Source organism: Streptomyces sp. NPDC048636 (assembly GCF_040650655.1).
Lineage (GTDB): Bacteria > Actinomycetota > Actinomycetes > Streptomycetales > Streptomycetaceae > Streptomyces.
The window spans coordinates 159,586-217,256 of sequence record NZ_JBEZHR010000012.1 but is presented as its reverse complement, the minus strand read 5'-3'; the positions used below and the strand labels follow the sequence as shown (position 1 = coordinate 217,256).

The 57,671-nt window shown below is 71.8% G+C and carries 41 protein-coding genes and 1 pseudogene (2 of these 42 only partly in view); 19 read left to right on the top strand and 23 right to left on the bottom strand.

What is annotated here, in order from left to right; translation table 11 throughout:
• Positions 1-658, bottom strand: the 5' portion of a protein-coding gene (locus AB0C66_RS28125) for a hypothetical protein (RefSeq protein ID WP_362444385.1). Its footprint begins 653 nt before the window's first position; the window shows 658 of its 1,311 coding nt (coding positions 1-658); the start codon lies at positions 656-658; the stop codon falls past the left edge of the window.
• 149 nt (positions 659-807) lie between these two features.
• Between AB0C66_RS28125 and mtnA the strand changes: the two genes are divergently transcribed.
• The 7 genes from mtnA (at position 808) to AB0C66_RS28090 (ending at position 9,634) form a co-directional block, all read left to right on the top strand.
• On the top strand, positions 808-1,965 hold the full coding sequence (gene mtnA, locus AB0C66_RS28120) for an S-methyl-5-thioribose-1-phosphate isomerase (RefSeq protein ID WP_362444382.1): 1,158 nt from the start codon (positions 808-810) through the stop codon (positions 1,963-1,965).
• Positions 1,962-2,639 (top strand): two-component system response regulator MtrA, encoded by a 678-nt coding sequence (mtrA, locus tag AB0C66_RS28115; protein WP_030250475.1) that lies wholly within the window; start codon positions 1,962-1,964, stop codon positions 2,637-2,639. Before mtnA ends, mtrA begins: the two co-directional genes overlap by 4 nt.
• Before the next feature lies 1 nt (position 2,640).
• On the top strand, positions 2,641-4,692 hold the full coding sequence (gene mtrB / locus AB0C66_RS28110) for an MtrAB system histidine kinase MtrB (protein ID WP_362444378.1): 2,052 nt from the start codon (positions 2,641-2,643) through the stop codon (positions 4,690-4,692).
• Entirely contained in the window at positions 4,682-6,541 is a 1,860-nt protein-coding gene (locus AB0C66_RS28105; RefSeq protein WP_362444375.1) for an LpqB family beta-propeller domain-containing protein, read from the top strand. The genes mtrB and AB0C66_RS28105 overlap by 11 nt, the downstream gene beginning before the upstream one ends.
• A 98-nt stretch (positions 6,542-6,639) precedes the next feature.
• On the top strand, positions 6,640-7,452 hold the full coding sequence (locus AB0C66_RS28100; protein ID WP_362444372.1) for a ComF family protein: 813 nt from the start codon (positions 6,640-6,642) through the stop codon (positions 7,450-7,452).
• A 315-nt stretch (positions 7,453-7,767) separates the two neighbouring features.
• Positions 7,768-8,460, top strand: a complete 693-nt coding sequence (gene raiA, locus AB0C66_RS28095; RefSeq protein ID WP_362444369.1) for a ribosome-associated translation inhibitor RaiA — start codon at positions 7,768-7,770, stop codon at positions 8,458-8,460.
• Between the two features lie 424 nt (positions 8,461-8,884).
• Positions 8,885-9,634 carry a response regulator transcription factor gene (locus AB0C66_RS28090; RefSeq protein WP_362444366.1) on the top strand — a complete coding sequence of 250 codons (750 nt, stop codon included), beginning with the start codon at positions 8,885-8,887 and terminating at the stop codon, positions 9,632-9,634.
• Positions 9,635-9,658: 24 nt separating this feature from the next.
• On the opposite strand, the gene AB0C66_RS28085 is transcribed toward AB0C66_RS28090, so the two are convergent.
• Together AB0C66_RS28085 and AB0C66_RS28080 are read right to left on the bottom strand one after the other, a co-directional pair.
• Positions 9,659-10,843 (bottom strand): crosslink repair DNA glycosylase YcaQ family protein, encoded by a 1,185-nt coding sequence (locus AB0C66_RS28085; protein ID WP_362444363.1) that lies wholly within the window; start codon positions 10,841-10,843, stop codon positions 9,659-9,661.
• Positions 10,844-10,893: 50 nt separating this feature from the next.
• Positions 10,894-11,550 (bottom strand): GNAT family N-acetyltransferase, encoded by a 657-nt coding sequence (locus AB0C66_RS28080; protein ID WP_362444360.1) that lies wholly within the window; start codon positions 11,548-11,550, stop codon positions 10,894-10,896.
• A gap of 237 nt (positions 11,551-11,787) precedes the next feature.
• On the opposite strand from AB0C66_RS28080, the gene secA reads away from it, so the two are divergent.
• Positions 11,788-14,631, top strand: coding sequence for a preprotein translocase subunit SecA (gene secA, locus AB0C66_RS28075; protein ID WP_362444358.1), 2,844 nt, complete (start codon positions 11,788-11,790; stop codon positions 14,629-14,631).
• Between the two features lie 251 nt (positions 14,632-14,882).
• On the opposite strand, the gene AB0C66_RS28070 is transcribed toward secA, so the two are convergent.
• On the bottom strand, positions 14,883-15,392 hold the full coding sequence (locus tag AB0C66_RS28070) for an Rv3235 family protein (RefSeq protein ID WP_362444355.1): 510 nt from the start codon (positions 15,390-15,392) through the stop codon (positions 14,883-14,885).
• A gap of 733 nt (positions 15,393-16,125) precedes the next feature.
• Between AB0C66_RS28070 and AB0C66_RS28065 the strand changes: the two genes are divergently transcribed.
• Together AB0C66_RS28065 and AB0C66_RS28060 are read left to right on the top strand one after the other, a co-directional pair.
• Positions 16,126-16,632, top strand: a complete 507-nt coding sequence (locus AB0C66_RS28065; RefSeq protein WP_362444353.1) for a hypothetical protein — start codon at positions 16,126-16,128, stop codon at positions 16,630-16,632.
• Between the two features lie 22 nt (positions 16,633-16,654).
• On the top strand, positions 16,655-17,323 hold the full coding sequence (locus tag AB0C66_RS28060) for an HAD family hydrolase (RefSeq protein ID WP_362444350.1): 669 nt from the start codon (positions 16,655-16,657) through the stop codon (positions 17,321-17,323).
• A 126-nt stretch (positions 17,324-17,449) separates the two neighbouring features.
• Here the strand turns inward: AB0C66_RS28060 and AB0C66_RS28055 are convergent, their stop codons facing one another.
• Positions 17,450-18,016 (bottom strand): DJ-1/PfpI family protein, encoded by a 567-nt coding sequence (locus AB0C66_RS28055; protein WP_362444428.1) that lies wholly within the window; start codon positions 18,014-18,016, stop codon positions 17,450-17,452.
• A 428-nt stretch (positions 18,017-18,444) separates the two neighbouring features.
• Here AB0C66_RS28055 and AB0C66_RS28050 point away from each other — a divergent pair, with 428 nt between their 5' ends.
• Positions 18,445-23,427, top strand: a complete 4,983-nt coding sequence (locus AB0C66_RS28050) for an NAD-glutamate dehydrogenase (protein WP_362444347.1) — start codon at positions 18,445-18,447, stop codon at positions 23,425-23,427.
• A 37-nt stretch (positions 23,428-23,464) separates the two neighbouring features.
• Here the strand turns inward: AB0C66_RS28050 and AB0C66_RS28045 are convergent, their stop codons facing one another.
• From AB0C66_RS28045 to AB0C66_RS28005, 9 genes are all read right to left on the bottom strand, one after another.
• Entirely contained in the window at positions 23,465-25,462 is a 1,998-nt protein-coding gene (locus AB0C66_RS28045; protein WP_362444344.1) for a glycosyltransferase family 2 protein, read from the bottom strand.
• A gap of 28 nt (positions 25,463-25,490) precedes the next feature.
• Positions 25,491-26,930, bottom strand: a complete 1,440-nt coding sequence (locus AB0C66_RS28040; RefSeq protein ID WP_362444342.1) for a bifunctional cytidylyltransferase/SDR family oxidoreductase — start codon at positions 26,928-26,930, stop codon at positions 25,491-25,493.
• A gap of 160 nt (positions 26,931-27,090) precedes the next feature.
• On the bottom strand, positions 27,091-29,064 hold the full coding sequence (locus AB0C66_RS28035) for a glycosyltransferase family 2 protein (RefSeq protein WP_362444339.1): 1,974 nt from the start codon (positions 29,062-29,064) through the stop codon (positions 27,091-27,093).
• Positions 28,985-31,099, bottom strand: a complete 2,115-nt coding sequence (locus tag AB0C66_RS28030) for a hypothetical protein (protein ID WP_362444336.1) — start codon at positions 31,097-31,099, stop codon at positions 28,985-28,987. The genes AB0C66_RS28035 and AB0C66_RS28030 overlap by 80 nt, the downstream gene beginning before the upstream one ends.
• 231 nt (positions 31,100-31,330) lie before the next feature.
• Positions 31,331-32,416 carry an FkbM family methyltransferase gene (locus AB0C66_RS28025; protein WP_362444333.1) on the bottom strand — a complete coding sequence of 362 codons (1,086 nt, stop codon included), beginning with the start codon at positions 32,414-32,416 and terminating at the stop codon, positions 31,331-31,333.
• Positions 32,389-34,251, bottom strand: coding sequence for a stealth family protein (locus AB0C66_RS28020; protein WP_362444330.1), 1,863 nt, complete (start codon positions 34,249-34,251; stop codon positions 32,389-32,391). The genes AB0C66_RS28025 and AB0C66_RS28020 overlap by 28 nt, the downstream gene beginning before the upstream one ends.
• A 57-nt stretch (positions 34,252-34,308) precedes the next feature.
• Positions 34,309-36,609, bottom strand: a complete 2,301-nt coding sequence (locus AB0C66_RS28015) for a bifunctional glycosyltransferase family 2 protein/CDP-glycerol:glycerophosphate glycerophosphotransferase (protein ID WP_362444327.1) — start codon at positions 36,607-36,609, stop codon at positions 34,309-34,311.
• A gap of 198 nt (positions 36,610-36,807) precedes the next feature.
• Entirely contained in the window at positions 36,808-37,653 is an 846-nt protein-coding gene (locus AB0C66_RS28010) for a MerR family transcriptional regulator (RefSeq protein ID WP_362444324.1), read from the bottom strand.
• A complete protein-coding gene (locus tag AB0C66_RS28005) occupies positions 37,646-38,188 on the bottom strand; it encodes a VOC family protein (protein WP_362444321.1) in 543 nt (180 codons plus the stop codon). The genes AB0C66_RS28010 and AB0C66_RS28005 overlap by 8 nt, the downstream gene beginning before the upstream one ends.
• A 67-nt stretch (positions 38,189-38,255) precedes the next feature.
• On the opposite strand from AB0C66_RS28005, the pseudogene AB0C66_RS28000 reads away from it, so the two are divergent.
• Positions 38,256-39,063, top strand: a pseudogene (locus tag AB0C66_RS28000) (inositol monophosphatase family protein).
• Positions 39,064-39,174: 111 nt separating this feature from the next.
• Here the strand turns inward: AB0C66_RS28000 and AB0C66_RS27995 are convergent.
• The 5 genes from AB0C66_RS27995 to AB0C66_RS27975 form a co-directional block, all read right to left on the bottom strand.
• The gene (locus AB0C66_RS27995) at positions 39,175-39,687 is read right to left on the bottom strand and encodes a DUF6879 family protein (RefSeq protein ID WP_362444318.1); all 513 of its coding nucleotides are present in this window, start codon (positions 39,685-39,687) and stop codon (positions 39,175-39,177) included.
• Positions 39,665-39,895 carry a hypothetical protein gene (locus AB0C66_RS27990; RefSeq protein ID WP_362444315.1) on the bottom strand — a complete coding sequence of 77 codons (231 nt, stop codon included), beginning with the start codon at positions 39,893-39,895 and terminating at the stop codon, positions 39,665-39,667. The genes AB0C66_RS27995 and AB0C66_RS27990 overlap by 23 nt, the downstream gene beginning before the upstream one ends.
• Before the next feature lie 104 nt (positions 39,896-39,999).
• Entirely contained in the window at positions 40,000-40,884 is an 885-nt protein-coding gene (locus AB0C66_RS27985; RefSeq protein ID WP_362444312.1) for a hypothetical protein, read from the bottom strand.
• A gap of 306 nt (positions 40,885-41,190) precedes the next feature.
• A complete protein-coding gene (locus tag AB0C66_RS27980; protein ID WP_362444309.1) occupies positions 41,191-41,631 on the bottom strand; it encodes an NUDIX domain-containing protein in 441 nt (146 codons plus the stop codon).
• A gap of 81 nt (positions 41,632-41,712) precedes the next feature.
• The gene (locus tag AB0C66_RS27975; RefSeq protein ID WP_362444306.1) at positions 41,713-43,068 is read right to left on the bottom strand and encodes a tetratricopeptide repeat protein; all 1,356 of its coding nucleotides are present in this window, start codon (positions 43,066-43,068) and stop codon (positions 41,713-41,715) included.
• A 188-nt stretch (positions 43,069-43,256) separates the two neighbouring features.
• On the opposite strand from AB0C66_RS27975, the gene AB0C66_RS27970 reads away from it, so the two are divergent.
• From AB0C66_RS27970 to AB0C66_RS27950, 5 genes are all read left to right on the top strand, one after another.
• Positions 43,257-44,006, top strand: coding sequence for a hypothetical protein (locus tag AB0C66_RS27970; RefSeq protein ID WP_362444303.1), 750 nt, complete (start codon positions 43,257-43,259; stop codon positions 44,004-44,006).
• A gap of 78 nt (positions 44,007-44,084) precedes the next feature.
• Entirely contained in the window at positions 44,085-44,996 is a 912-nt protein-coding gene (locus AB0C66_RS27965; RefSeq protein ID WP_362444300.1) for an aminoglycoside phosphotransferase family protein, read from the top strand.
• 1 nt (position 44,997) lies between these two features.
• Positions 44,998-45,690 carry a class I SAM-dependent methyltransferase gene (locus tag AB0C66_RS27960; protein WP_362444297.1) on the top strand — a complete coding sequence of 231 codons (693 nt, stop codon included), beginning with the start codon at positions 44,998-45,000 and terminating at the stop codon, positions 45,688-45,690.
• 31 nt (positions 45,691-45,721) lie between these two features.
• The gene (locus AB0C66_RS27955; RefSeq protein ID WP_362444294.1) at positions 45,722-46,267 is read left to right on the top strand and encodes an HAD domain-containing protein; all 546 of its coding nucleotides are present in this window, start codon (positions 45,722-45,724) and stop codon (positions 46,265-46,267) included.
• 36 nt (positions 46,268-46,303) lie between these two features.
• Positions 46,304-46,765 carry an ATP-binding protein gene (locus AB0C66_RS27950; protein ID WP_362444291.1) on the top strand — a complete coding sequence of 154 codons (462 nt, stop codon included), beginning with the start codon at positions 46,304-46,306 and terminating at the stop codon, positions 46,763-46,765.
• A 70-nt stretch (positions 46,766-46,835) separates the two neighbouring features.
• Here the strand turns inward: AB0C66_RS27950 and AB0C66_RS27945 are convergent, their stop codons facing one another.
• The 4 genes from AB0C66_RS27945 to AB0C66_RS27930 all read right to left on the bottom strand — a co-directional run bounded on the left by AB0C66_RS27945 (position 46,836) and on the right by AB0C66_RS27930 (position 54,666).
• Positions 46,836-47,717, bottom strand: coding sequence for a carbohydrate ABC transporter permease (locus AB0C66_RS27945; protein ID WP_362444288.1), 882 nt, complete (start codon positions 47,715-47,717; stop codon positions 46,836-46,838).
• On the bottom strand, positions 47,714-48,991 hold the full coding sequence (locus tag AB0C66_RS27940; RefSeq protein ID WP_362444285.1) for a sugar ABC transporter permease: 1,278 nt from the start codon (positions 48,989-48,991) through the stop codon (positions 47,714-47,716). Before AB0C66_RS27940 ends, AB0C66_RS27945 begins: the two co-directional genes overlap by 4 nt.
• Before the next feature lie 120 nt (positions 48,992-49,111).
• Positions 49,112-50,470 (bottom strand): ABC transporter substrate-binding protein, encoded by a 1,359-nt coding sequence (locus AB0C66_RS27935; RefSeq protein WP_362444282.1) that lies wholly within the window; start codon positions 50,468-50,470, stop codon positions 49,112-49,114.
• A gap of 242 nt (positions 50,471-50,712) precedes the next feature.
• Positions 50,713-54,666: an FHA domain-containing protein gene (locus AB0C66_RS27930; protein WP_362444279.1), complete on the bottom strand. Its 3,954-nt coding sequence runs from the start codon at positions 54,664-54,666 to the stop codon at positions 50,713-50,715.
• Between the two features lie 541 nt (positions 54,667-55,207).
• Between AB0C66_RS27930 and AB0C66_RS27925 the strand changes: the two genes are divergently transcribed.
• Together AB0C66_RS27925 and AB0C66_RS27920 are read left to right on the top strand one after the other, a co-directional pair.
• Positions 55,208-56,884, top strand: a complete 1,677-nt coding sequence (locus AB0C66_RS27925) for a serine/threonine-protein kinase (RefSeq protein WP_362444276.1) — start codon at positions 55,208-55,210, stop codon at positions 56,882-56,884.
• A 304-nt stretch (positions 56,885-57,188) separates the two neighbouring features.
• Positions 57,189-57,671: the beginning of a serine/threonine-protein kinase gene (locus AB0C66_RS27920; RefSeq protein WP_362444273.1), read on the top strand. The gene runs 840 nt beyond the window's last position; the window shows 483 of its 1,323 coding nt (coding positions 1-483); it begins with the start codon at positions 57,189-57,191; its stop codon lies beyond the right edge, outside the window.

Below are 57,671 nucleotides of genomic sequence, written 5' to 3'. Positions count from 1 at the left end.
TGGACACCGAGCGGCCCATCACGGCCCGTGCGGTGACCACGGTCAGCAGGGCCGTGGTCAGGATCGTGCCGAGCACGCCGATCAGCAGGGTGACCGCGCTGTCCCCCATGGCGCTGCCGACCGCGCGCATGGCCTCACTCAGCGTCGCGTCCGGGTCCTTGAGCACATCGGTGCTGGTGGAGGCGTTGCGGAACCAGAGTCCGGTGGCGGCGGTGACCAGCCCTTGAGTGAGGATCGCGACCGCGAGCGAGATGCCGAGCACTGTGCGCCAGTGGGCGCGCATGGTGGCGATGGCACCGTCGAGGATCTCGGCGACTCCCAGCGGGCGCAGGGGGATCACCCCGGGGCGTGGGGTCGGTGGCGGCGTCCGCCATCCGTTGTTGGGCCATCCTCCGCCCTGGGGCGGGGGGCCCCAGCCTCCGCCCTGGGGCCGTCCTGGCGGGGTCGGTGGCGGCGGTGTGGGGGTGCCGCCGCTGGAGGCGGGCCAGCGTCCGGCGGGCGGCTGTCGCCGGGACCATCCGGCGCCCCAGACGGGCTGCTCGGGTCCCGGCTGCTCCGGCACCGGCCGGTCGGACGGTTCGCCCTGCTGCCGAGTGCCGTCGTCCGGCTCGTCGGAAGGGGACGATCCGGGCGGGATCCGGCCCGGAGAGTCGTTCATCGTCGCTCCGTAAGTTGTTCGTCGGCCGTTCGCGGGTGCGGCGGCGGGCGGTTGCCAGCCATCGTGCCACGGTGTGTCACGGCGCGGACCGGCCGCTGTGGGTGGCTCAGCACTTCATTAGTCGGTGCCGCACAGGGCAGACTGGGCGGATGGCTGATCAGCATCCGGTATCCCCGGAAGGCTCTGCTTCTCCCGTCGCTTTCGCACTGCGCTGGGATGAACCCCCGGAGGGGCCCGTTCTGGTGCTCCTGGACCAGACGAGGCTTCCCGCCGAGGAGGTGGATCTGGTCTGTGCCGATGTTCCGGCCCTGGTGGAGGCGATCCGGTCACTCGCCGTACGCGGCGCTCCACTGCTGGGGATCGCGGGTGCCTATGGGATCGCGCTGGCGGCCGCGCGCGGTTTCGATGTGGACGAGGCCGCCGTATCCCTGGCTCATGCCCGGCCCACCGCGGTCAACCTCGGATACGGCGTCCGCCGGGCCGCGGCCGCTTATGACGCGGCGGTCCGGAGCGGCGCGGATGGCGAGCGGGCGGCCGCGGCCGCCCTGGCGGAGGCCCGTGCGCTGCACCGGGAGGACGCCGAGGCCAGTCAGCGGATGGCGCAGCACGGCCAGGCGCTGCTGCATGAGCTGCTGCCCGCCGGTGGCTTCCGGATCCTCACCCACTGCAACTCCGGTTCATTGGTCTCCGGGGGCGAGGGGACCGCCCTGGGCGTGGTCAAGGCGGTGCATCGGTCCGGTCAGCTGCGGCGGCTGTGGGTGGACGAGACCCGGCCGCTGTTGCAGGGGGCCCGGTTGACGGCGTACGAGGCGGCCCGGGCGGGCATGGCGTACACGCTGCTCAGCGATAGCGCGGCGGGTTCGCTGTTCTCGGCGGGCGAGGTGGACGCGGTGGTGATCGGCGCGGACCGGATCGCGGCGGACGGCTCGGTGGCCAACAAGGTGGGCAGCTATCCGCTGGCGGTCCTGGCCCGCTACCACCATGTGCCTTTTGTGGTGGTGGCCCCGACCACCACCGTTGACCTGGACACTCCTGACGGCGCCGCGATCGAGGTCGAGCAGCGCCCTGGCTACGAGGTGACAGACATCACAATTCCACATGTTCCGGGCGCCGGGTCCGAGGCGGGCACCGGAGTGCCGGTCGCACCCCTCGGTACACAGGCCCACAATCCGGCTTTTGACGTCACACCACCCGAGTTGGTGACCGCGATCGTCACCGAGGGTGGCGTCGTCTCACCGGTCACCGGGGGCGGAATCGCAGAGCTGTGCGCCAGGTCACGATCGGGTAATGGGATGATGTCGATATGAAGGGACGCGTCCTTGTCGTCGACGACGACACCGCACTGGCAGAGATGCTTGGCATCGTGCTGCGCGGCGAAGGCTTTGAACCGTCGTTTGTGTCGGACGGCGACAAGGCTCTAGCCGCCTTCCGCGAGGCCAAGCCTGACCTGGTGCTGCTTGATCTCATGCTGCCCGGTCGGGACGGCATCGAGGTGTGTCGGCTGATCCGGGCTGAGTCCGGGGTGCCGATCGTCATGCTCACGGCCAAGAGCGACACCGTCGATGTGGTGGTCGGGCTGGAGTCCGGCGCCGATGACTACATCGTCAAGCCGTTCAAGCCGAAGGAGCTGGTGGCCCGGATCCGGGCGCGGCTGCGGCGCTCCGAGGAGCCGGCGCCCGAGCAGCTGGCCATCGGCGATCTGGTGATCGATGTGGCCGGGCACTCGGTGAAGCGCGACGGCCAGTCGATAGCGCTGACACCGCTGGAATTCGATCTGCTGGTGGCCCTGGCCCGTAAGCCGTGGCAGGTGTTCACCCGTGAGGTGCTGTTGGAGCAGGTGTGGGGCTATCGGCATGCCGCCGATACCCGGCTGGTGAATGTGCATGTGCAGCGGCTGCGGTCGAAGGTCGAGAAGGATCCGGAGCGGCCCGAGATCGTTGTGACCGTGCGCGGTGTCGGATACAAGGCCGGGCCCAGCTGAGATGTCGCGTGGTGGTACGGCTCCGCAGTCCGGTGGACCGGGGGGCGGGGTTCCGGAGGGCGCCCGTGAGGGGCGTCCTGACCCGGCGGGTGAGATACCGCTGCTCCGAAGGTTGTGGAGCGGCGGGCATCTGCTGCCCGATGGGGCGTCCGGTGGGCCGGCCCACCCGTTGATCCGGCTGTTCGGACGGTGGGTGCACCGTCCGCTGCTCCCCGCCGCCCGGCTGTGGCGGCGGAACATCCAGCTGCGTGTGGTCGCCACCACGCTGCTGATGTCCCTGGGCGTGGTGATCCTGCTGGGCCTGGTGGTCATCGGCCAGGTGCGCAACGGTCTGCTGGACGCCAAGCGCCATGCCGCGCAGGGCCAGGCCGCCGGTGGGTTCGAAGTGGCCGAGCAGATGGCCGACCGCACCAGTGACACCCGGGGCCAGGACAGCGCCGGGGCGTCCGGCAGGGGTTCCCAGGACTCCGGTGCCTGGCTGAACGCACTGGTGGAGCAGCTGGCCAGTGGTGGCAAGGGCGCGTACTCGGTGGTGGCGCTCAGTTCGGACTCGGGTGAGACGCCGTATGTGGCCAGCCGCGGTCCGCGTGCCTCCGGCGATGTCAGGCCGGACAGCGTCCCCGCCGATCTGCGCGGCGAAGTGGACGAGGGGACGACGCCGTACGAGCAGTACGGGAAGATCGTGCACGCCGCGTCGGGCGAGGCCGAGCCCGCGCTGATCATCGGCAAGCGGCTGGACGACAACCACGGTGACGCGTACCAGCTGTACTACCTCTTCCCGTTCACCCAGGAGGAGAAGTCGCTCAGCCTGGTGAAGGGCACGCTGGCCACGGCCGGGGTGTTCGTGGTCGTGCTGCTCGGCGCGATCGCCTGGGTGGTGGTCCGGCAGGTGGTCACACCGGTGCGGATGGCCGCCGGGATCTCCGAGCGGCTGGCGGCCGGGCTGCTCCAGGAGCGGATGAAGGTCACCGGCGAGGACGACATCGCCCGCCTCGGTGAGTCCTTCAACAAGATGGCGCAGAACCTCCAGCTCAAGATCCAGCAGCTGGAGGAGCTGTCCCGGATGCAGCGCCGCTTTGTCTCGGATGTCTCCCATGAGCTGCGCACCCCGCTGACCACGGTGCGGATGGCCGCTGATGTGATCCATGAGGCGCGTGAGGACTTCGATCCGGCGACCGCGCGCTCGGCGGAGCTGCTGCGCGGCCAGCTGGACCGCTTTGAGTCGCTGCTCGCCGATCTGCTGGAGATCAGCCGGTTCGACGCGGGCGCGGCGGCCCTGGAGGCCGAGCCGATCGATCTGCGCGATGTGGTGCACCGGGTGGTCGACGGGGCCGAGCCGCTCGCCGAGGCCAAGGGCACCCGGATCGTGGTGCGCGGTGCCGAGGCGCCGGTGGTCGCCGAGGCGGACGCCCGCCGGGTCGAGCGGGTGCTGCGGAACCTGGTGGTCAACGCCGTGGAGCACGGCGAGGGCCGGGATGTGGTGGTGCGGCTCGCGACGGCGGGCGGCGCGGTGGCCGTCGCGGTGCGTGACTACGGCGTCGGGCTCAAGCCCGGCGAGGCGACGCGGGTGTTCAACCGCTTCTGGCGGGCCGACCCGGCCCGGGCCCGTACCACTGGCGGCACCGGTCTGGGGCTGTCGATCGCGGTGGAGGACGCCCGACTGCACGCCGGCTGGCTCCAGGCGTGGGGCGAGCCGGGCGGAGGCTCACAGTTCCGGCTGACGCTGCCGCGTACCACCAGCGATACGCTGCGTGGCTCCCCGATCCCGCTGGAGCCCGAGGACTCCCGGCGCAACCGTCGTCCGGACGATGCGGCTCCGGCGAGGCCGGCGGCGGAGCGGCTGGCGTCGGTGCCCGCCCAGCCGCGCACCGGGCTGCCCTCCGGTGAGCTGCCGCTGCCGCCGGCGGAGGCCCCGGCGCCGTCCGCCGACCCGACGGCGCTGCCGGGGAGCGGCGCACGGGTGGTGCGTGGTGCGCAGGAGGCGTCGCAGGGCTCGTCGGCCGGCCGGCCGACGACACAGAACGAAGGGGAGGGCCGCCCTCGTGGGCGCTGACCGTGCCGACCGCCATCTCTTCCGTCGCCGCTGGAACCTGAGCACGGCCACCCTGCTCTCCTGCGGGGCGCTGTTGCTGACCGGCTGTGCCTCCATGCCGGACAGCGGGGATGTGCGGCGGGTCGACTCCTCCCCGCGCTCCGACGTCGATTCGCAGGTCCGGGTCTACGGGGTGAGCCCGGGCAAGGGCGAGCAGCCCGCCGAGCTGGTCTCCGGCTTCCTGGAGGCCACCACGAGCGACGAGGAGAACTTCGCCACGGCGAAGGAGTACCTCACCAAGGGCGCGGCCAAGAGGTGGGACCCGTTCGCGCGCACCACGGTGCTGGAGGAGGCGCCGGACGTACGGGTGGAGACCGACCCGGGTGACCGGGACGGCAGCGGAAAGACAGTGGTGCTGTCGGGCAAGCGGATCGCCAGTGTGGACGCCGCGCACGCCTATAAGCCGGACGAGGCGCGTTACGAGGAGCGCATCCATCTGAGGCTGCGCGGTTCGGAGTGGCGGATCGACGGGGCGCCGCCGGGGCTGGTGCTCGGCGAGTCCGACTTCGAGCGCATCTACCGTTCGGTCAACAAGTACTACTTCGCCGATCTGGGGCCGGACGCCGAGGGCTCGCGGGTGGGGGACCATGTGCTGGTGGCCGATCCGGTCTATCTGCGGCGGCGTATCGATCCGGTGACCTCGACGGTGAAGGCGCTGCTGGACGGTCCGACCGGCTGGCTGGATCCGGTGGTCAGCACCTCCTTCCCGACCGGTACGGCTCTTGGGCGGCGGGGCGAGAAGCTGTCGCTGGACGACTCGAACACGCTGAAGGTCCGGTTGAACGACCGGGCGGCGAATATCAGCCGGAGCCGCTGTGTGCGGATGGCGGCCCAGACGCTGTTCACGGTCCAGAATCTGAGCGAGGGATCGTCCGAGGTCAGCACGGTGAAGCTGGAGCGGATGAACGGTTCGGAGCTCTGCTCGCTGTCGAGCGACGCGGCGCGCGCCTATGCGCCGGACCGGGTCAACGGCCAGCCCCACCATCAGTACTTCGTGGACTCCGAGCACCGGATGGTGCGGCTGTCCGATGAGGAGGACCGGTCACGGCCGGTGCAGGGCCCGTTCGGCGCCGATGGCGCGGGGCTCGGCGCGGTGGCGGTCTCGCGCGACGAGCGGGACGCCGCGGGGGTCACATCGGACGGCCGGTCGCTGTATGTCACGGAGCTGGCGTCCGGTGCCGAGCGCGGCCGGGCCCGGCTGCACAGCCAGGGCGGCAGCTCCGAGCATGGGCTGACGGCGCCGAGCTGGGACGGTCTGGGCGGGCTGTGGGTGGCCGACCGGGATCCGGAGCGGCCGAGGCTGCTGCGGCTGCGCGGGGGCACCGGTCCGGCGGACGAGGTGCGGCTGCCGAAGCTGGGCGGTGGCCGGATCACGGCGCTACGGGTCTCCGCGGACGGCACCCGGATCGCCATGCTGGTCAAGCACTCCGGTCACACCACGCTGCGGCTGGGCCGGATCGAGCGGAAGGGCACCGCGGACGAGCCGAAGCTGTCGGTGGTGGGCGTGCACACGGTGGCGCCCAAGCTGGAGAACGTCGACACGGTCTCCTGGGCGGGTGACAGCCGTCTTGTGGTCGCGGGCCGGGAGCCGGGCGGTGTGCAGCAGCTCAAGTACGTGGAGACGGACGGCTCCCCGGCGGACGTTCCGGAGGTGCCGGGTCCGAACGGGGTGGAGGCGATCACCGCCTCCGAGGACCAGACGCGTCCGCTCATCGCCCAGACCAGGGAGAACGGCATCGTACGGCTGCTGCCGAACACCGACTGGACGACGGTCGACGAGGACGGTACGGCTCCGGTCTACCCGGGGTAGGACTTCCCGGGCCCGGGGCGGGGCCTGCCGGTTGTCCACATGTGCGCCGATATCCACAGGGGGTGGCGCACCGGCCCGGCCGCCGGGACAGTGGACTCATGCGGGGCTGGTGGCAGGAGATGACCGACCTGGTGCTGCCGGCGGACTGCGCGGGATGCGGTCGGCCGGGCGGCACTCTGTGTGACCGATGTGGGGGGCTGCTGTGGGGATCCGGGCCGTGGCGGGTGGAGCCGAGCCCGGTGCCGCCGGGGCTGCCGGTGGTCCATGCGGCCGCCGCATACGTGGACGAGGTGCGCGCGGTGCTGCTGGCGCACAAGGAGCGTGGCGCGCTGCGGCTGGCGGGGCCGCTGGGAGAGGCGCTGGCGGGCACTGTGCGGGCGGTGTGCTCCCGGGCCGGAAGACCCCTTCCGGGCGGCCGGGCGCGGACCGGACCGGTGTCGACCGGACCGGCGCGGGCCAGACCGGTGCGGGCGAGACCGGTGTCGAGCAGACCGGCGCGGACCGGACCGGGGTCCGAGGGGCCGCTGCTGCTGGTGCCGGTGCCGTCGGCGCGGCGTGCGGTGGGAGCCCGGGGCCATGACCCGGCGCGAAGGATCGCGCTCGCCGCGGCGGGTGTGCTGCGCGCTGCGGGGTATTCGGTGCGGGTCCCCTCGGTGCTGCGGCAGCGGCGCAGGGTACGCGATCAGTCGGGGCTTGGCGCGCGGCAGCGGCTGGTGAATGTGTCGGGTGCGCTGGGGGTGGTCCCCGGCGGTGGGCGGCTGCTGTCCACGGGCCCGGCCGTGCTGGTGGACGACCTGATGACCACCGGTGCCTCGCTCGCCGAGGCGGCGCGGGCGGTGTCAGCGGCAGATGGCCTGGTCGTCGGTGCGGCGGTAGTCGCCGCACCCCCCGATTGCAGCAACCGGAACTGAATACGAAGCCGCATCGTTGCAGGTGGTGAGGACAGCAAAGCACCTGTTCGGAGGTACGTGCCGGTAGGGGGTGCCGACATCCGTCCGGGCGAGCTATGTTCGGTTGTGAGGAATGGCTAGTGCTATGACTCACAAATCCGCTTGGCGTGTTTTGCCTGCATTCACGTGAGCCGTGCATCAAGTGGGGTGGAGTTCTTCCCCGTGGGAAGGAGGAGTCGAAACCGCCAAGTCGGTGGCTCCGGAAGACGCCGGAGCCTAGTGCACAAGGGATGAAGCTCCGGCTGCGTCCGGAGTCACCCGGGAACGGAGTTCTGCGTGGACATCGTCGTCAAGGGCCGGAAAACAGAGGTGCCCGAGCGGTTCCGGAAGCACGTGGCCGAGAAGCTGAAGCTGGACAAGATCCAGAAGCTCGACGGCAAGGTGATCAGCCTCGACGTCGAGGTGTCCAAAGAGCACAACCCGCGGCAGGCCGACCGCTCGGACCGAGTGGAGATCACCCTGCGCTCCCGTGGTCCGGTGATCCGGGCAGAGGCCGCGGCAGCCGATCCGTACGCGGCGCTGGACCTGGCGGCCGGCAAGCTGGAAGCACGGATGCGCAAGCAGCACGACAAGCGCCACACCCGCCGTGGCAACGGTCGCATCCCGGCCAGCGATGTGGCTGTGACCGTCCCCAACGCGGCGCGTATCAATGGGCATGGCGAGATCGCCGCCCAGCGCACGGCCGTGGACACCGTCCCCACCACCCGGATGGGCCCCCTCGAAGTGCAGGGCGAAGGCCCGCTGGTGGTCCGGGAGAAGACCCACGCCGCCGCCCCGATGACGCTTGACCAGGCTCTCTATGAGATGGAGCTGGTCGGGCACGATTTCTATCTGTTCGTCGACTCCGACACCAACCGGCCCAGCGTCGTCTATCGGCGGCACGGCTATGACTACGGGGTGATTCATCTTCAGCCGGAGGCGTTCGTCGGCGAGGAGCCCGGCGGGGCCGGTGGAGCCCTCGGCGGCTGACCGGCCCGGCGTGAGCTGACCCGGCCTGATCTGAGCTGACCGGCCGGGAGTGAAGGGATAAGCGAGTGGGATCGCGCGGCGGGCGCCGCGCGATCCTGCACGACCGATGGCCGCGCGCATGTCGACCACGCGGGACCGGCGGAATTGAGTGCAACGGCCCAGTTCTCACGTACTGATGGCTGTGCACACGCCACGGATTCAGCCACAGACGCATACGGGGGTGGACGATGTGATGCCCCGGAGCGCCAATGCGCCCCCCGGGGCTTCTCCGTGCGACCACGGCGGGACCATTCCGCCGCCCGGGCATGAAATCATGGCCCCTCAAACGGCCAACCGGCGTGACGAGAGGACTGGTTGGTGCCGTATCGCACCGAGCACCGCAGAGTGCAGACCGCAAGGGCCATGGCCTTCAGGGGGAGGAACGATGGCGGACAGCTTCGGGCCCGTCTCCGGCGACGGCGATGATCATGGCATCGCGTCGGACAGGGACGAGTCGCGCGGCGAGCCGCGCAAGGAGCCGATTCGGGTCCTCGTAGTGGACGACCACGCCCTGTTCCGGCGTGGGTTGGAGATTGTCCTCGCCCAGGAGGAGGACATCCAGGTCGTCGGAGAGGCCGGGGACGGCGCCGAGGCCGTGGACAAGGCGGCCGATCTGCTGCCCGATATCGTCCTGATGGACGTGCGGATGCCCAAGCGGGGCGGGATCGAGGCATGCACCTCGATCAAGGAGGTGGCGCCCAGCGCCAAAATCATCATGCTGACGATCAGCGATGAGGAAGCCGACCTCTACGACGCGATCAAGGCGGGTGCCACCGGCTATCTGCTCAAGGAGATCTCCACCGACGAGGTCTCCACCGCGATCCGGGCGGTCGCCGACGGCCAGTCGCAGATCAGCCCGTCCATGGCGGCCAAGCTGCTGACCGAGTTCAAGTCGATGATCCAGCGCACCGATGAGCGGCGGCTGGTGCCCGCGCCCCGGCTCACCGACCGTGAGCTGGAGGTGCTCAAGCTGGTGGCCACCGGGATGAACAACCGGGATATCGCCAAGGAGCTGTTCATCAGCGAGAACACCGTGAAGAACCACGTCCGCAACATTCTGGAGAAGTTGCAGCTGCACTCCAGGATGGAGGCCGTGGTCTACGCGATGCGGGAGAAGATCCTCGAGATCCGGTGAGCCGGACCGCCCCGGGCGGGGCGGTCAGCCGACCGCCGCCGTGAGGGGCGCGGCCAGCTCCGGGCGGTCGACGCGCTCGATCCGCACCGTGTCGCAGCCCACCCATCCGGCCGCCTCCCGCAGCGCCTCCGCCATCGGGGCCACCGCCTTGGCCGACTCCAGCGACACCTGCCGGGCCACCAGCGTCCGGCCCTCGCGCGCCGGGTCCACCCGGCCCAGCAGCCGCCCGCCCGACAGCAGCGGCATGGCGAAATAGCCGTGGATCCGCCGGGGCTTGGGCACATACGCCTCCAGCCGATGGGTGAAGCCGAAGATCCGCTCGGTCCGCGCCCGGTCCCATATGAGCGAGTCGAAGGGCGACAGCAAGGTGGTGCGGTGCCGTCCGCGCGGTGTGGTCGCCAGCGCCTCGGGATCGGCCCAGGCCGCCTTCTCCCAGCCCGCCACCTCCACCGGCACCAGTCCGGAGTCCGCGATCACCGCGTCCACCTGCTCGCCCTTGAGCCGGTGGTAGTCGGCGATATCCGCGCGCGTGCCCACGCCCAGGGACCGCCCGGCCAGCCGGACCAGCCGCCGCAGACACTCCATATCGTCCAGCTCGTCATGGAGCAGGGCGTCCGGCACCGCCCGCTCGGCCAGGTCGTACACCCGCTTCCAGCCGCGCCGCTCGACGCACACCACCTCGCCGAACATCAGCGCCCGCTCCACGGCGACCTTGGCGGCCGACCAGTCCCACCACGGGCCGCCGTTCTTGGCGCCGCCCAGCTCGGTCGCGGTCAGCGGGCCCTCCGCGCGCAGCCGCTCGACCACCGTCCCGTATGCCCCGTCCGGCAGTTCATGGCCCCAGTGCGGGCGGGTGCGGTAGGCGCGGCGGCGGAACGCGAAATGCGGCCACTCCTCGATTGGCAGCACACAGGCGGCATGCGACCAGTATTCGAAGGCATGGGCGCCGGACCAGTAGGCCGAGTCGACCGCCGGGCGGCCGACCGGGCCCAGCCGCGCGTAGGGGATCAGCTCATGCGAGCGGGCCAGCACCGAGATCGTGTCCAGCTGTACGGCGCCCAGGTGGCGCAGCACGCCCCGCACTGCGCCGCGCCGGTCCGGGGCGCCCAGCAGCCCTTGGGCGCGCAGCGCGATACGGCGTGCCTCGTCGGCGGACAGGGCGGTCTCGGGCTTGCGGTCCGCTCCGGACCCGGGCGCGGAAGTCGTCATGCGCGTCACGGTAGCGGCCCCCACTGACAACGCCCCCGACAAGGCCCGTCTCAGACGGGCGACGGCTCGTCCGAGGACTCTCCCGCCCCGCCTCCCGACGTCCGCGCAGGGAGACCGGGCGCCGGGAGGCGGGGCAGATAGGGCGTGGCCGACGGCAGCCGCCAGTCCGAGGGCAGCAGCGCGCCCCGCCAGGCGTCCCGCCGCGTCCCCCGGTGCACGATCCGCGCCCGGTCCGTCCCCTCCATCCGGAACCCCACCGCGAGCGCGACCGCGCGCGAGCCCTCGTTCCCCGCCTCGGCGCACCACTCCAGTCGCTCGACCCCCAGCGCGGTGAACGCCCACGCGATCACCGCCCGCGCGGCCTCGCCGGTGTAGCCGCGCCGCCGGTGCTCGCGGACCGTCCAGTAGCCCAGCTCGGCCTGGTGGTCCGGGCCGTACAGCCGTTCCAGCCGGACCAGCCCCATCGCCCCCACCAGAGCACCGTCACTCTTGGTGAGCACCGCGAAGTCGTACGCGGTATCGCCCCGCCAGTTCTCGGGGGAGGTCCGCCCGGTGAAGTCCTCCGCGTCCCCGCGCTCGTAAGGGGAGGGCACCAGGGTCCAGCGCTGGATGTCAGGGTCCTGACATGCGGCGTGGACCGCGTCCGCGTCGGAAGCGCGGAACGGGCGCAGCAGGAGGCGTTCGGTGGTGAGGGTGACAGGCTCCATCCGGCCGAGTCTGCGTTCCTCCCGTCACTCACCGCGAGCGGTTTTGGCGAATCGGGGCACCTCGAGCGCGTCTCGAGCGTTGAACCGGTGAGGTGACACCTGGTCCTCGTGGTGACGGACCTCCCGGCGTGGCGGGGTCTGTCTTACGATGGCCGTTGCGGCGGGGCCTGCGCCCCTCGACACATGCCGCGCCAGCGCACCCGACCGCCAGGCCCGACCGGCAAGGAGCCAGCCTACGTGTCCGTTCTCAACAAGCTCATGCGTGCAGGCGAAGGAAAGATCCTGCGCAAGCTGCACCGCATCGCGGACCAGGTCAATTCCATCGAAGAGGACTTCCTGTCCCTCTCCGACGCCGAGCTGCGGGCCCTCACCGACGAGTACAAGCAGCGGTACGCGGACGGGGAAAGCCTCGACGACCTGATGCCGGAGGCCTTCGCCACGGTGCGCGAGGCCGCGAAGCGGGTGCTCGGCCAGCGCCACTACGACGTCCAGCTGATGGGCGGTGCCGCGCTCCACCTCGGCTATGTCGCCGAGATGCGCACCGGTGAGGGCAAGACCCTGGTCGGCACCCTCCCCGCGTATCTGAACGCGCTGTCCGACAAGGGCGTCCACCTGATCACGGTCAATGACTACCTGGCCGAGCGCGACTCGGAGTGGATGGGCCGGGTGCACAAGTTCCTCGGCCTCGAGGTCGGCTGCATCCTCGCCAACATGACCCCGGCGCAGCGCCGCGAGCAGTACGCCTGCGACATCACCTACGGCACCAACAACGAGTTCGGCTTCGACTACCTGCGCGACAACATGGCGTGGTCGCAGGACGAGCTGGTGCAGCGCGGGCACAACTACGCGATCGTCGACGAGGTCGACTCCATCCTGGTGGACGAGGCCCGTACGCCGCTGATCATCTCCGGTCCGGCCGACCAGGCCACCAAGTGGTACGGCGACTTCGCCAAGCTGGTCACCCGGCTGACCAAGGGTGAGGCGGCCAACCCGCAGAAGGGCCAGGAGGAGACCGGCGACTACGAGGTCGACGAGAAGAAGCGCACCGTCGGCATCCATGAGTCGGGCGTCACCAAGGTCGAGGACTGGCTGGGCATCGACAACCTCTACGAGTCCGTCAACACCCCGCTGGTCGGCTATCTGAACAACGCCATCAAGGCCAAGGAGCTCTTCAAGAAGGACAAGGACTACGTCGTCATGGACGGCGAAGTCATGATCGTTGACGAGCACACCGGCCGTATCCTCGCGGGCCGCCGCTACAACGAGGGCATGCACCAGGCGATCGAGGCGAAGGAAGGGGTGGACATCAAGGACGAGAACCAGACCCTTGCCACGATCACCCTCCAGAACTTCTTCCGCCTCTACGGCAAGCTCTCCGGAATGACCGGTACGGCCATGACCGAGGCCGCCGAGTTCCACCAGATCTACAAGCTCGGCGTGGTGCCGATCCCGACCCACCGCGATGTGGCCCGGCTCGACCAGTCCGACCTCATCTACCGCACCGAGGTGGCCAAGTTCGACGCGGTCGTCGAGGACATCGCCGAGAAGCACGAGAAGGGCCAGCCGGTCCTGGTCGGCACCACCTCCGTGGAGAAGTCCGAGTACCTCTCGCAGCAGCTCGCCAAGCGCGGGGTGCCGCACGAGGTGCTCAACGCCAAGCAGCACGACCGGGAGGCGACCATCGTCGCCCAGGCGGGCCGTAAGGGCGCCGTCACCGTCGCGACCAACATGGCGGGCCGCGGTACCGACATCAAGCTCGGCGGTAACCCGGACGACCTGGCCGAGGCCGAGCTGCGCCAGCAGGGTCTGGACCCGGTGGAGCACTCCGAGGAGTGGGCCGCCGCGCTGCCCGCCGCCCTGGAGAAGGCGGAGGCCGCGGTCAAGGCCGAGTTCGAGGAGGTCAAGGAGCTCGGCGGGCTGTATGTGCTGGGCACCGAGCGCCATGAGTCGCGCCGGATCGACAACCAGCTGCGCGGCCGTTCCGGCCGCCAGGGTGACCCCGGCGAGTCCCGCTTCTACCTCTCGCTCGGCGATGACCTGATGCGGCTGTTCAAGGCGCAGATGGTCGAGCGTGTGATGGCGATGGCGAATGTGCCGGACGACGTCCCGATCGAGAACAAGATGGTCACCCGCGCCATCGCGTCCGCCCAGTCCCAGGTCGAGCAGCAGAACTTCGAGACCCGTAAGAACGTTCTGAAGTACGACGAGGTGCTGAACCGGCAGCGCGAGGTCATCTACGGCGAGCGCCGCCGGGTGCTGGAGGGCGAGGATCTCCAGGAGCAGGTCGGCCACTTCATGGACGACACGATCGACGCCTACATCCAGGCGGAGACGGTCGAGGGCTTCGCGGAGGAGTGGGACCTCGACCGGCTGTGGAGCGCGTTCAAGCAGCTCTACCCGGTCAAGGTGACGGTCGAGGAGCTGGAGGACGAGGCGGGCGACCGCGCCGGGATCACCGCCGAGTTCATCGGCGACTCCATCAAGGACGACATCCACGAGCAGTACGCGGCCCGTGAGGAGCAGCTCGGCTCCGAGATCATGCGTGAGCTGGAGCGGCGGGTCGTGCTGTCGGTCCTGGACCGCAAGTGGCGCGAGCACCTCTACGAGATGGACTACCTCCAGGAGGGCATCGGGCTGCGCGCGATGGCCCAGAAGGACCCGCTGGTCGAGTACCAGCGCGAGGGCTTCGACATGTTCCAGGCCATGATGGACGGGATCAAGGAGGAGTCGGTCGGCTATCTGTTCAACCTGGAGGTCCAGGTCGAGCAGCAGGTCGAGGAGGTTCCGGTCGAGGACGAGGCCGCGCGGGCCGAGGCGGCCGAGTCCGTGCAGGACGCGGTCCCGGCGGGCGCCCCCGCAGGCCCCCCGGCGCGGCCCGAGATCCGTGCGAAGGGCCTGGAGGCTCCGCAGCGGCCGGACCGGCTGCACTTCTCCGCCCCCACGGTGGACGGCGAGGGCGGCGTCGTGGAGGGCGACTTCACCAACGGTGACACGCCTCCTCCGCCGCGCTCCGAGGCCGACGGTCTGACCCGCGCCGAGCGCCGCAAGGCCAACAAGGGCGGCCGCCGCCGCAAGAAGTGACGCGCGGGCGGATGTTCTGACGAACGGCCGGCGGGCCGGGGCCAAGTGGCCCCGGCCCGCCGTCGTATGCCCGCCCTGACCGGCGGGGCCACCGGAGGGGGGCGGGCCGCCGGGCCGACTGGGCCACCGCGTGGCCGCCGGAGCGACGGGGGCTCCGGGCGCGGCCGGGGGACCGGGTATACGTGGTCGGCCGGGCCAGGCGGCGGCCCTGGGTGTGGGCGGTCGGCCCAGGGCGCGGGCCGGGCCGGGGCTCAGACGGGTGTGGCCAGGCTGGGGAGGGCCGGACCGAGGTCGACCGCGGCGCAGCGCCAGCGGGCGTCGGCGCCGAGTTCCAGCCGGAACGCGAGTGCGCTGAGCCGTTCGCCGGAGGCGATCCGGGCGAACGCCTCGATCACCCCGTGCCGGGGCCGGTACTCCCCGCAGCGCTGTACGACGGGCGCCGTGGCCCGGCTGTCCGCCGGGCGCAGCGGCGCCCGTGGCGCGAGTTCGACCAGCAGGTCGTAGGCGGCGGGGAGGGTGTGGCCGAGGAGGGTGTGGACGGGGCGCTGGCCGCTGAGGGTGAGCAGCAGCTGGTTGGCGAACCAGTAGCGGGGGAGCCGTTCGCGTTCGCGGCGCTGCGCGGCGGCGGCCGCGGTGCGGGATACGGCGGGCGCGGTGGGGCGGGGGCGGCGTGTGTCCCGCCGCCCCGGCGGTCCGCTCCGTCCCGCCCCGCCGCCACCCCGCCGTCGCAGGCTCTCGTCGCTGACTCCGGTCTCGCGCATATGCCTCACCGCCGCTGTGCCGGGCCCGGTTGATACCGGGCAGTAGCTTCATCGTCGGGAGTCTTCTACCGATACGTTTCCCCGCCCCGCAAAGCGGTGCGGGGGCCTCCGCGGGGCCCCGGCGGTTCACCTATCCGGGCGACGGCCCCCGCCGCGCCCGCCCCGGCAGCGGCGCCCGGCGCCCCACCAGCCCGCCCCCGGCCCCTGCCCGGTACCCCCGAAGGGGTACGGCCGGGTCGTCGGCCAGAAGCCCCCCAGAGGCCCTTGCGGACCGCCCTTGCGGTCCCTACGGCCCCCGACGGCGCCCTACGGAGGGGTGGCCCCGGGACCGGCGAAGGGGGCCCGGTGACGGGTGCCGAGGCCGTGCCGTCCCCGGCCCGCTGGCCAGTCCCGTGCCCGTCGTGGGCCCGCCTCCGGCGCGACGGTTGGGGGACGCCCCGGAGCCGACGTGCGGGACGCGGCCCGGGCGGCCAGGCCCGTGGCCGTCCTCGGCCCTGGTGGGGGCCTGGGTCGGGGGCCGGGGGGGCGCCGGAGTGCGCGTGCGGGTGGGGGTGCTGTACGGGCCCCATACCGAGGCCGTGACGTCCTCCGGCCTCCGTGGTGGGCCCCTCCGGGGTGGCACCGGGGACACGTGCCCGTGGCGGCCCCCGGACGGGGCGGGGATCGGGGCGGGCGGGGGTGGGGCGAACGTATGCTGGCTGGGCCCGAACGGTCACTCACGAAAGCGGCAGCCATGCGCGTCTACGTCCCCCTGACCCTCTCCGGTCTCGCCGAGGCGTACAAGGCGGGCGAACTGGGGCCGGGGCCGGTCACCGCCTATGCCGTCACACCGGCCCTCCGCGAGTGGTACGTCTCCGACGACATCGAGGAGCTGGAGTACGCCGCCCTCAGCCGGGCCGCGCAGGCGTCGCTGCGCTCGCTCGCCGTGGACCGGCAGGCGCCCCGGCGGCGGGTCGTGGTGGCCGTGGACGTGCCCGACGGGCAGGCCGTCGCGGACCCCGACCGCGGGCTCGACCAGTCCTCGCTGGGCGAGGTGCGGATCGCCGACGCCGTGCCGCTCGCCAAGGTGGCCGCCGTGCACATGGACGCCGACGACGCGCGGGCGGACATCACCGCCGCCGCCGAGGCGCTCGGCGCGGCGGACCTCGGCGACGACGACGCACAGTTCACCGTGGACGGCGCGGAGGACCACGAGCTGCTCTGGTACGCCGCGCAGGAAATTCCGCATCTCATCGACTGACCTCGCCAGGTACGGTCGTGGGATGGGGAAGACGCAGGTAACCCACATCGTGTGGGACTGGAACGGCACGCTGTTCCACGACATCGACGCCGTGATCCTGGCGACGAACGCCTCGTTCGAGGAGGTCGGCCTCGAGCCGATCACCCTCGAGCGCTACCGCGACCTGTACTGCGTGCCCGTTCCCCGTTTCTACGAGCGACTGATGGGACGCCTGCCCACCGACGAGGAGTGGGAGGTCATGGACGAGGCGTTCCACCGGCACTACTGGGCCTTCGCGGAGACCGCCGGGCTCGCGCTCGGCGCCCGGCAGCTGCTCACCGAGTGGCAGGAGGCCGGGCTCACCCAGTCACTGTGCTCCCTGGCACCGCATGATCATCTGCTGCCCATGGTGCGCACCCACGGCATCGAGCGCCATTTCATCCGCGTCGACGGCCGGATCGGGCAGAGCACCACCGGCAAGGCCGAGCAGATGGTGCGCCACCTCGCCGCGCTCGAGGGTGTGCCCCCGCAGCGCGTCGTGGTGATCGGGGACGCCCTGGACGACGCCGTGGCGGCCCGGCACGCGGGCGCTCACGCCGTGCTGTACACCGGTGGCTCCCACAGCCGGGCCAGCCTCCAGACGGCCGGTGTGCCGGTCGTGGACACCCTCACCGAGGCCGTACGGGAGGCCGAGCTCCTCGCCGACGCGTGAGGAGCGTCGGCCCCTCCCCGAGGCCCCCGGTCGGCTCCTCGGGGCGAGTCCTGGCCCCGGCCCCGCGCGGGGCCGGGCGCCCCTTCCGCCTCGGTGCGCCCGTCGTGCGCCCCCGACCACCCCGTCTCAGATCACCGGTGACTTCACCCGCAGCACCGACAGAAACTCCCGCATCCACGCCGGATGGTCCGGCCAGGCCCGCGCCGAGACCAGCGTGCCGTCCACCACCACCTCCGTGTCCTGGTACTCCGCGCCCGCCGCCTGGATATCCAGCTCCAGGGCCGGATAGGCGGTGACCCGGCGGCCGTTCAGGGCGCCGACGGCCGCCGTCAGCAGGGGGCCGTGGCAGATCTGGGCCACCGGCTTGTCCGCGTCGAAGAACGACTTGCAGATCTTGCGCAGCTCGGCGTCGTTGCGCAGGTACTCCGGGGCCCGGCCGCCCGGGATCACCAGGCCGAGGTAGTCGCCCGGGTCCACCTCGGCGAAGGCCAGGTCGGCGGGGAGGCTGTAGCCCGGCTTCTCGGTGTAGGTGTCGAAGCCCTCCTCGAAGTCATGGACCACGAGGCGCAGCGTCTTGCGGGCCGGGGCCGCGATATGGACCTCGTACCCCTCCTCGCGCAGCCGCTGGTACGGGTAGAGCACCTCCAGCGACTCGGCCGCGTCACCGGTCACCAAAAGGATCTTCGCGGCCATGCCGCCCACCTCCACGTTTGCAGGCATATCTCCGTGCACGTCACGGTGCCCGGCGGGGACCCCTTTGCCAAGTGGGCACGCCATGGGGGTGTGCGCCCCCTGCGTCGCTGTCCAATCCGTCAAACTTCCAGGCCGGGTTTTGTACACGAACGGCTCATGACGAGTCCCTGGGGAGGAGCGATAGCCTTACTGCGTGATCAGCGCGATAGTCCGTGAGGGCAATGGAGCCCTCGCTCCGAGCCCGGGGTGCCACCGGGCGCGAGCCGACGCTGATCCGAGCCGCGTGGGGTCTTGGTCACTTACGGCCGAGTACGCCGCGGCCATCCCCCGATCCGGCATACCGTCGTCTGAGACCGGATTCACCGCGTCGCGGCGTCATGCCACCGCCATCGATGTCACGCAAAGGCGCGCGACAGGAGCCAGAGGACATGCAGACCAAGCTGGACGAAGCCAAGGCCGAGCTGCTCACGCGGGCCGCCCGGGTAGCTGAGAACAGCCCTGCCGGGGGGCAAACACCGGTTCAGGGCCCGGGCCCGGAGACCCTGAACGACTACCTCCAGCACTACTACCTGCACACGCCCCCGGAGGATCTCGCCGACCGTGACCCGGTCGACGTCTTCGGCGCGGCGCTCTCCCACTACCGGCTCGCGGAGTCGCGGCCGCAGGGCACGGCCAACGTCAGGGTGCACACCCCGACCGTCGAGGAGCACGGCTGGACATGCAGCCACTCCGTCGTCGAGGTGGTCACCGACGATATGCCGTTCCTGGTCGACTCGGTCACCAACGAGCTCACCCGGCAGGGCCGCGGCATCCATGTCGTGATCCACCCGCAGGTGATCGTGCGCCGTGACATCACCGGCAAGCTGATCGAGCTGCTGGACGTCTCGTTCGACCGCAAGCCGGGGCGGAAGCTGCCGCATGACGCGGTGGTGGAGTCCTGGATCCACGTCGAGATCGACCGCGAGACCGACCGGGGGGATCTGAAGCAGATCACCTCCGATCTGCTGCGCGTCCTGTCCGACGTCCGCGAGGCGGTCGAGGACTGGGAGAAGATGCGCGACTCCGCGCTCCGGCTCGCCGACGCGCTCCCCTCGGAGCCCAAGGCCGACGAGGTGCGCGAGCAGGAGATCGAGGAGGCCCGTGAGCTGCTGCGCTGGCTCGCGGACGACCACTTCACCTTCATCGGCTACCGCGAGTACGAGCTGACGCAGGCGCCCGCCGAGAGCGGGGGCGAGGAGGATGTGCTGAGCGCGGTGCCCGGCACCGGCCTCGGCATCCTGCGCTCCGACCCCAGCCACAAGGACACCGGCGACAGCGCCCATGACACACCCGCCCCGGTGTCCCCCTCGTTCAACCGGCTGCCCGCCGACGCCCGCGCCAAGGCGCGGGAGCACAAGCTGCTGGTGCTGACCAAGGCCAACAGCCGCGCCACCGTCCACCGCCCGTCCTACCTCGACTACATCGGCGTGAAGAAGTTCGACGCCGAGGGCAATGTGATCGGTGAGCGCCGCTATCTGGGCCTGTTCTCGTCCGCCGCGTACACCGAGTCGGTGCGCCGGGTCCCGGTGATCCGCCGCAAGGTCGACGAGGTGCTGGCGGGCGCGGGCTTCGCGCCCAACAGCCACGACGGCCGGGACCTGCTCCAGATCCTGGAGACCTACCCGCGCGACGAGCTGTTCCAGACCCCGGTCGACCAGCTCCGCTCCATCGTGACCAGCGTGCTGTACCTCCAGGAGCGCCGCCGGCTGCGGCTGTTCCTGCGTCAGGACGAGTACGGGCGCTACTACTCCGCGCTGGTCTATCTGCCGCGTGACCGCTTCACCACCGATGTCCGGCTGCGGCTGACCGACATCCTGCTGGAGGAGCTGACCGGCCGTCCGCCGGTCGACTTCACCGCCCTGCACACCGAATCGGTCCTGTCCCGGCTGCACTTCGTGGTCCGGGTGCAGCCCGGCAGCGAGCTGGCCGACCTCACCGACGCCGATGTCGAGCGGATCGAGAACCGGCTGATCGAGGCCGCCCGCTCCTGGGCCGACGGCTTCACCGAGGCCCTGATCTCCGAGGTCGGCGAGGAGCGCGGGGCCGAGCTGCTCCGCCGCTATCAGCACGCCTTCCCCGAGGGCTACAAGGCCGACCACTCCCCGCGCGGCGCGGTGGCCGACCTCCAGCACCTGGAGCGGCTGACCGCCGCCGCCGAGGGCAGCGGCCAGGACTTCGCGCTCAGCCTGTACGAGCCGGTGGGCGCCGCCCACGCGGAGCGCCGCTTCAAGATCTACAGCATCGGCGGCCAGGTCTCGCTCTCCGCGGTGCTGCCGGTGCTCAACACCCTCGGTGTCGAGGTGGTCGACGAGCGCCCCTACGAGCTGCGCTGCGCGGACAAGACCACCGCCTGGATCTACGACTTCGGGCTGCGCCTGCCCCAGCTGCGGGACAACGGCGATCTGGCCGACGACGCCCGTGAGCGCTTCCAGAACGCGTTCGACGCGGTGTGGACCGGCCAGGCCGAGAGCGACGACTTCAACCAGCTGGTGCTGGGTGCCGGTCTGGACTGGCGGCAGGCGATGGTGCTGCGCGCCTACGCCAAGTACCTGCGGCAGGCCGGGTCCACCTTCAGCCAGTCGTACATGGAGGACACCCTCCGTAACAACGTCCACACCACCCGGCTGCTGGTGTCGCTGTTCGAGGCGCGGATGTCGCCCGAGCGGCAGCGGGCCGGGACCGAGCTGACCGACGCCCTGCTGGAGGAGCTGGACGCGGCGCTGGACCAGGTGGCCTCGCTCGACGAGGACCGCATCCTGCGCTCGTTCCTCACCCTCATCAAGGCCACTCTGCGCACCAACCACTTCCAGAAGAACGGGCAGGGCAAGCCGCACGACTACCTGTCCATCAAGCTGGACCCGCAGGCGGTGCCGGATCTGCCCGCGCCCCGCCCGGCGTACGAGATCTGGGTCTACTCGCCGCGGGTGGAGGGTGTGCACCTGCGCTTCGGCAAGGTCGCCCGCGGTGGCCTGCGCTGGTCCGACCGGCGTGAGGACTTCCGCACCGAGATCCTGGGCCTGGTCAAGGCGCAGATGGTGAAGAACACCGTCATCGTGCCGGTGGGCGCCAAGGGCGGGTTCGTCGGCAAGCGGCTGCCGGACCCCTCGGTGGACCGGGACGCCTGGCTGGCCGAGGGCATCGAGTGCTACAAGACCTTCATCTCCGGTCTGCTGGACATCACCGACAACCTGGTCGCCGGTGAGGTCGAGCCGCCGAAGGACGTCGTCCGCCACGACGGCGAGGACACCTATCTGGTGGTCGCCGCCGACAAGGGCACCGCGACCTTCTCCGATATCGCCAACGAGGTGGCCCAGGCGTACGGCTTCTGGCTGGGTGACGCCTTCGCCTCCGGCGGTTCGGCCGGTTACGACCACAAGGGCATGGGCATCACCGCCCGCGGCGCCTGGGAGTCGGTCAAGCGCCACTTCCGGGAGCTGGGTCACGACAGCCAGACCGAGGACTTCACGGTGGTCGGCGTCGGCGACATGTCCGGTGACGTCTTCGGCAACGGCATGCTGCTCAGCGAGCACATCCGGCTGATCGCCGCCTTCGACCACCGGCATATCTTCCTGGACCCGAACCCGGAGGCGGCCGCCTCCTACGCCGAGCGCCGTCGGCTGTTCGAGCTGCCGCGGTCGTCCTGGGAGGACTACAACGCCGAACTGCTCTCCGCGGGCGGCGGGATCCACCCCCGGTCGGCGAAGGCCATCCCGATCACCCCGCAGGTGCGGGCCGCCCTGGGCATCGAGACCCGGGTCGCCAAGATGACCCCGGCCGATCTGATGAAGGCCATCCTCAAGGCCCCGGTCGATCTGCTCTGGAACGGCGGTATCGGCACCTACGTCAAGGCGTCCACCGAGAGCAACGCCGAGGTGGGCGACAAGGGCAATGACGCGATCCGGGTGGACGGCCAGGATCTTCGGGTCAAGGTCGTCGGCGAGGGCGGCAACCTGGGGCTGACCCAGCTCGGCCGGATCGAGTTCGCCTCGAACGGCGGCAAGATCAACACCGACGCCATCGACAACAGCGCCGGTGTGGACACCTCCGACCACGAGGTGAACATCAAGATCCTGCTCAATGCCCTGGTCACCGAGGGCGATCTGACGGTCAAGCAGCGCAACAAGATCCTCGCCGAGATGACCGACGAGGTCGGCGCGCTGGTGTTGCGCAACAACTACGCGCAGAACGTGGCCCTGGCCAACTCGGTCGCCCAGGCGCCCAGCCTGCTCCACGCCCATCAGCGGCTGATGCGCCGACTGACCCGCGAGGGCCGGCTGGACCGGGCACTGGAGTTCCTGCCCACCGACCGCCAGATCCGGGAGCGGCTGTCCGCCGGACGCGGGCTGACCCAGCCCGAACTGGCCGTACTGCTCGCCTACATCAAGATCACGGTGGCCGAGGAGCTGATCACCACCGGGCTCCCCGACGACCCGTACCTCCAGCGGCTGCTGCACGCCTACTTCCCGCAGGCGCTGCGGCGGCAGTTCCCCGAGCACATCGACGGACATGCGCTGCGCCGGGAGATCATCACCACGGTGCTGGTCAACGACACGGTCAACACCGCCGGTTCCACCTTCCTGCACCGGATGCGGGAGGAGACCGGGGCCTCCACCGAAGAGGTGGTGCGCGCCCAGACCGCGGCCCGCGCCATCTTCGAACTGGGCGCGATCTGGGACGAGGTCGAGTCGCTGGACACGGTGGTCGCCGCCGAGATCCAGACCCAGATGCGGCTGCATTCGCGGCGGCTGGTCGAGCGCGGCACCCGCTGGCTGCTCAACAACCGTCCGCAGCCGCTGGAGCTGGCCCAGACCATCGAGTTCTTCGGTGACCGGGTCGCCGAGGTCCGCGCCCAGCTGCCCAAGCTGCTGCGCGGGGCCGATATCGAGTGGCACCAGCGGATCCTGGACGAGCTGACCGCCGCCGGGGTGCCGGAGGACCTGGCCACCCGGGTGGCCGGATTCTCCTCCGCCTTCCCGACGCTGGACATCGTGGCCATCGCGGACCGCACCGGCAAGGAGCCGCTGGCGGTCGCCGAGGTCTACTACGACCTGGCCGACCGGCTGCGGATCAGCCAGCTGATGGACCGGATCATCGAACTGCCGCGCGCGGACCGGTGGCAGTCCATGGCCCGCGTCTCCATCCGCGAGGACCTGTACGCGGCCCAGGCCGCCCTGACCTCCGATGTGCTGTCGGTGGGCAACGGCGGTTCCACGCCCGAGCAGCGGTTCAAGGCGTGGGAGCAGAAGAACGCGGCGATCCTCCAGCGGGCGCGTACCACCCTCGATGAGATCCAGTCGTCGGAGACCTTCGACCTGGCCAATCTCTCGGTGGCGATGCGCACCATGCGGACGCTGCTGCGTACCCACATGTAACCGGTAGGGAAGTTCCCGGCCCGCGGCGGCGCTGTGTTCAGCGCCGCCGCAGCCTGTTGCGCAGCGCCGCCACCAACCGCACCGGGGCGACCCGCAGTTCCAGGGTCGTCTGTCCGCGGCCGGTCAGCGGTTTGGCGTAGTACGGGCGGCCCCGGCGCAGCCAGCGGGCGCCGGGCAGCCGTGGGGGCGGCGGTACGGGGGCGGCGCGCGGCGGGCCGTCGCCGCGGGCTCCGTCGGGGCCGACCAGGGCCAGTGTCACCGTCCACCGGCCGCGGCCGAGGTCGCGTACCGACAGCCGGGCGGTGAACGCGCCCGCGGGGTGGCCCGCGGCGAACCGCACCGGATGGTCGTGGATCCGGCCGTCGGTGTGCTCGGCGCGCAGCCGCAGCACCCGGCCCCGGGCCGGGCTGCCGGGCGGCAGCAGCCGTCCGGCGACCACGAGCGTGCCCTTCTCCGACGGATGCCATACGGCCTCGGTCACCTCGCAGGGCGCCCCCTGCGGGGCCGGTCCGACGTCGAGCGAGAGATTGCCGTACGGGGTGGTGAAGTAGGGGGTGACCCGGGCGCGCAGCCCGCGGCCCGCGGTCACCACCCGGCGGGCGGTGGTGATGTCGAGACCGTCGTCGTGGCGGCCGCCGAACCGTACGGTGCGGCTGATGCCCTGGGCGCGGACGTCGAGGTAGAGGTCCCAGACGCCGGGGCGCAGCGGGGCGCCCGCCTCGGCGGTGGCGATGTCGATATCGGCCGTGAACTCCCCGTCCTCGCCCGCGGTGACCGGGGCGCGCAGCTCGTCGGTGGCCTCGCGGCGGCGCAGTACCAGTGCGGTGCGGTCCTCGGGGCCGGGGGTGAGCCCTTCGATGGCGGCGCTGCCGCGCACCCGCAGGGTGCTGCGGCCGTGCCAGCCCGCCCCGGCCAGATGGTGGCCGACCGGCAGCCGGTCGGTGACGTCGAAACAGGCGTCGGGGACGTCGGCCGCGGGGTCGCGGAAGTAGGGGTGCAGCCAGTAGACGCGGCCCTTGTCGACGAGATGGCCGCGGCCGGCGTCCCGTTTGGCGTCGCGGAGGACGGACAGCAGATCCTCGAAGCGGTCGGTGCGCAGCAGGTGGACCATCAGACGCTCGGGGGCGGTGAGGGTGCGGAACAGCGCGTCCGAGCAGTGTTCCTGGGCCCAGCCGCGCAGTTCGGGGAAGAAGCGGGTACGGGCCTCGGTGGGGTCCTCGCGCGGCAGGGCGCGCAGCGCGCCGCAGAGCTCCCACTGGATGTGGCGCCGCATGACCGTGTCGCGGCGGGGTCCCGGCCGGGTGTGGCGGGCGGCGGTCTCGAACAGCGCCCGCATGGCGTCGATGCGGTCGGTGAGCCCGGCGGCGGTGCGGGTGAGGTTCTGGCCGTTCGCGCGGTAGTCGATGTAGTAGCAGTCGTAGTCGGCGACCACGGAGATACCGGAGGCGTTGAGGTAGGCGGCGGCGGTGAAGGGTTTGTCCTCGCCGTTGCGGCAGAGCGGGAAGCGCAGCTGGTGCCGTTCGATCAGGGAGCGGCGGAACAGCTTCCAGGGGCCGAGGGTGGAGTAGGCGTGGGAGCTGTAGACGTCGGTGCGCAGCTGGTTGTGGCGGAAGACGGCGCGGGGGACGCCGCGTCCGCTGGAGGAGACCATCTTGCCGAGCACCACATCGGTGCCGTTCTGGTCGGCCATCGCGACCATGCGGCGCAGCGCGTCGGGGCCGAGGTGGTCGTCGGCGTCGAGGAAGAAGACGAAGTCGCCGCGGGCGAGGTCGAGTCCGGTGTTGCGGGGGCCGCCCGCACCGCCGCTGTTGGGCTGGTGGACCACGCGCAGGGCGGGGCAGTCGGCGGCGATCCGGTCCAGCTCCTCGGCGGTGCCGTCGGTGGAGCCGTCGTCGACCGCGATGATCTCGATACGGCCGATCCCGAGGGTCTGGTTGCGCGCGGAGTCGATGGCGCGGACGAGTTCGGGCAGGGCGTTGTAGGCGGGAATGATCACGCTCACACGGGGCGGGCCGGGGCGGGGGGTGCGCGACATGCGGGGCTCCGGGGGTGAGGTGGGGGGCTCAGGCGGCGTCGCCGGTGGCCGCGGGCGGGGGGTCCTGCCGGCGTACGTCGATGACATGGCCGGTGAGGGGGGACAGCAGGACGTCGAGCGAGGTGCGGGCGACCGCCTCGGAGGAGAGCAGCGATTCGGCGGGCTCGTCGCCGAAGGCCCGGCGGCGCATGGGGGTCCGGGTGCGTTCGGGATTGACGCAGTTGACCCGGATGCGGTCGGCGGCCCATTCGTCGGCCAGGGCCTGGGTGAGGTTGACGGTGGCCGCCTTGGCGGAGGAGTAGAGGCTGTAGCGGGCGCGGCCGCGGGTGTAGCTGCTGGAGGTGTAGAGCAGCAACTGCCCCTGGGTCTCGGCCAGGTAGGGGTAGGCGCAGCGCGCGATATGCACCGGGGCGAGGTAGTTCACCAGGGTGGACAGCTCGATGGTGCGGGCGTCGGCGTGGGCGAGTTCGCCGACGCGCAGGATGCCGGCGGTGTTGACGACGTAGTCGATCCGCCCGGCGGTGGAGTGGGCCTGTCGCAGCGCCTCCTCGACCTCGGCGGCCACCTCGACATGGGTGCCGCTGCCGGAGCGGCTGAACGGGAAGACGGTGGCGCCGTAGCCGCGGGCGAGGGCGGCCACATCGGCGCCTATGCCGTAGCTCGCGCCGAAGACGACCAGCACCTTGCCGGTGAGCAGCCGCCGGTAGGCCGCCTCGTCGGACTGGGCGGGGGCGGTCTGGGAGGCGAGCTGGAAGAGCTTGTCGGCGATGAAGATGTCGACCGGCTCGGTCACCTTCATGTTGTGCTCGTCGCCGGTGACGACGTGGATGGGGACGTCGGGCAGATAGCGCAGCACGACCGAGCAGTCGTCGGTGGCGTGGAACAGCGGATCCTCGGCGGCCAGTTGGTAGGCGCGCCGCAGCACCGAGAGACGGAAGCCCTGTGGGGTCTGGCCGCGGCGCAGCCGGGAGCGGTCGGGGACGTCGGTGATGAACTCGCCGTCGTCGCCGTGGGTGCGGGTGACCACGATGGTGTCGGCGGACGGGATGGCCACGTCCACCGCGTCGTAGCGGGTGAGGGCCCGGACGCAGTCCTCGATGATGCGGGTGGACAGCAGGGGGCGTACGGCGTCGTGGAAGAGCACGCCCGGGTCCTCGCCGTCGGTGAGCCGCGCGTCGAGGGCGGCGATGGCCGCGCGGGTGGTCTCGTTGCGGGTGGCGCCGCCCGGGAGCACCGCGCGGACCTTGGTGAACCGGGCCTCGGAGACGATCTTCTCGACCTCGGGGACGAAGTCCGGCGTCATCATCACCAGGATGTCGTCGACCGCCGCGGCGTCCTCGAAGATCTGGAGCGTGTGCTCGATGATCGGCCGTCCGGCGATCTTGAGCAGCTGTTTGGGCAGGGTGAGTCCGACCCGCTGGCCGGTGCCGCCCGCGAGGACGACGGCGGTGGTGCGCTGGCTGCCCATGGTCGCTCCTGACTCCTGGGGACTCCCGGTGGGATTCCTGGTGGGGTGTCGGCTGCTCCGGTGGGTGGTGGTGCGACGGCTGCTCGGGGGCGGGGGTCGGGTTCCGCGGGCCGGGGTCATGCTGCGGGCCGCGGGTGAGGTGCGGATGTGGGGCGGGCCGCTAACGGGTGACGGACCAGCGTCCGGTGGCCGGCAGCCGGGCCAGCCGCAGACCCAGCCGCCCGGACCGGTCGCCGCGCTCCAGGTGCAGTTCGCGGTCGCCGTCCAGCTGGTGCGCGGGGACGCGGAAGGTGAGCGCGGGGAGTCCGGGCCCGTCGGGCGGGGCGATCTCACCGTCCAGCCACAGCGGATCGGCGCCGTCCCGCTCCAGCCGTACGGTGACCGGTACATGGACGTCCAGCGGGGCGATGGTCAGCGGGATCCCGACGGCCAGCTCCTCGCCCTCGGGGTTGACGGTGATCCGGGAGAGGTCCCGCACCGCGCGGTTGAGGGGATCGAAGGAACCGTCCACGGACAGGCTCAGATTGCCGTGGTCCTTGGTCCAGTAGGGGTTGGCGAAGGAGGGGCCGCGGCCGGTGAAGGCGGGCATCCGCTCCTGGTCCACCCCGCTGGCGCGCAGCGCGCCCAGCCGTCGGGCGGTGGTCCAGCCGCAGCAGTCCAGCCGGACGTAGGCGTCCCAGACGCCGCCGAGCGGACGGCCCGGGTCGGCGGTGGCCGGGTCGATGGTGAACTCGGCCTCGAAGCACACCCCGTAGAGCTGTTCACCGGACCGGGCGGAGTCCGCCGTGGCGTCCTCCCGGGGGCCCCGCCGCAGCAGCCGGGCCAGCAGCGAAGGGCGGGTCCCGGCGTCGTCCGCGGCCGGGAAGTCGGTGGCCCGCTGGGTGGTCGGCAGCAGCAGCTCGGTGGCCTCGTCACGGTGTTTCAGCTGGCCCGTGACGGTGGCCCGGCGCATCTCGGCGGTGAAGTCGGCGGCCTCGGCGACGCCCGGGAGCCCGGCGACGGCCGGTGGCAGCTGCCACCGGTAGCGGTCGTCCGCCCGGGAGAAGAGCACCGGGGTGGTGCGCCCGCGGGAGCCGGTGTGCACCAGCCGGGTGCTGATCCGCGCCACCAGCGTGCCGCCGCGCCACTGGAGTCCTTCCAGCCGGGGTTCGTGGGTGGTGCCCGCCTCCAGGGCCGCGTACGTCTCCAGCGGACCGCGCTCACCGTGGCGGACCAGGGCGGAGACCACCCGTTGTTTGGCCGGGAGCTTGGTGTCGACCTCGGGCGGGACGCAGTCGGTGACGAGCGAGCGTACGGCGGCGAACAGCTCCTCCCGGTAACCGGCGGGCTCGGAGAGGTACTTCTTGCCCTGCACCTGGGCCAGCACCTTGCCCGCGTACCAGTGGGCGATCAGCTTGTCGCGCAGCGGACCGGGTTCGACGTGGTCGCGCACCATCCGGATGATCTTCCGGACGCTGCCGAGGTACTCCTCGGGTTCGATCCGGCCGAAGCTGATGTGGTGGGCGTCCTCGCGCCGCATCCAGTGGTAGCAGGTGTAGTCGTGGACGGTGGCGACCTTCTCCGCCAGCAGGTAGGCGCGGAGCATGAACAGGTGGTCCTCCAGCCGCACCCGGCCCTCGGGGAAGCGGATGCCGTGCGCGGTGAGGAAGTCCCGGCGGAACAGCTTGTGCACGGTCATGCTGGACAGCAGCACGGTGTCCCGGCGCAGATTCCCCGCCGTCATCGGCTTGGTGTAGAGCACCCGGGCGACGGTGCGGCCATGTCCGGCCGTCCGTCCGCAGACGATATCGGCGCCGGTCTCCTCGGCCCGTGCGTACAGCCGTTCCAGGGCCTCGGGGGCGAGCCGGTCGTCGTCGTCCACGAAGTGCACATAGCTGCCCCGGGCGGTGTCCATGCCGATGTTGCGGGGGCGGCCGGGCCAGCCGGAGTTCTCGCTGCGCACCAGATGGAAGTTCTCCTCGGCCGCGATCTCGGAGGCGATCAGGTCGGGGGTGTCGTCGGTGGAGCCGTCGTCGACCCAGATGACCTCGAACTCCCGGCGGGGCAGGGTCTGTTCACGGAAGGAGGTCAACCCGTCCATGACCGTCTTCCCCGTGTTGTGCACCGGGACGACCACGCTGACCTTGATGCTCATCGAGTTCTCCCTCGCGGATGGTCTGGAGTTCCCGCAGCCGGATGACCTCCTCGCCCCGGGCGGCGGCGTGGGCCACCGCCTCGCCGAAGCGCTGGACGGAGGGTGGGGAGGCGGGGCCGAGCAGGAACTCCCGCAGCTCATGGCGGGCGGTGCGCAGCTCATCGAGGGCGGGGTCGAAGAGCAGCCGCAGCAGACGGTCGGTGCCGGAGCCGTCCGGGTCGAGCAGATAGGCGGCGCGGGCGGCGGTGAACTGCCGCCGGAACTCCGCCTCGCCGAGCCGCGCGGTGTCGGTCAGGGCGTACGGCTTGAGGCTGGCGATGAAGTCGGACACCACGCTGGAGATATCGCTGATCAGCAGATCGGCCTGGTCGAAGCAGTGGTAGAGGGTGGGCACGGGGCCCTCGACCACCTGGTGGAGCCAGGGCGGCGCGGCGGCCCGGTGGGCGCGCTGCCACTGCCGCCGCAGCTCCTCGGCCTCGGCCCGGACGGCCGGGTCGGGCTCGGCGCTGTCGCGGGTGAGCATCGCCTCGTCGGCGTCGGCCCGTCGCAGCCGGGCCTCGAGTTCGGCGATGCGGTGGGTCAACTCGTCGCGTTCGCGGGCGGCTTCGGCACGGGCGGCGGTGATGTCGGCCGGTTCCTGGGCGAGCGGTCCCGCGGCGCGCCGTTCGTTGGCGGCGCCGATCAGGGCGACCACGCGTTCGTGGGCGGCGCGGGCCCGGGGACAGCGGCTGCCGGTGAACGGATGCGGTTTGTACACCACCCGGACCGGGCGTTCGCTCTCCAGGAGGTTTCTGACCAGGTGTTCGCCCGCCGCGATGAGCGAGGTGTTCCCCGGCTCGTCGGTCCAGCCCTCCCAGGTGGGGGCGTACAGCACGGTGGGGACGGGTGCCGGGGCGCGCTCGCCGTCGGCCACCAGCACACCGTCCAGCTGGGGGCGGCCGACCTCGACGATATCGGCGTCCCGGACGCCGACGGCGGCCTCGGCGTACCGCAGCCGTCCCGCCTCGCCCGCCACCCACACCTGGTCGTAGACCTTGCTGTAGGGGTTGACGCTGGCGATCTTGTCGCTGTCGCCATGGCCGAGGAAGACATGCTGCATGGTGGGGACGCGCAGCAGATGGATGTTCTTGCCGACATTGGCCGGGTAGAGCGCCACCCGCACACTGCCGAGGTCCAGGTTCATCAGATGCACCGCGCTGGGGACGCAGAGCACCGGCAGCGGGGTCGGCGCCAGCTCCTCCACCAGATGGCGTTCGCGCAGGACGACCAGGGAGGGGGTGGGCAGCGCGGCCAGGGTCCCCAGCCACATATTGACCTGGTACGCGGAGTCGCGGGAGCCGGAGAAGTACAGCACCGTCTCCGGCCGGTGGCGGATCAGCCAGGCGTCGACCTCGGCCAGCATCTGTGCGGCGCCGGGCATCCGGAAGGCCCGGACGAGGTACGGAACGAGTGCGAGCACCGTCACCAGACAGCCTCCGGCGGCCAGTGCGAGACCGGCCACCACCCAGCGGGCGTCCTCGGTGACCAGCGTGGCCGTCAGTCCCAGCAGGGTGACCAGCTCATAGGTGAGCATCCGCTGGCCGGGCCATTCGGTGAGCCGCCGGGGCGGCCGGTCGCCGATGGCCAGTCGGCGCAGGTCGATATTGCGGGTGACGACCGCGAGCCTGCGGCGGCGCCGGATGAGAGTGCGCATGGCGGAGTGCAGGGCCTGGCCGCCCAGCAGGCACAGCACCAGCGTCATGGCCGCGGTCAGCCCGATCGGACCGGTCAGCCGCAGTCGGCCGAGCAGCAGGAGCAGCAGCACACAGCGCAGTTCGAAGCGCAGGGTCGCACCGATGTGCAGCCGCCCCAGACGGGCCATCAGCTCGGGTTCGGTGCGGTGCAGCAGCAGATCGCTGAGGCAGCCGAGCAGCCCGGCCGCCGCGAAGAGCCCGCCGGAGCCGGTGACGGCGGCCACCGCCGCGATCACCAGACACCCGGCCAGCGTGGCGAAAGCCACGAGGCCGCGGGGACTCTTGATACCGAGGCGGTTCATGACGCGGGCCCTTCACGGCGGATAAGTCGTACTGGTTGGAAACTGTAGGTGAAGGTACCTATTCGCGCCTTTTGTCATTACTCGAGGGAGCGCTGCCCGGTCAGCGCACAGCGGGCCCCCGGGGCCCGCCCCCGCCTTTGATGTCACCCGGACGGTCCAACGCCGCCGCTGCCGGGCGGCGGTGGACCGACGGAGGGAGACGGCTCACTCAGGTCACCGGGTGGCGTTCGGTCACCGGGAGGAGGTCGGCACCTCCCCGCTGCGGCGGCGGCCCGGCACCAGCGACCCGGGCCGTCCGGCCGTGGCACCCGGGCCGAGCGCCCGCCGGGCGAAGGCGGCCGCTCCCGCCAGCCACCACCGGCCGGGGTAACCGCCGGGCAGCCCCGGGCGCGGGTCCCTCGGCCGGTAGGGCGCGTTCCAGCCGTAGGGGAAGGACGCCTTGTCGGGGGTGAGCAGATTGGTGGTCTCGTCGCAGGCCAGGATGGCGATCAGCCACTGCCGTACGGCCCGGTGGAAGGCGGGGGTCGGCGGCCGCGGGGCCAGCAGCCAGTCACGGCACTGGGCGCTCACCGCGGGCCGGTAGGTGGTCTCGTCATAGCGGTGCCAGGGCGCGTCCGGGGCGATCGGGTAGAGCCCGTAGTCCATGGCGGTCAGCGGCGCCAGCGCCGTACGCAGCGCGTCATGGTCCGCGCTCGGCAGCAACTCACAGACGATCCACGGCCGGTGGCGGCGGACCGTGGACAGCGCCCCCTCGAGCACCGCCGCCTCGAAGGTCTCCACATCGATCTTGATCAGATGCGGGGTGAGCCCGCGCTCCTCGGTGACCGCGTCGACCGTGGTGACCGGCACCGACACCGAGGCGCTGTGCTTGCGGTGGGCCGGGTTGAGCGAGTTGGACGACTCCGACTTGTGCGAGAAGTACAGCTCGGCGGTGCCCGGCTCCCGGGAGAGCGCGGCCTGGTGCACCTCGAACCCCAGCCGGTTGCACTCCCGGATCCGGCGGCACAGCGCCGCGGTCTCCGGCGTCGGCTCGAACGCGATGGTCCGCGGTCCGCCCTTTCCGTACACCGCGGAGATCAGGGCCGAGTAGAGCCCGATATGGGCGCCGATGTCGTACACCGCGCCGCCCGGCGGCGCCTGCTGGGCCAGCGCCAGCAAGGTGGCCTGGGTGGTCGGCTCGTACCCCGCCAGTCCGGCGCGCCGCAACTGCCGCTGTACCGCGGTCTGTTTGCGGCTGAGCACATTGAGCGCCCGCGGATACGGGCCGCTGGTCCGGAGGACCTCGGGGTTCAGCGGGAGAGTGATGGCGAGGGGCATGGCCGGCGCGTCTCCTGTCGGGACGGAGCCCGCTCCAGCGGGCTGGGAAGGGGGAAGTAGGCGTCGAGGAACGGGTGGAGGACGGCCAGCTGGTCCGCGAGGTCGTGCACCGAGGAGACCGTGTCGTTGAGGCAGAACGCCTGGCAGTGGCGGGACCGCAGCAGCCTGGCCAGCCGGGAGCGGATGGCGGGCTGCGCGAGGTCGAAGTAGTCGTAGCGCAGTGAGGAGGGGACCGCGCGGCCGGTCAGGAACGCGTAGTAGTGGTGGAGCGAGGACGGTACGGAGACGTCCGAGGACGAGCGCACCCGGTTGGCCATGGTGGCCCGGACCTCCTCGGGGAACTCCCGCTCGATCTCGGCGAGCACGCTGCGCCGCACCGCGTGCGGGGTGTGCTTCATCTTCTGGGTGACGGTCGCGCCGAACCGGCTCTCCAGCAGCGCCCGGTTGTTCTTCCCCGCCGCCGACACCGGTACGTCATCGGCGTCCAGGGGTGCCAGCGGGATCAGCGCGCGGGAGGGGAAGAACTTGGACACCCCGTTGGCCAGGAAGAAGTCCTGGGGGGTGACCGGGGAGCCGAGGAAGACATCGTCGTTGAAGTAGAGGAAGTGCTCGGCCAGTCCGTCGATATGGTGCAGCCGGGTCTCGATGGCATGGGAGTTGAACGTCGGCAGCGCGCCCGGATCGTCGAAGACGTCCTGGTGGTCGACGACGGTGATACCCGGGTGGGAGACCGCGAGCCAGTCCGGTACCTGACGGTCCGTCACGATGTAGATATGGCGGACCCAGGGGGCGTAGAGGTGGAGCGAGCGCAGTGAGTAGCGCAGCTCGTCGCGGTTGGCGTAGCGGGCGGCGTTGGCGGCCTGGGCGTGGTAGCCCTCGCCCGCGGCGGCCGCGCGGCGCCGCTGCCACAGCGGGTCCGAGCCGTCGACCCAGGTGTAGACGACGTCGATGGGGAACCGCACCTCGTCCGGCAGCCGGGTGAGGAACTCCGGCCGGGTGCGCACCAGCGGCCCCGGCCGCCAGCCGTCGGCCGGGGCGAGCCGGGTGAACAGATGGCCCGAGGCCCGGACCGGTTCGCCGACCAGGGGCACCGAGGCGGTGGTGCGGTTGAACCGCGGCGCCAGCAGCAGTCGCCCGCCGCCCTGCTCACTCTGGTCCGACGGCTCCCAGAACTCGACGTCACAGCCGTGCGCGGGGCCCAGCACCAGCCGCTCCCCGGACCGTCCGGCCCCGGCGTGGTAGCGGGTGAAGCGGAGGACGGGGGCGTCCTTCAGCCGTCGCCACGCGGTGGCGGTGGTGCCAAGACGCGGCGGTGTCGCCGGATGCCCGGGGCGCGCGGGCCGGGAGACATAGCCCGCTTCCCGGGCGCACAGCGCGGCGAGCGCCGCGATCACCCGCCCCCGCTGATCGGCCCGTACGCCCACCGCCGAGGCGAGGTTGCTGTGGCAGCGGACCACGAAGTGGTCCAGTTCGGCGCGGTCCAGGGCCTCGCACACCAGCCGCAGATTCTCGGCGCGGGCGGACAGCGGGGTGGGCACGGGCGCCATGGTCGCCACCCGGACGCCGCCCCGCCGGTCGGCGATCAGGATCCGCTCGGCGGAGCCCAGCAGCCCCGCGCGGCGCAGCCGCTGGCGCGCCCGGCGCAGCCGCAGCGCACCGGAGACCGCCGACACACCGCCGAGACCCCGCATGGCCGCGCGGCGCAGACCGACGCCGGTCACGGCGACGACCGCGCGGCGGACCGGCATCGGGACCGCGCGCCGGTAGCCGCGCACCAGGGGCGGCGGCTCGGCGAGCCAGGGGCGGGGACGGGCGGGCGGTGCGGTGAGGGGCATCGTGCGTCCTGGGTCGGGCGGCCGGGGGCGGGTCTTGAGCGGGCGGCCTGGGCGGGTCTAGTGGCGGCGGCTCCGGTGGGGGAGCGCGGCGGCCGTGGCGGACGCTCCCGCGGGCGAGGCGTCCGCCGGGGACGGACCGGCCACCACGGCGGTGGGGAGGTGGGCGGCCGGGGCGGGGCGGCGCTTGGCCAGCGGCACCACGGACGGCAGGAGTTCGGCGGGCTGGCCCAGGAACACCCGGCGCACCACGCGTTCGGCCGCCCGGCCGTCGTCGTACGGGCAGAAGTGGGCCCGGAAGGCGGCGCGTTGCGCACCGGCCCGCGCGCCGTACCAGGCGTCCGTGGCGAACAGGGAGATCAGCTCGGTCTCGGAGCGGGAGACCGGGCCGGGCGGATGGGCGGTGATGTCGAAGTAGGTGCCGCGGGTGGCGCGGTAGGCGTCCCAGTCGTCGGCGTGGATGACGATCGGGCGGTCGAGGTTGGCGTAGTCGAACATGATCGACGAGTAGTCCGTGATCAGCGCGTCGGCGGCCAGGCACAGCTCCTCGACGCTGATGTGCGCCGAGACGTCGATGACCCGGCCGGTGCCGCGCGGACGGGGCCCGGCTCCGTAGAAGTAGTGCGGCCGGACCAGGAAGGTGAAGCCGGGGCCCAGCGCGGAGGCCACCCGTTCCAGGTCCAGACGGGGTACGAAGCCGCGCTGGTAGTCGCGGTGGGTGGGCGCGTAGAGCACGGCGGTGCTGTCCGCCGGGATGCCCAGCCGCTCCCGCAGCCGGGCCACATCCGTGGCGGTGGCGCGCTGGAAGACATCATTGCGCGGGGAGCCGTAGGCGAGCGTGGTGTAGCCGGAGGGATAGACCCGCTCCCAGGTCAGAGTGGTGTGACGGTTGGCGGAGAGGCTGAAGTCCCAGCGGTCCACCCGCTCCAGCAGCTTGCCGAAGTCCATACCGCGCGCGGCGGCCGGACGGTCCAGCAGATCGAGACCCATGTGCTTGAGCGGGGTGCCGTGGTGGGTCTGGAGATGGATCTGCCCGGGCCGCTTCCGCATCCGGGGCGTGAAGTTGACGTTGTTGACCAGGAACCGGGCCCGGGCCAGCGCCGTCCAGTACGCGGGCGAGCCGGGCTGGATCCGGCGCACCCCGGGCGGCAGGCTGTCCGCGTACTCGGCGGTGGTGATCCAGGCGGTGCGCACCCCCGGGACCAGCTCCCGCACCTTCGCCTCGATCGCCGCCGGGTTGCAGGTGTAGCCCCGGTGCCAGTACGCGGCGAACACCGCGAGCCGGGGATCGACGGGACGGCACAGCTGCGCCCGGTAGTGCAGCCACAGCACGGCGTTCCGCAGCCGCGCGTACACCACGGGGGTCAGCGCCACGGCCCGCCGCCGCACCCGGTCGGCGCCGCGCAGGAACTGGAACACCCGCCGGGCGCCCAGCCGCAGCAGCAGACAGCGCCACCAGGCGCGGCCGGGCGGGGTGGTGGCGTCACCGGGGCGGTAGCGGCGGTGATGGGCGCCCGCCCGCCGGAAGAACTCGGCGCGGGACCCGGCCGGAAGCCGTCCCGGCGCGCTGAAGACCGCCGCGAAGTGGTCCACCATCCGCTGGAACAGCGCCGGACGCCAGTGCGCCAGCTCGGGCCGACCGTCCAGGAACCGGAAGACCCGTTCGTACTGGTCGAACACATCGAGGTGACGGCGGCTGGTGGTGCGCAGGATCCCGCCGCGCCGCCGCTGCCGGTAGCGCACACACACCCGGTCCAGTACGGCGATGGACCCGGCGGACAGCAGGACCGGAAAGGTCCAGGGAGTGTCCTCGTAGAAGCCGGACGGGAAGGCGAAGCCCTCGGCGCGGATGAAATCGCGGCGGTACGCCTTGTTCCACGCCACCATCAGCAGCCGCAGCAGCTCCGGCCGCTGGTCCAGGGTGAAGACCTGCGGGCCGTCCTGGCGCAGCAGCTCGGCGCGGACGTTCCGGGTGGCCAGACCGGTCCAGTCCACCCGGGCGTAGTCATAGACCAGCACCTGGGGATCGCCGGTGCGGACCAGCCGGTCGGCGATGGCGCGCAGGGCGCCGGGGGCGAGGCTGTCATCCCCGTCGAGGAAGATCAGGTAGTCGCCGGTGGCCCGGCGGATCCCGGCGTTGCGGGCGCGGCCGAGCCCGGCGTTCTCGCCGAGGTGCACCGGCCGGACCCGGGGGTCGCGGGCCGCGACCTCGTCGATGATGGCCCCGCACGCGTCGGGGGAGTGGTCGTCGACCGCGATCAGCTCGAAGTCCGCGAAGTCCTGGTCCAGGACGGAGCGCAGACAGTCGTGGAGGTATGCCTGCACCTCGTATGCGGGCACGATGACGCTGAACCGGGGCACGGGGGATCCCATCGGTCGACGCGGTGCGAATGGTTTCTCACACCATCATCTGAACGTCGGGTGCGGGGCGGGGCGGCGTGGCGGTGGAGGCCGCAAAGTGCCCTCGATCGGCCCAACGCCCGGCGCGTCCGCCCCGGGGCGGCCCGTCCGCCGCGGGGGCCGGGCCGCCCGCTCCCCGGGGGGGGGGGGAGGGGGGGGCTACTGCCGGGTCGCGGTGTCCGGGCCGTCCGCTCCGGGGGTCTCCTGCCAGGTCGCGGTGTCCGGGTCGATGCCGTGGGCGCGTGCGCTGGCGTCGACGATCCGACGGAACCAGCTGGCGAGGCCGGGGCGGATGCCGTCGTAGTGGGCGGCGAATTCCGGATCGGCCTCGTACTTGCGCCCGAGACAGACCTGCATCTGCCTGGTGAGGGGAAAGTACGCGGCGAAGACCTCGCGGTGCCGCTCGACGAGCTGATGCGCCTCCGGACTACCGGGTGTGACACCGGCGTCCATCGCCTCCCCGAGGGCGCGGTCGAGCCCGGCCACCGCGTCGGTGATGGCCTGCCACTCCTCCGGACCGCGCGCGGCCGCGCGTTCGGCGTACTGCGTCCACTGCGTGGTGTGTCCGTAGTGCCGACGGGCCTGGGCGAGCCAGTCCGGGTTCCACTCGGGGCCGAAGATCGCGGCCTGTTGCTCGACGGTCAGCAGCAGACCGCGCTCATGGGCCTCGATCATCCGGTCCAGTCCGGCGCCGAGCCGCTGGAGGTGGTCGATCCGTTCCACGACCTGGGCGCGCTGCGCGCGCAACGCGCCGGACACATCCGTGGTCGAGTCGTCCAGGAGGGCCCCGATCCTGTCCAGGCCGAGACCGAGCTCACGGTAGACGCCGATGCGGTGCAGACGTTCCAGATCACCGGCGGTGTAGAGCCGGTATCCGGCGGCCGTGCGCAGCGACGGCCGCGCCAGACCGATCTCGTCCCAGTGGTGCAGCGCGCGGACCGTCACGCCCAGACGCGTCGAGACCTGCCCGACGGTCAGGCCCTCGGCGTCACTGGCATCAGCCATGCTCCTCATTATTGTCGTCGCCGCGACCGGTGCCCGGTGGGGTGATTCCGATGGCTTCAAGGTTCCGTGCCTCCTGACTGGCCGGATCGAGCGGCTTCGCCGCGGTGAAGACGATCCGTGCGTTCTCGGGGGTGATCACTTCCACATCGCGGGTGTTCCAGGGGGTGTCCCGTGGCCCCTCGACCGAGTCCGGGCGCACCGCACGGCATGCCTCGACGATCGAATCGACCTGGCTGAGCACACACGCGAAACTGAGGCGCATCGCCGGTGCCCGCTCCGGAACGCTCGCCGCCGGGACGAGGAGTACGTCCTGGAACGCCCACCGGCGCAGATGCACCAGCCTGCCGGGGATGCCGAACAGCTCGAAGAACCCGAGCCCACGCACCCAGAAGTCCACCGACGCCGCCAGATCGCTCGTGGGGATCGTCACGAACGCGGGCATTCCGTAGATGCCACGGAACGGCTCCGGCGGAACCGCGTCCGGGCCGGGGGCGGGCACGGGGCTCATCTCGAACGCCTCGTAGTAGTCACTCATGCGCTCCACGCTCCAGCCTCACGCGACGTGAGGGTCAACCCGCGTTCGCCTCGGTACGCTGCACAGCATGATCAACTCATCCGCGTCATCCGCGAGTTCCGGCGATGCCGAGGTGGCGATAGCCGGGGCAGTCGCCGGTGCGGACGTGGTCCGCACCCTGTACGGCCGGCGGCTCACCCGCATCGACAAGGGCGCCGGGGACTTCGCGACCGCCGCCGATGTGCAGGCCGAGGAGGCGATCCTCGGCGTCCTCCGCGCCGCTCGGCCCGATGACGCGATCCTCGGCGAGGAGGGCGGACAGCGGGGTGCGGCCGACGCCGTGCGCCAGTGGCTGGTGGATCCCTTGTGCGGCACGCTGAACTACGCCGTCGGCAACATGCTGGTGGCCGTCAACGTGGCGCTGCGCGACGGGGCGGCGGCGGTGGCCGACCCGTTCAGCGGCGAGGTCTTCTTCACCGACGGCACAACCGCCTGGGTGCGGCACGACGGGGCCGACGAGCGGCTGGCGCCCACCCCGGCCACCCGGCTGGTGGACGTCAACCTGGATCCGCCGTTCCCGGGCGGCGCCCGGATTCCGCGCCGTGGAGCTGCTGGCCCACCCCGAGTTCCTCGAGCGGTTCCGGCCGCGGGTCGTGTCCACGACCCTGGCGTTGGCCTGGGTCGCGGCCGGCAAGCGCGCCGCGTACGTCACCGACGGCGGTGACCTCTCCGGGAGCGTGCACTTCGCCGCCGGTATCGCCCTGTGCCGGGCCGCCGGCTGCGTCGTCACCGGAATCGACGGCGCCCCGATCGGGCGGACGGGCCGAGGGCTTGTGGCGGCCGCGGACGCCGAGACCCACGGGCTGCTGATGTCGATGATCCGCGGCCGAGACTAGGCTCTGTCGCTCCGCTCTTGGATACCGAGGGCAGGTAAGCGGGCGGCCGCCTCTAACGTCTGCACCGTGAAAGTCCACCGATCATGTCGGAGTGCAGGTGCTGGAGGTCTGTCAGGCCAACTCGAACTGCGCGTGTGGCGTCGCCCGTTTCCACACGGCCTCGAAGGCCGACTCGCACAGCTTCACCACCTCCGCGTCCTCCGTGAGTTCCATCTCCATGTTCTCGCCTTCGCCGTCGAAATGGTTGACGAGGACGAGCCCCGAGTCGAACAGCCAGAAGTCGTTCCCCGGAAGTGCGAGGTCGGTTGCGTTGCGCCGGGTGAGCCAGCGCACCTCTTCACCAGCAGCGATGTTCAGCCCGTCCGTCACGTCGTACTCGAAGCGGATGTACTCGCTGACGGGGGTCGAGACGATGCGGGCTCGACGGACCTCGACGTCTCGCGAAGCCGCTTCCGTGACGATGGTGTGCCAGTCGGCCCAGCGCTCGGCGGGGTCGAGGACCTCACCGGCCTTCCAGTCGACGAAGGCAGGGTCCAACTTCATGTAGGAGTCGCGCATCTCCAAGTGGACCGCGGTTCGTCGGCACTCGCGGAACAGCTCCTCAAACGTCGGGGTTCTGGTCACCCTTCTTCACCTCCAAGAAGTACTGCACCATGCGCCGGGGGATTTCCACCACTGTCTCGTGACCGGGGATGTCCATCTGCCCCAGCCGCTCAGCGTCTTCCACCTTCCACCCCTGCACGAGGTAGTTGTCCTTCTCCTCGTCCAGGTCGACCGTGGGGGAACCACCGCTGGGACTCTCCGGATCTTTACCGAGCCTACGTAGGGCCATGATGTCCTCCTCGGATGCCCGTAACGCTCTCCATGCCCGAGCTTGCCCGTCGTTGCGAACCGGAGCGAGGAACTTGCCGAAACTTGCCGGGGAGCGTCATCTGCTCAGCAGGCCGTGCGCAGGCCCTCGCCGGAGGCGGTGGTCGTGGGCGCGTTGGATGCGGCTCGGCAGTCGCGGCAACGGCCGCCGTTCGCGGAGCGGAAGGCACGGTCGCAGCCGTCGCAGGTCCGCAGGGGGAGGGTGGGTGGCGCACTGGCTGGGGCGGTGGGCACGGGGAGCGGGGGCTCGCTGAGGCGGTAGGCGAGGATGCGGGCCGGGCGGGTCAGCAGGCGGTCGGGGAGTCCCGCGGTGAGCGCACGGGTGATCTGCGCGGGTCCCACCCCGGCGGAGAGCCATTGGGCTACGGCGGGAGCTAGTTCGACGACGTCCCGGCGGGACAGGACGAGCCGGGGGTCGGCGACGCGCAGTGAGGCCAGGACGGTGATGGCCCGCTCGTCGACCTCGGTGCGTGAGGGAACGGGGCCGGACTCGGCAGTGGCTTCCGGTTCGGGCGTGCGCCGTGCCGTACGCGCGGCGGGTGCCTCCCGCACCGGACGTGGTGGGGCGGGTGTGCGGGGACGCGGTGGAGCGGGTGCGCCACCGCCCGGTACGTCGTGGAAGTAGGTCCGGGTGCGGATGAGGCCCCCGGGGCCGCGTTCCCGCCGTCGTTCCAGGTAGCCGGCGGACTCCAACTCCCGTAAAGCGCGGGAGATCAGGATCTCGCCCTCGGTGAAGTGCTCGCACAGTGCGGCGATGCTCACGGGCGCACCGTCGGGCAGGGAGGCGATGTACGCCGCGACACCGATCGTGACCGCGCTTCCGCGCCGCTGTGCGAGGGCGTTGGCGATGACGGTGAAGTCGGCGGTGAGGCGGGTGCGGATGTGGATCACGCCGGAGGTCGGAGCTCCGGCGTCGGCGCGCGCGGGCGCGTTAGACTGCGGGTCAGCCATCGGGAAGGTCCTGCTTCCTGATCGGTCAGGCCCTCGATCGGGATGCCAGTCCCGGCCGGGGGCCGTTGTCTGTTTGCGGTTGTTGCGGTGAACGTAACGACCGGTGTGCGCGGCCCGCAAGCCGGTCACTCGTACGGGTGACCGGAAGGAAGGGTGGGTGGGCGGGTAGTTCTCTATCCCGGTTCTTTGGGGGAGTTCGTGGCCCACCGGGCCCCAGTAGGCGGGGGTCCGGCGGGGCGGGAGGACCGATGGCGACCGGCTCCCGGCCGACTCAGGGGCGGTGGCCGGCCGCAGGCGGCATCCTTATCACCAGCCATCAAAGGAGACCTGCGGGCCTCCCGTGAGATGCCGGTGGAGTGCGCTGAAGGTGGTGTCCACGAAGTCCTCAGGGATGGCGTCGGCATCGACCCAGCGGACCTGGGAGTGCTTGCGGGGTTCGCGGTTCTCGGGTTCACCGGTCCATTCGTGGGCGGCGAAGACGACGGTGAGGAAGCCGTTGGGGGCTTCGACGCCCCAGGCGCCGTGGATGATGTGGGCGACCTTGAGGGACTCGGGCTTCACAGTGAGGCCGGTCTCCTCGTAGAGCTCCCGAACCGCTGTCTCTGTGATGGGCTCACCGGGCTCGCTCTTGCCGACCGGGAGGTCCCACATGCGCTGGGCGAACTTGGCCTTTTCGCTGCGCTGGAGGAGGACGACGCGGTTGGTGGCCTTGTCGTGGACGATGACGGCGGCAACCAGCGGGGTCATCGATTCGAGCGCCGGTGAGAACGCAGGGGCTCAGTCTGCTGGGCCTCGGCGGCCACCTCTTCCCCAGCAGGTCCGGATACGTCAGGCGAGGGCCTCACGGGCGTGGCGGGCGAGGTCCGCAGCCCCGGGAACTCTGCGACGCTGGTAGACCGCCAGGGTGGGGCGGATCGAGGTCATTGCCTTACGGGCGCGGTCGGACGTCATCCCGTCCATGAGGCTGAGCGCTTGGGCCCATGAGGCCACCGCCTCGTCGGCACGGGCCTGGTCGGCAAGGCTGTCGCCCAAGTCGGCGTAGGTGAGAACGTGCACGCGCTTGAACTTGATCGGGTCCCAGCGGGTGAGAGCATCGCGATGCTGCTGTTCCGTACCGACGAAGTCTTTCATCTCGGTCAGTGCCTTGGCCGTGTGGCTGGCCACGGTGCCCGCGGCTGGACCGCTCAAAAGGGAAAAACTGGGCTGTGGCCCGTCCTCTCGGAGGAGCGCATCCTCCGCAGCGAGAAGAGCACGGCTGGCCGAAGCGTTCTCGCCGACAGCAGCGCAGGCGCGGGCATGTGTGATGTGGAGCAGTGCCTCGGTCTGTCCGTCGACATGGCCGACTCCGCGGGCAAGAGCCCCCTCGACAAGGTCGACGCAGTGGTGAGGCTGCTTGAGCTTCAGGGCTTGGTGAGCCAGAGAGCGCATCATCCAGGCGGCATGACCGTGCGGATCAGCCTCGCAGGCGAGCTGGTAGCCCACGTGGTAGTAGCTCTGGGCAGCACCCTCCTGGCCCAGGTCGTGGTGTTTCCATCCGGCCAGGTAAGCGAGTTCGGCCACGGCACCGAAGGCTGCTCGGCGTAAGGGTTCCGAAGAGAAGCGTCCACGGAGCATCGGAGCCGCCGTGTCGGCGAGGTACGCGGTGACGGTGGTCAGGCCGTGGCCGCCACCGAGGCGTTCGTCCGCGGAGCTGAAGGCCGCAGTGATCTGGCGTACAACATCGATGTCCTCCGCTCCGACAAGAGAACGGCCGGTGCGGGCACGGAGGACCCGGGCAGTGGCCTCGTGGTCGTGCAGGAGCGGCATGGCGACGCCAGCTGTGGTGAATGCCGCAACGGCGAGGAAGCGGCGGCGTTCGACGTCGGCGCGGCCCAGGTCGGTGACGGCGAGGACGGGGTCGGATTCCGCCGGCGCCTCGGCATCACCGACGTGGAGGCCGATCTCGGTCTGAGTGACGACGCGGCCCAATCGACGGGAGAGGGCTTCTGCGAGGTACTGGCCTGCCCGACCGGAGGGCGTGCGCGTGCCGTTCGCCCAGTGAGAGACGGCCGACTTGTTGGTCTGGAGGAGTTCGCCGTTCTCTGCCGCGATCCGGCGTACGTCCTTGGCCAGTGCCTCGTAGGTGCATCCAGCAGCATGGATGGTTTCGGACAGGCGTGAGTTGGGCTTCTTCGACGCTGGCACGTTCCTCCGTCCGGAGCTGTAAACCGCGTATACCGCTTCGACTCCGTCACACCGTACCCACTCTGCGTAGTGGACGGTTCACTTGTCGACAGATGCCCCCGGGCCGGGGCGGCCCCCAAGTTCCGTACGCCCCACCGGGCTCGGGCATTCCCGCGCCCGAATCCCGGCCGACCAGAGACGGAGACACGGTGACCACCATCGACACCCAGGCCATCACGGTCGAACTGCCCGAGGCGTTCGACCCGCGCTGGAGCCGCCTGCCCGGCATCCAGGTCGACAACCGGTGCATCACGATCGACCCGGCCGAGTACTTCTTCCGCTTCGAGTCGAACAGCTGGCTCGTCGCCGACTGGGAGCTGGTCAAGTCCCAGCTCCTCGGTGTGGACGAGACGACCGAGAGCGCGGTCGAGCAGCTCGCGCTCGACTTCATCAAGCAGCACGGAGAGTCCACCTCCGACGCGGCCCGTGTCCTGGCCACCGCGTACGAGGTGTACGCCCACCTCTTCCGTGACGAGCACCTCGCCGGTCTCGGACTCCCACAGGTCACCGCCGAGCACCTGCGGATGCTCCGCGAGGCGGCCACGTTCATGGCGCTCAACAAGGTCGAGCTCGACGGGCACATCTCCAACGTCGGCCCGTGCTGGTTCTTCCCCGCCGCCACCTCCGTCGTCTTTGACCTGGGCGACGAGATGGGCGGCATGCTCGACGAGGTCTACCACGGCGGCTGGTTCAACGAGCACCGCCGGATCGAGTCCATCAAGGCCCACACGGCGCTCGGCGGCCGGCTCGTGCACGGCTGCCAGTCCGTGCCGGACCAAGCCGGCGGCGTCGTCGCGCCCTACGGTGCCTCGATGGCCAACTTCCGCGATGACCTGGCCGCCTTCAAGGCTGGCTGGATCGAGCAGGTCTACGCCCACCGCGTGAACCCCGCCGCGTAACCCGCCACCCGATCAGGCTCCGGGGCGGGCCGACGCTTTTCGCCCCGCCCCGGACGCCTCCCACTGACCGGAGCCCCAATGAGCCCGAACCCCAGCACCGAACTCCTCGACAACCTGCTCACCGTGGTCGGTCAGGCCACCGCCGTAAGGGAGGAGGTGCGCGTGTGGTCCATGTCCGGAGTCGAGCGCGTGACCTTCCCCGACGGCTCCACGGCCGTCTTCAAGTACGCCAAGAAGCCCTTTGACAGCGAGGACCAGGCTCTCCGCCTGGCCCACACCCTCGGCGTTCCCGTCCCGAAGGTCCACGCCTCCGCCGTTCTGGGCGGTTGGCTCGGCATGCTCATGGAGGACCTCGGACCGTCCGTCCGCGAGGCCGATGATCTCGACGGCGTCGCAGCCGCCGTGGTCCTGCACGGCACCCGTACGGCCCCGCCCTTGCCTGTTCTCGACCAGGACCGGCTGCGGAGGCTGCCGACCCGGGCGATGGAGCATCTCGAACGGCTGCGCAAGGCCGACCGGTGGCAGGACGCCGACGACGTCGAGGACGCGCTCGAGAAGATCGCCCGAGCCGCCGAGGCCCGCTCGGCCGGAGCCCCGACGGCGCCCTTCGGCTGGGTGCACTCCGAATTCCACTCCACCAGCCTCCACATCGGCGAGCGCGGGTGGCGGCTGCTCGACTTCGCCCGCGCCTTCACCGGCCCCGGCCTGCTCGACCTCGCCAGCTGGCACGGCACCATCGAACCCCCACACCCCGTACGCCTGCGCGTCTTCCTGGAGCAGTACGTCACCGCCGGCGGTACCCCCGACGCCCTCGCCCCGCGCGGCGGGCTCACCGCCGAGAACTGGGCTTTGGGATGGCACCGCATGTGGGCCGTCGAGTGGTTCATGGAGCAGTCCATTCGCTGGATCGACGACCCGGCCACCGACCCCGCCTACGCCAAGGCCGTCCGCCGCCACCTCACCGACGTCCTCCACCTCCTGGAGATCTGACGTGCTCGCCCAGGCATCCCCATGGCACACCCATGCCCTCCAGCGCACCGCCGCCGGACTCGCCGAACCCCTGGCCGTACCTGCCCGGATGGAGTGGACCACTCGACCTGGTCAAGGGCCCGGAGCCGACGTCCTCGGCCCCGACCTGCACGGCAAGCGGCTCCTGGAGCTCGGCTGCGGCCCCGGCCACAACGCCGCCCACCTCGCCACCCGCCACGGCTCCCACATCACCGGCGTCGACCTGATCGGGCTCCAGGTCCGCCGCGCCCGCTCCCACTACGGACGGCTGACCAACCTCATCTTCGTCGCCGGGCACGCACTGCACTATCTGCAAGCCTCCGAGGAGCAGTTCGACGCGATCTACTCCGTTTTCGGCGCCATCGGCCTCGTCACCCCCGAGCTCCTGCTCCAGGCCATCGCCCAGCGCCTCGCGCCCGGACGAGTGCTCGCCTTCTCCGTCCCCCACCCGGAGCGTGGCGGTCGAAGCCCTTCCGGCGACGACCGGCCCCGCCGCGACTACGTCACCCTTCCCGACCGCACCCGGCTCCCCATTGCCCGCTGGGAGTTCTCCATGGCCCGGTGGGAGAAGCACCTCAGCCGGGCGGGCTTCCGGCTCACCTCTGCCCAGGAGTTCCGCGACCCCCTCATGGGCCACTGGCCCACCACCTTGCTGCTCCGCGCCCGCAAGCTCTGACAGCCGCGTTCATCCGGCCCATGGAGGACCGATGCGCCAGCCCTACCTGCTTCTCGACATCGACGGCGTCCTCATCCCCTTCCCCAACTCGGACGGCTCGATCCCGGCCACGCACGCCCGCCACGACGTCGTCCCCACCGGCCGGAGCGCCGACAACCCGCTCACCGTCTGGCTCAACCCCGACCACGGCCGCCTGCTCATGGACGTCATCGGCATTGGCTCGGTCACCCCGGTCTGGTGCACCAGCTGGCGCCAGGACGCCACCACCCTCATCGGGCCCCTCCTGGGCCTCCCGACGCTGCCGTGCATCGACCTGCCGCGCCCGCAGATCACCACCAGCCACCCCAACGGCTACCTGTGGAAGCGCGACCACGTCGACGCCTGGCTTGGCGACGCCCCCGCTGTGTGGATTGACGACGACTTCACCGGCCTCGACCACGCCTGGGCCGCAGAGCGCGCTGCCAGGGGAACAGGGACCCTCCTCGTGCAGCCCGACCCGCGCCTCGGGCTGCAACCCGAGCACCTGACCGAGGTGACGACGTGGGTAACGCAGCTACCCACAGCCCGTGCCGCCTGACGACTGATGGCGTCACGGATTATCGATCGGACGGAAATGGACAACACCGTGCTGAAGCCGACCACGGCACCGGACCCCGAGCGCGAGCCCGAGCTCCGAGAACTCATCCGCCAGTTACCCGCCACGCCGCGCGCAGCGCACCTCGCTCGACGGCTCGCCGTGCGGCGCATGGCGGAGTGGGGTTATCCGCCCGCGTCGGACGCTTCCTGCACGGTGGCCCTCCTGGTGGCGGAGCTGGCCTCCAACGCCGTACGCCACGGCCGCGTACCCGGGCGGGACTTCCGTCTCCGGCTCGTCTGCGAACCCTCGGCGCGGACGATCCGTATCGAGGTCTCGGACGCCCGTGAGGACTGCCTCCCGGCCGCTCCGCAGACGCCGACGACCGACGAGGAGTCGGGCCGTGGCCTGTTTCTGGTGGATGTGCTGGCCACCCGCTGGGGTACGACGCCTCGTCTCCCCGTCGGCAAGACGGTATGGGCGGAATGCGATGTGCCATGACCGGAACAGGGGGCGGCCCGGCGCGCCCCTTGGGAGGGGTGCCGGGCCGCTGGCCTACGAGAGGGGGCGGTTATTTCACCGCGCCCGCCATCACGCCCGCCACGAACTGGCGCTGGAAGGCGAAGAAGACCGCCAGCGGGATCACCATCGACACGAAGGCACCGGGGCCGAGGATGTCGATGTTGTTGCCGAACTGCCGGACCTGCTGCTGGAGGGCGACCGTGATCGGCGGGTTGCCGCTGTCCGCGAAGATCAGGGCCACCAGCATGTCGTTCCACACCCACAGGAACTGGAAGATGCCGAGCGAGGCGATGGCCGGAGCGCCCAGCGGCATCACGACCCGCAGGAACAGCCGCAGCTCACCGGCGCCGTCCAGCCGCGCCGCCTCCAGCAGCTCCCGGGGGATCTCCGCGAAGAAGTTGCGCAGCAGGAAGACGGCGAACGGCAGACCGAAGGCGGTGTGGAAGAGCACCACGCCGGTGGTGGTCTGGAAGATCCCGACCTCGCCGAAGAGCTTGGCCACCGGGATCAGGGCGACCTGTACCGGCACCACCAGCAGTCCGACCACCAGCAGGAACCACCAGTCGCGGCCGGGGAAGTCCATCCAGGCGAAGGCGTAGCCCGCCAGCGCCCCGATCACCACCACCAGCAGCGTGGCCGGAAGGGTGATCGCCAGGGTGGTCCAGAGGGAGTCGGTGATCTGCTGGTTGCTCAGCAGTTTGTCGTAGCCGCTGAAGGTGAGCTGGCCGGGATCGGTGAAGACCTTCCACCATCCGGAGAGGTCCACGTCCGCCGGATCCCGCAGGGAGGACAGCAGCAGCCCCGCGGTGGGCATCAGCCAGAACAGGCCGATCAGCACCAGGGCGACCCGCATCACCCCGCCACCGGCCCGGGCCGCGATCCGTGCGACGAGGGGCTGCTTCGCAGTTACGACCGTGTCCGCACTGGTCATCGGCGGCTCTCCCTTCGGATGCGGCGGATGTTGATGAACATGACGGGGAGTACGAGCAGCAGCAGGAACACCGCGATGGCGCTGCCGAGGCCCTGGTTGACATCGGTTCCGAAGGAGGACTGGAACAACTGGAGCGCCAGTACGTTGGCGTCGTCCTGCGAGGGGCCCGGGGCGATGATGTAGACCAGGTCGAAGATCTTCATCACGTTGATCATCAGCGTGACGACCACGACCGACAGCACCGGAGCCAGCAGCGGCACCGTGATCCGCCGGAACACCTGCCATTCGCTGGCGCCGTCCATCCGCGCGGCCTCCATCAGCTCACGCGGCACCCCGGCGAGGCCCGCCGCGATCAGCACCATCGCGAAGCCCGCCCAGATCCAGACGTAGGAGCCGATGATGGCGGGGGTGACGAAGGACGGGCCCAGCCAGTCCACCCCGTTGTACGGCTCGGAGAAGTTCCAGGCGGGCAGCCGGAGTCGGGCCCCCTCCGCGCCGGCCGGAAGGGTGTACGTGCCGTCCGCCGCGGTGGTGGCTTTGGCCACCACCTTGCCGTCCTTGACCGCCTCGACCCTGAGGTCGGCCATGCCCTTCTCGCCCTTGTCGATGACGCCCTGTTCACCGCGGCCGCCCCGGGTGAAGTCGAACCAGACGGTGCCGGTGACCTTCCCCGGCTCGGGCTTCGCCCGGTGCGCGGGCTGCGCCCCGCCGATGTCGTCCCGCTTGGCGGCCACCAGCGGAATCGAGGACGGGGAGCCCTGCTCCGCGGTCGCCGAGGTGGTGTACGCGCCGCCCGAGGACTCGATCAGCCCGGCGTCCGGACGGGGGTGGGCGCCGGGGAACGGCGGCGACTCGGTGAACGAGTCATGCACGCTCACCCACATGGCGTTGGCCACGCCCTTGTCCGGATCCTGCTCATAGACCAGCCGGAAGATGATGCCCGCCGCCAGCATCGAGATCGCCATCGGCATGAAGACGATCAGCTTGAAGGCGGTCGCCCAGCGGATCCGTTCGGTGAGCACGGCGAAGATCAGCCCGAGGGCGGTGGAGACGGTGGGGGCCAGGATCAGCCAGATGATGTTGTTCTTGATCGCCGTCTTGGTCGCGTCGTCGGAGAACATCTCCTGGTAGTTGTCCAGGCCGACGAAACCGTTGCCGCTCGCATCGAAGAAGCTGCGGTAGACGGAGTAGCCGATCGGATAGACGACGAGCGCGCCGAGCAGGACCAGCGCGGGCAGCAGGAACACCGCGGCCAGCCACGGCCGGGTGCCCATCACACCCTTCTTCTTTTTCCGGTCGCGTGCTTCAGCCGGTGGTACGGACGGTGCCCGGCCAGGCGTGGCCGCGCCGTCCGCTGTCGCGGTCGACATGATGTGGATCTCCCGGTCGGGTCGTCAGTTCTGGTACGCCTTGGCCGCGTCGGCCTCCAGCTGGCGCTGGATGCCGGTGACGTTCCTCGGGTTCTTGAGGAAGTCCTGGAGCGCCTTCCACTCGCCCTGGGCCGGCTTTCCGCCGAAGGAGGCCGGGGCCTGGTCGGACATGTCGAACCGGAAGTCGTCGCCCGCCGAGATCAGCGCCTTGGCGATATCGCGCAGCGGCGCGTTGGGATAGGTGCCGAGGTCGAGCGACTTGTTCGCCGAGATGAACCCCCCGGAACCGGCCCAGATATGGGCCGCGTCGGGGGAGGCGAGGAAGGTCAGCAACGCCTGCGCCGCCTTGCTCCGCTTCAGCGCCACGGCCGCGTCGCCACCGGTGACCACCGGAGGCTTCTCGCCCACCGCCGGGAAGGGGAACACCTTGGCGTCGGCGTCGAGCTCCGCACCCGCGTCGGCCACGTTGGCCGCGACGAAGTCACCTTCGAAGACCATGCCCGCCTCCGGCTCCGCGGCGTTGGCGAAGGTCTTGGAGACCGAGTCCGGGAACGCGGTGTGCAGCGCGCCGTCCCTGCCGCCCGCGAGCAGCCCCTTGGTGCCCCACAGCTCGGCCAGGGTGGTCAGCGCCTCGGTGACGGACGGATCGGTCCACTTGATCTTGTGCTGGGCCAGCTGGTCGTACTTCTCCGGGCCCGCCTGGGAGAGATAGACGTTCTCGAACCAGTCGGTGAGCGTCCAGCCGTCCTGGCCGCCGACGGAGATCGCGTCGGTTCCGGAGTCGGACACCAGCTGGGCCTGGGCGAGGAAGTCCTTCCAGGTCTTCGGCTCCTTCGCGCCCGCGTAGTCGAACGCCGAGGTGTTGTACCAGACCAGGGACTTGTTGCTGGCCTTGAAATACACCCCGTACTGGGTGCCCTTCCAGGCGCCCAGATCGCGCCAGCCCTTCGCGAAGTTCTTCTTCAGCTGTGCCTCGGTGGCCGCGTCGACCGGTTTGGCCCAGCCCTTCTGGGCGAACTCGCGCAACACCCCGACCTGTCCGACCATCGCCACATCGGGCGGCGCGCCACCGGCGATCTTCGAGCCGACGAAGGCCGACATGTCGTCACCGCTGGGCACGAACGCCACCTCGGCACCGGTGCGCTTCTCGAACTCCTTCAGAACCTTGGTGAAGTTCTCCTGCTCGGTACCTGTCCAGACCGCGGTCACCTGGAGCTTCTGACCCTTGAGGCTGGGCAGCTTCACGGTGACCGGGGGCGGACTGCCGCCCGCCGCGTCCCCGTCGTCACCGCCGCAGCCCGCGGCGGTGAGTGTGAGCGCTCCCACCGACAGCAGGGCCACCGCGGCCCGCGTGGAACGCTTCGTACGAAGCGATACGTGCATCCCCGTGTTCCCTCCCATGGACCGGCCCCCGCGCGGCCGTGTTCCGTGCGTCAGTACTACGCCCCGTAACCGAACGTCGCAATACCGCTTTCGGCTTCAACTCACCGATCGTGACCGGGACGTGATGAAGAGTCAGGAGGGAACGGGGCAGGGGGGTCAGAGGGGAGGATGGGAAGATCGACACGGAAAGCCGGGCAGGAGCGGCCACAGCCGGAACCAGCCGGAACAGCCGGGCGGAACGGTCAGATCAGCGCGGGCGCGGTGGTGGCGTCCGCCGACTGCGCGGCCCGCTGGAGCGCGCTGGCGAGCAGTGCCAAGTCCGTTGGCCCATTGCCGAGTTCGCGTAGCGGCCGCCGGGTGGGCGGATCGCCCATCCGCGCCCATTCGAGCGGCACCACGGTGGGCCGCTGGGTCGCGGTACGCGGTATCCGCCCGGTCACCCGCCCCGCCTGGAACGGCGTCACCGCGCCGCCGCCGGGGCCGAACAGCCGTCCCCGGCCGGGGGCGTGCTCGCCCGGGGCGGACGGGGTGGTGGTGCCGGGCCGCTCGGAGGGGGTGGGCGGGGCCGGTTCGGGGGTGTCATGGGGGCCGGGCCGGGACTCCAGGGTGACCCGGAGCCCGGCGCGCCCGACCGCCGCGGTCTCCGCCGTACGCTCCGGGCGCCCCGATGCCGCCACCAGGTGCACTCCCAGCCGCGCCCCGTCCCGCGCGATGGCCTCCAGCGCCCGCACCACGGACCCGGCGGCCGGACGGCCGGGGCTGCCGAGCGCGGGGGCGACCAGCGCGTCGTAGTCGTCGACGAGCACCACGAGCCGGGGGAGCGGGCGCCGGGCGCGCTGTTCGTGCTGCCCGTGCTGCCCTCCGTGCTGGGTGCGCAGGTTGAGGGTGCGCAGGGTGTCCCCGGTGTCCCCGGATGGCGGATCCACGTCCCCGGCCACCCGGGGCGCCACCACCCGCGGGCCCCGCGACGGGTCGGTGGCGGCGCCGGACGAGCCGGTGGCGCCGGACCGGCCGGTGGCCTGGGCAGCGGAGCCCGGCCCCTCGCCGGTTCGGCGCTCGGGATGCGAACGGCCACTCGCCTGGGCGCCGATGGTGGCGCCGCCGGTGGGTTGTCCGGTGGGGGCGCCGGGTTGTCCGGTGGGGGCGCGCCCGCTCGACATCGACTCCGGGCCGCCGGTGGCGGACCGGCCGGGCGCGGCGCTGCCCGTCGCCTGGGCGCCGATGACCGGGCCGCCGCCTGTGGGCGGGCGGCCCGATTCCTCGGGAACGGTGCCGGGGAGGCCGGTGTGCCAGGTGGTGAAGTCCTGGGGGCCCAGCAGCTCCGCGCGGCGCTTGAGCTCCGAGCTGAGCGCCTGCGCGAACTCCCGCATCCGCACCGGATCGGAGGCGGCCAGATACGTCGAGACATGCGGCAGGTCCGTGCACACCCGCAGACCCTCGCCGCCGCCCGCCGCGCTCGCGCCGGACCCCGATCCGGCGCCCGCGCCGTCGACCAGGACCAGCTCCAGCCGGTCCGGCCGCTCGGCCGCCGCGAGCGAGGCGGCCAGCGACCGCAGCAGCTCCGTCTTACCGGTGCCCGCGGCTCCGTCGACCGCCAGATGCGGGCCGTCCGCCGCCAGATCGACCGCCAGCGGGCCGCGCGGCCCGGCGCCGAGCACCGCCTGTGCCCGGCCGCCCGCCGGGACCTCGTCGGCCGCCGCGGCCCAACGCGCCAGCAGCGACGCGGGCGTGGCCCGGGCCAGCCCCAACTCGTCCAGCAGCCGGGCGGTGTCCGGCAGCGGGGTGGTCGGCAGACGGCCCGGACCGTCCGTACCGCCCTGTGCGGACGCGGCCGGGCGCAGTGGCGCGAGCGCCCGCGCGAACCGCTCGGCCCACGCCCCCGACACCGCGTCCACCGTCACGGTCGTCGTGCCACCGGCCGATTCGAGGGAGTGGTGGGGGTCGTCCCGGTGCACGATCTGCAACCCCGTGGCCACATCGCCGCTCAGCAGCGCGGCCACGCCACAGGCGGCGAAGGCGGTGGACGCCGAGCGCGCGGCCGCGTGGCTCCGCGACACCGGCGACGCGGGTGAGGTGGCCGGGGCCTCGGCCAGACACACCAGATGGATTCCGGCGGCCGGACCGCCGGCGGCCAGTGCCGCGAACGTCTCGCGCAGCGAGGCCGGTCCGGGGTCGCCATCCACGAGCACCACGGTGTACGGCCCGGAGTGGCGGGCCGCCGCCGAGGCCACGGCGGCCGGGGGAGAGCCGGCCCATGACGGGCCCAGCGGCCCGTCCTCCAGCCGCCGCGTCAACTCGGCCGCGCGGGCCGTCGCCTGCTCGGTGTCGTACGCAAGCAGCAACCGGCAGTCCTGCCCGCGCAGCGGGCGCACCTGCGGCAGCCAGCCCAGCCATGACCACTCGGCGAGCCGGTCCTCGACGGCACGGGCGCGGTCGGTGCTGATCAGCACGATCTCCAGCGCGGAGGGCGAGTGCAGCGCCGCGAGCTGCGCCACCACCGACCGGGCGAGCCCGGCCAGCCGGGCGCGCGGTCCCGCGAGTCCCAGCGAACCGGCCCGGCGCAGTGAGACGGTGACGGGGGCGGCGGGCAACAGCGCGCCCTCGGAGGCCAGTCGGTCGGCGGAGCCGAGCCGTACGGCGAGCGTGTCCGGATGGTCCGGGGCGCGCTCCCACAGCCGGGGGCCGGGGCCGAGCGCGGTCATCAGCACGGCGGCGAGATCCGGCCACCGCAGCTGAAGGGCCTCCGCCTCGGCCGCCGCCCGCTCCGCCGCGTCGCGCGCGCCGCCGTCGTCACGCCCACCGGCCCGCTCGCCCTTCCCGGCGGCGAACTGCCGCACCCAGGCCCCTATCCCACGCCGCCGCGGCTGCGCCCCGGGAACGTCGAAGGTGTACGCCCGCGGATGCGCATGCGTCCCGTCCAACCGCCCCCCGGGGCTCCGCTCGCCGTCGCGCCCGGCCCGCGCCCCGGAAGCGCCCGGGGCGGGGTCGTTGTACGGCGTCCTGCCGTGGCCGGGGCGGCCGTCGTTGGCCTCCTGACCGGTCCGGTCCGCGTCGCCGTACGGGTCGGCGGTGTCCCACCGGCCCTCGGCCGCCCGCTCGCCGCGCGCCGTGGGGGCGTCGTACGGCGTGTCGCCGTGGCCGCCGGTGGCCCGGGGGCCGTCGGCGCCTTGGCCGGTCCGGCCCGAGCTGCCGGTGTCCCACCGGCCCGCGCCGCCCCGGCTCGCGCCCTCGCCATCCTGGCGGCGCGGTGCCCGAGCGCTCGTATGGTCCGGCTCCGTCCTCGGGTCAGGGGTCCACGCCTCCGGCGGGCGCATGTGGCGTTCGTCACCTTCGCCGCTCGGGCCGTCGTGGTCACCGTCCGTGCCGGGGTGGTGCGCCAGGGGCGTCCAGGCGCCCTCGGTGAAGTGGGTGGCGCCGGTGCGGGAGCCCTCCGTATGGCCGAGCGGACCGGCGTCCGGCCGGGGTGCGACCCGCAGATGGCCCTCGCCGTCCGGGTGGGCGGGGAGGCGGGGCGGGGGCGAGGGGGCCGCCCCGGGCGTCCGCAGCCGCAGCGCGGACTCGCCGATCCGCAGCAGCGCCCCCGGCGCCAGCGGCACCGGATGAGGGCCGACGGGGGCGCCGTCGGCCGCCGTGCCGTTGGTCGAGCCGAGGTCGGCCACGGTCACTGCGCCGTCCTCGGTGACCGTCACCGCGCAGTGCAGCCGGGAGACGTCGGGGTCGTCGAGGGGTACGTCCGCGTCCGCGGAGCGGCCCACCCGGACCTGGCCGCCGTGCAGCAGATGGACCCCGCCCGCGTCCGGCCCGGCGATCACGTCGAGATGGACCGCGGCCTCGGTGACGGCCGCCTCCGGCAGCCCGGGGGAGCCCGTGTACGCCGGGGAGCGCTCGGGGTCGGCCGGGGCGTGCAGCGAGAGCACCGCGCCGTCCACGAGCGGCGGCTCGCCGAGCGCGCAGCGCTGCGGGTCCAGCCGCTCGGTCCCCGCGTACAGCACGACCGCCCCGCCGCCCCCGCCCGCGTCGCTCCCGGCCGCGGCCACCGCCGTGGCCAGCCCGCTCGCCACCGAGGCGAGGGCCGTGCCGACCGGGGCGGTCACGAGCACGTCCACCGCGCACACCGGCGCGTGCGCGGCGGACGGATGGCCGGAACGGCCCGGGTGGGCGCCGCGCGGCCCGAGGACGGTCAGCCGAATCTGCATCGCCGTCAACGGTCCCTTCTGTCCGGGAGGCCGGGCAGGGGTGCCGATCCCCACCACCGCCCCCAGGCCCTTCGGCACGTACAGGTCCGTACGGGGTCGTACGGGTCACGGAGCGTGAGCCTCCCGCCGCTCGGCGCTTCGTGCTGCGTGCATCCTCGCACCTGCCGCTGACACTTCGCCCGCCGCCCGGCGTTACATGATCTTGATTGGTCGGCTGGTCGGCCGAAAGTGGTTGATTGCGACCGGATCGACGGTGGTTGCGACGGTGCCGGGGCGCGGGGCGCACCCCCCGAGTGGCCACACATGGCAACCAACTGTCCGCAGCGCACGTCTTCCCCCCAAACCCCGCCGGGACCGCGAGACCCGCGAGGAGGGGCGGGCGGGACACCGCTCCCGTCCACTCGTGTGGTGATCAGTACGGACGCTCGCGCGTCCCCATTACAGTGGGGCGGACGGGTACGACCCAGCAGGACAAGCGGTGCGACAGACCGCGCCGTGGACGACGCAAGCGAATGAAGACCACGATCAGGGAGCGCATGACGTGCGGCCGGTAGGCAGCAAGTACCTGCTCGAGGAGCCGCTCGGACGCGGAGCCACGGGCACCGTCTGGCGAGCCCGCCAGCGGGAGACGGCGGGGGCCGAGGCCGCCGTGGCCGGGCAGCCCGGCGAGACCGTCGCGATCAAGGTCCTCAAGGAGGAGCTCGCGAACGACGCGGAGATCGTCATGCGCTTCCTGCGCGAACGCTCCGTGCTGCTCCGGCTCACCCACCCCAATATCGTCCGCACCCGCGACCTGGTGGTGGAGGGCGATCTGCTCGCCCTCGTCATGGACCTGATCGACGGTCCGGACCTCCACAACTACCTGCGCCGCAACGGCCCGTTCACCCCCGTCGCCGCGGCCCTCCTCACCGCCCAGATCGCCGACGCGCTCGCCGCCAGTCACGCCGACGGCGTGGTGCACCGCGATCTGAAGCCCGCCAACGTGCTGCTCGCGGGCACCGGTGAGGGCCAGGAGATGCACCCGATGCTGACCGACTTCGGCATCGCGCGGCTGGCGGACTCGCCCGGTCTCACCCGCACCCAGGAGTTCGTCGGCACCCCGGCCTATGTGGCGCCGGAGTCCGCCGAGGGCCGTCCGCAGACCTCCGCGGTCGACATCTACGGCGCGGGCATCCTGCTGTACGAGCTGGTGACCGGCCGTCCGCCGTTCGCGGGCAACACGGCGCTCGAGGTGCTGCACCGCCACCTCAGCGAGGAGCCGCGCCGCCCCACCACGGTGCCCGAGCCGCTGTGGACGGTCATAGAGCGCTGTCTGCGCAAGAACCCCGACGAGCGCCCCAGCGCCGAGAACCTGGCCCGCGGCCTGCGCGTGGTCGCCTCCGGTGTCGGGGTGCACGCCTCGGCCGCGCAGGCGGAGGCGGCGCTCGGCGTCGCCGGGCTGCTCGCGCCGGACCCGGCGCCCGCGCCGGTGCCGGACACCGGTCCCGCGGGCGCCGCCGACCCCACCCAGGTGCTGCCGACCAACGCGCCCTCGTACGACCCGGCCGCGGCCACCAATGTGCTGCCCACCACCGGGCCGAACGCCGACCCCACCCAGGTGCTGCCGACCGGCTCGGGACCCGGCGGAAACGGCGATCCGACGCGCGCGATGCCGCCCGTGCCGCCCGGCCAGCCGGGCGGGGACGACGCGCACCCCTGGCAGAACCAGCTCCGCGCGGCCCGCGACCGTAATGACCAGACGCAGGTCCAGTACCTGGACCCGAGCGAGGACCCGCTGCGCCGCCGCCCCCAGCGCCGCCCGGCGCCCCAGCAGCCGCCGCAGTCGTACCAGCAGCCGCAGCAGCCCCATCAGCCGCCGCAGCGTCAGCAGCGCCGTCAGCAGCCGCCGCCGTACCAGCAGCCGCAGAACTACGCCCCGGCGCCGCACCACCCCCAGCAGCCGCAGCCGCAGCGCTACGCCCCGCCGCCACAGCAGCCGCAGCAGCCCGAACCGCCGCGTCAGCGCGGCTCCAACCCCAACCGGATGAAGATCCCGGGCCTGGGGTGCCTCAAGGGCTGTCTGTTCGTGATCGTGGTCCTGGTGGTGGGCTCCTGGCTGGTCTGGGAGCTGACCCCGCTCAAGGACTGGGTCGCCGAGGGCAAGAGCTACTGGGACGCCGTCAGCGACTGGATCTCCGACATCAGGCAGTGGATCTCCGACCTGGGCGGCCCGAGCTGACCGGCTGACGGACCGACGGGTTGACGTGACCGACGGGTTGACGGACCGACCGATTGACGGACCGACGGGTTGAGGACCGACCGGCTGACCGGTCGTCCGAAACCCTCGGCTGTCCGGACCGACCGGTCGTCCGGAGCCGTCCCCGATTCCGCTCCGCTCCCCCCGACTTCGGTGATTTGTCGACATCCGAAGGGTGTTTTCCGCCGCAGAAGTGACAGTTGGCGTGGTCTGGCGCACCCAACGCGCCAGTAGCCGCGTAGCTTTGTCGCCAACGTGCCCCCCTGTCGGAGGATTCGGAGCAGTCTTGTCACGGAAGATCGGCAGCCGGTACACCGCGCACCAGGTCCTGGGACGCGGCAGCGCCGGCACGGTGTGGCTGGGCGAGGGGCCCGAGGGCCCCGTCGCCATCAAGCTCCTGCGCGAGGACCTCTCCTCCGACCAGGAGCTGGTCGGCCGATTCGTACAGGAGCGCACCGCGCTGCTCGGCCTCGACCACCCCCGGGTGGTCGGCGTGCGCGACCTGGTGGTCGACGGCAACGACCTGGCGCTCGTCATGGACCTGATCCGCGGTACGGATCTGCGTACCCGGCTGGCCCGCGAGCGGCGGCTCGCCCCGGAGGCGGCGGTCGCCATCGCCGCGGACGTGGCGGACGGGCTGGCCGCGGCGCACGCCGCCGGGGTGGTGCACCGCGACGTCAAGCCGGAGAACGTGCTGCTGGACATGCAGGGCCCGCTCGGCCCCGGCGGCTCCCACCCCGCCCTGCTCACCGACTTCGGCATCGCGCGC

Coding starts and splice junctions, on each gene's coding strand:
- mtnA (WP_362444382.1), top strand. CDS start 808: ATGGCTGATCAGCATCCGGTATCCCCGGAAGGCTCTGCTTCTCCCGTC.
- mtrA (WP_030250475.1), top strand. CDS start 1,962: ATGAAGGGACGCGTCCTTGTCGTCGACGACGACACCGCACTGGCAGAG.
- mtrB (WP_362444378.1), top strand. CDS start 2,641: ATGTCGCGTGGTGGTACGGCTCCGCAGTCCGGTGGACCGGGGGGCGGG.
- AB0C66_RS28100 (WP_362444372.1), top strand. CDS start 6,640: ATGCGGGGCTGGTGGCAGGAGATGACCGACCTGGTGCTGCCGGCGGAC.
- AB0C66_RS28090 (WP_362444366.1), top strand. CDS start 8,885: ATGGCGGACAGCTTCGGGCCCGTCTCCGGCGACGGCGATGATCATGGC.
- AB0C66_RS28085 (WP_362444363.1), bottom strand. CDS start 10,843: ATGACGACTTCCGCGCCCGGGTCCGGAGCGGACCGCAAGCCCGAGACC.
- AB0C66_RS28080 (WP_362444360.1), bottom strand. CDS start 11,550: ATGGAGCCTGTCACCCTCACCACCGAACGCCTCCTGCTGCGCCCGTTC.
- AB0C66_RS28070 (WP_362444355.1), bottom strand. CDS start 15,392: ATGCGCGAGACCGGAGTCAGCGACGAGAGCCTGCGACGGCGGGGTGGC.
- AB0C66_RS28065 (WP_362444353.1), top strand. CDS start 16,126: ATGCGCGTCTACGTCCCCCTGACCCTCTCCGGTCTCGCCGAGGCGTAC.
- AB0C66_RS28060 (WP_362444350.1), top strand. CDS start 16,655: ATGGGGAAGACGCAGGTAACCCACATCGTGTGGGACTGGAACGGCACG.
- AB0C66_RS28055 (WP_362444428.1), bottom strand. CDS start 18,016: ATGGCCGCGAAGATCCTTTTGGTGACCGGTGACGCGGCCGAGTCGCTG.
- AB0C66_RS28050 (WP_362444347.1), top strand. CDS start 18,445: ATGCAGACCAAGCTGGACGAAGCCAAGGCCGAGCTGCTCACGCGGGCC.
- AB0C66_RS28045 (WP_362444344.1), bottom strand. CDS start 25,462: ATGTCGCGCACCCCCCGCCCCGGCCCGCCCCGTGTGAGCGTGATCATT.
- AB0C66_RS28040 (WP_362444342.1), bottom strand. CDS start 26,930: ATGGGCAGCCAGCGCACCACCGCCGTCGTCCTCGCGGGCGGCACCGGC.
- AB0C66_RS28035 (WP_362444339.1), bottom strand. CDS start 29,064: ATGAGCATCAAGGTCAGCGTGGTCGTCCCGGTGCACAACACGGGGAAG.
- AB0C66_RS28030 (WP_362444336.1), bottom strand. CDS start 31,099: ATGAACCGCCTCGGTATCAAGAGTCCCCGCGGCCTCGTGGCTTTCGCC.
- AB0C66_RS28025 (WP_362444333.1), bottom strand. CDS start 32,416: ATGCCCCTCGCCATCACTCTCCCGCTGAACCCCGAGGTCCTCCGGACC.
- AB0C66_RS28020 (WP_362444330.1), bottom strand. CDS start 34,251: ATGCCCCTCACCGCACCGCCCGCCCGTCCCCGCCCCTGGCTCGCCGAG.
- AB0C66_RS28010 (WP_362444324.1), bottom strand. CDS start 37,653: ATGGCTGATGCCAGTGACGCCGAGGGCCTGACCGTCGGGCAGGTCTCG.
- AB0C66_RS28005 (WP_362444321.1), bottom strand. CDS start 38,188: ATGAGTGACTACTACGAGGCGTTCGAGATGAGCCCCGTGCCCGCCCCC.
- AB0C66_RS27990 (WP_362444315.1), bottom strand. CDS start 39,895: ATGGCCCTACGTAGGCTCGGTAAAGATCCGGAGAGTCCCAGCGGTGGT.
- AB0C66_RS27985 (WP_362444312.1), bottom strand. CDS start 40,884: ATGGCTGACCCGCAGTCTAACGCGCCCGCGCGCGCCGACGCCGGAGCT.
- AB0C66_RS27980 (WP_362444309.1), bottom strand. CDS start 41,631: ATGACCCCGCTGGTTGCCGCCGTCATCGTCCACGACAAGGCCACCAAC.
- AB0C66_RS27965 (WP_362444300.1), top strand. CDS start 44,085: ATGAGCCCGAACCCCAGCACCGAACTCCTCGACAACCTGCTCACCGTG.
- AB0C66_RS27955 (WP_362444294.1), top strand. CDS start 45,722: ATGCGCCAGCCCTACCTGCTTCTCGACATCGACGGCGTCCTCATCCCC.
- AB0C66_RS27950 (WP_362444291.1), top strand. CDS start 46,304: ATGGACAACACCGTGCTGAAGCCGACCACGGCACCGGACCCCGAGCGC.
- AB0C66_RS27945 (WP_362444288.1), bottom strand. CDS start 47,717: ATGACCAGTGCGGACACGGTCGTAACTGCGAAGCAGCCCCTCGTCGCA.
- AB0C66_RS27940 (WP_362444285.1), bottom strand. CDS start 48,991: ATGGGCACCCGGCCGTGGCTGGCCGCGGTGTTCCTGCTGCCCGCGCTG.
- AB0C66_RS27935 (WP_362444282.1), bottom strand. CDS start 50,470: ATGCACGTATCGCTTCGTACGAAGCGTTCCACGCGGGCCGCGGTGGCC.
- AB0C66_RS27930 (WP_362444279.1), bottom strand. CDS start 54,666: ATGCAGATTCGGCTGACCGTCCTCGGGCCGCGCGGCGCCCACCCGGGC.